At 53.6% G+C, this 57,671-nt stretch carries 50 protein-coding genes and 1 pseudogene (1 of these 51 running past the window's edge); 45 read left to right on the forward strand and 6 right to left on the reverse strand.

Going from position 1 to position 57,671, the window contains the following annotated elements:
- Positions 1 to 32: 32 nt before the first annotated feature.
- From BLR64_RS19095 to BLR64_RS19125, 7 genes and pseudogenes are all read left to right on the forward strand, one after another.
- The gene (locus tag BLR64_RS19095; protein ID WP_090716670.1) at positions 33 to 266 is read left to right on the forward strand and encodes a group II intron maturase-specific domain-containing protein; all 234 of its coding nucleotides are present in this window, start codon (positions 33 to 35) and stop codon (positions 264 to 266) included.
- 234 nt (positions 267 to 500) lie between these two features.
- Entirely contained in the window at positions 501 to 1,409 is a 909-nt protein-coding gene (locus BLR64_RS19100) for an EAL domain-containing protein (protein ID WP_090716554.1), read from the forward strand.
- Positions 1,390 to 2,358: a GGDEF domain-containing protein gene (locus BLR64_RS19105; protein ID WP_090716555.1), complete on the forward strand. Its 969-nt coding sequence runs from the start codon at positions 1,390 to 1,392 to the stop codon at positions 2,356 to 2,358. The genes BLR64_RS19100 and BLR64_RS19105 overlap by 20 nt, the downstream gene beginning before the upstream one ends.
- A 115-nt stretch (positions 2,359 to 2,473) precedes the next feature.
- A complete protein-coding gene (locus BLR64_RS19110) occupies positions 2,474 to 2,911 on the forward strand; it encodes a hypothetical protein (RefSeq protein WP_090716672.1) in 438 nt (145 codons plus the stop codon).
- A gap of 93 nt (positions 2,912 to 3,004) precedes the next feature.
- A complete protein-coding gene (locus BLR64_RS19115; RefSeq protein ID WP_090716557.1) occupies positions 3,005 to 3,904 on the forward strand; it encodes a selenium metabolism-associated LysR family transcriptional regulator in 900 nt (299 codons plus the stop codon).
- A 53-nt stretch (positions 3,905 to 3,957) separates the two neighbouring features.
- Positions 3,958 to 4,407: pseudogene (locus BLR64_RS19120) on the forward strand (GNAT family N-acetyltransferase); the annotation flags it as partial.
- A gap of 144 nt (positions 4,408 to 4,551) precedes the next feature.
- Complete coding sequence (locus tag BLR64_RS19125; RefSeq protein WP_090716674.1) at positions 4,552 to 5,457, forward strand: PHP domain-containing protein; 906 nt, start codon at positions 4,552 to 4,554, stop codon at positions 5,455 to 5,457.
- 143 nt (positions 5,458 to 5,600) lie between these two features.
- On the opposite strand, the gene BLR64_RS19130 is transcribed toward BLR64_RS19125, so the two are convergent.
- Positions 5,601 to 7,472, reverse strand: coding sequence for an Rqc2 family fibronectin-binding protein (locus tag BLR64_RS19130; protein WP_090716559.1), 1,872 nt, complete (start codon positions 7,470 to 7,472; stop codon positions 5,601 to 5,603).
- A gap of 193 nt (positions 7,473 to 7,665) precedes the next feature.
- On the opposite strand from BLR64_RS19130, the gene BLR64_RS19135 reads away from it, so the two are divergent.
- The 5 genes from BLR64_RS19135 (at position 7,666) to BLR64_RS19155 (ending at position 15,541) form a co-directional block, all read left to right on the forward strand.
- Positions 7,666 to 10,485: a calcium-translocating P-type ATPase, SERCA-type gene (locus BLR64_RS19135; protein ID WP_090716560.1), complete on the forward strand. Its 2,820-nt coding sequence runs from the start codon at positions 7,666 to 7,668 to the stop codon at positions 10,483 to 10,485.
- An 83-nt stretch (positions 10,486 to 10,568) separates the two neighbouring features.
- Entirely contained in the window at positions 10,569 to 11,405 is an 837-nt protein-coding gene (dapF, locus tag BLR64_RS19140) for a diaminopimelate epimerase (RefSeq protein ID WP_090716562.1), read from the forward strand.
- 167 nt (positions 11,406 to 11,572) lie between these two features.
- On the forward strand, positions 11,573 to 13,225 hold the full coding sequence (locus BLR64_RS19145; protein ID WP_090716564.1) for a spore germination protein: 1,653 nt from the start codon (positions 11,573 to 11,575) through the stop codon (positions 13,223 to 13,225).
- Positions 13,212 to 14,423, forward strand: a complete 1,212-nt coding sequence (locus tag BLR64_RS19150) for a Ger(x)C family spore germination protein (RefSeq protein ID WP_167360731.1) — start codon at positions 13,212 to 13,214, stop codon at positions 14,421 to 14,423. The genes BLR64_RS19145 and BLR64_RS19150 overlap by 14 nt, the downstream gene beginning before the upstream one ends.
- A 17-nt stretch (positions 14,424 to 14,440) precedes the next feature.
- Complete coding sequence (locus BLR64_RS19155; protein ID WP_090716567.1) at positions 14,441 to 15,541, forward strand: GerAB/ArcD/ProY family transporter; 1,101 nt, start codon at positions 14,441 to 14,443, stop codon at positions 15,539 to 15,541.
- Here the strand turns inward: BLR64_RS19155 and BLR64_RS19160 are convergent.
- Positions 15,514 to 15,771 carry a hypothetical protein gene (locus BLR64_RS19160; RefSeq protein WP_139172026.1) on the reverse strand — a complete coding sequence of 86 codons (258 nt, stop codon included), beginning with the start codon at positions 15,769 to 15,771 and terminating at the stop codon, positions 15,514 to 15,516. The two genes, BLR64_RS19155 and BLR64_RS19160, sit on opposite strands and share 28 nt — an antisense overlap.
- A gap of 170 nt (positions 15,772 to 15,941) precedes the next feature.
- Between BLR64_RS19160 and BLR64_RS19165 the strand changes: the two genes are divergently transcribed.
- From BLR64_RS19165 to spoVM, 16 genes are all read left to right on the forward strand, one after another.
- Positions 15,942 to 17,816: a bifunctional homocysteine S-methyltransferase/methylenetetrahydrofolate reductase gene (locus BLR64_RS19165; RefSeq protein ID WP_090716570.1), complete on the forward strand. Its 1,875-nt coding sequence runs from the start codon at positions 15,942 to 15,944 to the stop codon at positions 17,814 to 17,816.
- Between the two features lie 38 nt (positions 17,817 to 17,854).
- On the forward strand, positions 17,855 to 18,751 hold the full coding sequence (locus BLR64_RS19170; protein WP_090716572.1) for a YicC/YloC family endoribonuclease: 897 nt from the start codon (positions 17,855 to 17,857) through the stop codon (positions 18,749 to 18,751).
- 50 nt (positions 18,752 to 18,801) lie between these two features.
- Complete coding sequence (gene remA, locus BLR64_RS19175) at positions 18,802 to 19,062, forward strand: extracellular matrix/biofilm regulator RemA (RefSeq protein WP_006209218.1); 261 nt, start codon at positions 18,802 to 18,804, stop codon at positions 19,060 to 19,062.
- Between the two features lie 18 nt (positions 19,063 to 19,080).
- Positions 19,081 to 19,650 carry a guanylate kinase gene (gene gmk, locus BLR64_RS19180; protein ID WP_090716573.1) on the forward strand — a complete coding sequence of 190 codons (570 nt, stop codon included), beginning with the start codon at positions 19,081 to 19,083 and terminating at the stop codon, positions 19,648 to 19,650.
- A gap of 55 nt (positions 19,651 to 19,705) precedes the next feature.
- Entirely contained in the window at positions 19,706 to 19,906 is a 201-nt protein-coding gene (gene rpoZ / locus BLR64_RS19185; RefSeq protein WP_068727534.1) for a DNA-directed RNA polymerase subunit omega, read from the forward strand.
- 284 nt (positions 19,907 to 20,190) lie between these two features.
- Entirely contained in the window at positions 20,191 to 21,426 is a 1,236-nt protein-coding gene (coaBC, locus tag BLR64_RS19190; protein WP_090716575.1) for a bifunctional phosphopantothenoylcysteine decarboxylase/phosphopantothenate--cysteine ligase CoaBC, read from the forward strand.
- Positions 21,426 to 23,957, forward strand: a complete 2,532-nt coding sequence (gene priA / locus BLR64_RS19195) for a primosomal protein N' (RefSeq protein ID WP_090716577.1) — start codon at positions 21,426 to 21,428, stop codon at positions 23,955 to 23,957. Before coaBC ends, priA begins: the two co-directional genes overlap by 1 nt.
- A 62-nt stretch (positions 23,958 to 24,019) precedes the next feature.
- A complete protein-coding gene (gene def, locus BLR64_RS19200) occupies positions 24,020 to 24,505 on the forward strand; it encodes a peptide deformylase (protein WP_090716579.1) in 486 nt (161 codons plus the stop codon).
- A gap of 5 nt (positions 24,506 to 24,510) precedes the next feature.
- Positions 24,511 to 25,449, forward strand: a complete 939-nt coding sequence (gene fmt / locus BLR64_RS19205; RefSeq protein WP_090716581.1) for a methionyl-tRNA formyltransferase — start codon at positions 24,511 to 24,513, stop codon at positions 25,447 to 25,449.
- Positions 25,450 to 25,457: 8 nt separating this feature from the next.
- The gene (gene rsmB / locus BLR64_RS19210; RefSeq protein ID WP_090716676.1) at positions 25,458 to 26,939 is read left to right on the forward strand and encodes a 16S rRNA (cytosine(967)-C(5))-methyltransferase RsmB; all 1,482 of its coding nucleotides are present in this window, start codon (positions 25,458 to 25,460) and stop codon (positions 26,937 to 26,939) included.
- 169 nt (positions 26,940 to 27,108) lie between these two features.
- Positions 27,109 to 28,149, forward strand: coding sequence for a dual-specificity RNA methyltransferase RlmN (rlmN, locus tag BLR64_RS19215; protein ID WP_090716583.1), 1,041 nt, complete (start codon positions 27,109 to 27,111; stop codon positions 28,147 to 28,149).
- 6 nt (positions 28,150 to 28,155) lie between these two features.
- Entirely contained in the window at positions 28,156 to 28,932 is a 777-nt protein-coding gene (locus tag BLR64_RS19220; protein ID WP_090716584.1) for a Stp1/IreP family PP2C-type Ser/Thr phosphatase, read from the forward strand.
- Complete coding sequence (gene pknB / locus BLR64_RS19225) at positions 28,929 to 31,169, forward strand: Stk1 family PASTA domain-containing Ser/Thr kinase (RefSeq protein ID WP_090716586.1); 2,241 nt, start codon at positions 28,929 to 28,931, stop codon at positions 31,167 to 31,169. The genes BLR64_RS19220 and pknB overlap by 4 nt, the downstream gene beginning before the upstream one ends.
- Positions 31,170 to 31,286: 117 nt before the next feature.
- Positions 31,287 to 32,192: a ribosome small subunit-dependent GTPase A gene (gene rsgA, locus BLR64_RS19230; RefSeq protein WP_090716587.1), complete on the forward strand. Its 906-nt coding sequence runs from the start codon at positions 31,287 to 31,289 to the stop codon at positions 32,190 to 32,192.
- Between the two features lie 3 nt (positions 32,193 to 32,195).
- Complete coding sequence (gene rpe / locus BLR64_RS19235; protein WP_090716589.1) at positions 32,196 to 32,864, forward strand: ribulose-phosphate 3-epimerase; 669 nt, start codon at positions 32,196 to 32,198, stop codon at positions 32,862 to 32,864.
- A gap of 205 nt (positions 32,865 to 33,069) precedes the next feature.
- Positions 33,070 to 33,150, forward strand: coding sequence for a stage V sporulation protein SpoVM (gene spoVM, locus BLR64_RS19240; protein ID WP_020431362.1), 81 nt, complete (start codon positions 33,070 to 33,072; stop codon positions 33,148 to 33,150).
- 106 nt (positions 33,151 to 33,256) lie between these two features.
- On the opposite strand, the gene rpmB is transcribed toward spoVM, so the two are convergent.
- On the reverse strand, positions 33,257 to 33,445 hold the full coding sequence (gene rpmB, locus BLR64_RS19245; protein ID WP_036686205.1) for a 50S ribosomal protein L28: 189 nt from the start codon (positions 33,443 to 33,445) through the stop codon (positions 33,257 to 33,259).
- A gap of 191 nt (positions 33,446 to 33,636) precedes the next feature.
- Here rpmB and BLR64_RS19250 point away from each other — a divergent pair, with 191 nt between their 5' ends.
- From BLR64_RS19250 to BLR64_RS19265, 4 genes are all read left to right on the forward strand, one after another.
- Complete coding sequence (locus BLR64_RS19250; RefSeq protein WP_090716590.1) at positions 33,637 to 35,409, forward strand: DAK2 domain-containing protein; 1,773 nt, start codon at positions 33,637 to 33,639, stop codon at positions 35,407 to 35,409.
- A gap of 29 nt (positions 35,410 to 35,438) precedes the next feature.
- Positions 35,439 to 36,299 carry a DegV family protein gene (locus BLR64_RS19255; RefSeq protein WP_090716592.1) on the forward strand — a complete coding sequence of 287 codons (861 nt, stop codon included), beginning with the start codon at positions 35,439 to 35,441 and terminating at the stop codon, positions 36,297 to 36,299.
- Positions 36,300 to 36,306: 7 nt separating this feature from the next.
- On the forward strand, positions 36,307 to 38,364 hold the full coding sequence (gene recG / locus BLR64_RS19260; protein WP_090716593.1) for an ATP-dependent DNA helicase RecG: 2,058 nt from the start codon (positions 36,307 to 36,309) through the stop codon (positions 38,362 to 38,364).
- 66 nt (positions 38,365 to 38,430) lie between these two features.
- A complete protein-coding gene (locus tag BLR64_RS19265) occupies positions 38,431 to 38,718 on the forward strand; it encodes a stage VI sporulation protein F (RefSeq protein WP_090716595.1) in 288 nt (95 codons plus the stop codon).
- Positions 38,719 to 38,818: 100 nt separating this feature from the next.
- On the opposite strand, the gene BLR64_RS19270 is transcribed toward BLR64_RS19265, so the two are convergent.
- From BLR64_RS19270 to BLR64_RS19280, 3 genes are all read right to left on the reverse strand, one after another.
- The gene (locus BLR64_RS19270; protein WP_090716596.1) at positions 38,819 to 39,691 is read right to left on the reverse strand and encodes a YitT family protein; all 873 of its coding nucleotides are present in this window, start codon (positions 39,689 to 39,691) and stop codon (positions 38,819 to 38,821) included.
- A gap of 81 nt (positions 39,692 to 39,772) precedes the next feature.
- Positions 39,773 to 40,144: a hypothetical protein gene (locus tag BLR64_RS19275; protein WP_090716598.1), complete on the reverse strand. Its 372-nt coding sequence runs from the start codon at positions 40,142 to 40,144 to the stop codon at positions 39,773 to 39,775.
- Between the two features lie 302 nt (positions 40,145 to 40,446).
- A complete protein-coding gene (locus tag BLR64_RS19280; RefSeq protein WP_090716599.1) occupies positions 40,447 to 41,382 on the reverse strand; it encodes a C40 family peptidase in 936 nt (311 codons plus the stop codon).
- Between the two features lie 332 nt (positions 41,383 to 41,714).
- Here BLR64_RS19280 and BLR64_RS19285 point away from each other — a divergent pair, with 332 nt between their 5' ends.
- From BLR64_RS19285 to mmsB, 13 genes are all read left to right on the forward strand, one after another.
- On the forward strand, positions 41,715 to 42,785 hold the full coding sequence (locus tag BLR64_RS19285; protein ID WP_090716601.1) for an ABC transporter substrate-binding protein: 1,071 nt from the start codon (positions 41,715 to 41,717) through the stop codon (positions 42,783 to 42,785).
- A gap of 68 nt (positions 42,786 to 42,853) precedes the next feature.
- The gene (locus BLR64_RS19290) at positions 42,854 to 43,780 is read left to right on the forward strand and encodes an ABC transporter permease (RefSeq protein ID WP_068727508.1); all 927 of its coding nucleotides are present in this window, start codon (positions 42,854 to 42,856) and stop codon (positions 43,778 to 43,780) included.
- A complete protein-coding gene (locus BLR64_RS19295) occupies positions 43,767 to 44,561 on the forward strand; it encodes an ABC transporter ATP-binding protein (RefSeq protein ID WP_090716603.1) in 795 nt (264 codons plus the stop codon). Before BLR64_RS19290 ends, BLR64_RS19295 begins: the two co-directional genes overlap by 14 nt.
- A 311-nt stretch (positions 44,562 to 44,872) precedes the next feature.
- On the forward strand, positions 44,873 to 45,664 hold the full coding sequence (locus tag BLR64_RS19300) for an SDR family oxidoreductase (protein ID WP_090716604.1): 792 nt from the start codon (positions 44,873 to 44,875) through the stop codon (positions 45,662 to 45,664).
- A 217-nt stretch (positions 45,665 to 45,881) separates the two neighbouring features.
- Entirely contained in the window at positions 45,882 to 46,604 is a 723-nt protein-coding gene (locus BLR64_RS19305; RefSeq protein ID WP_090716608.1) for an MgtC/SapB family protein, read from the forward strand.
- 84 nt (positions 46,605 to 46,688) lie between these two features.
- Positions 46,689 to 47,678, forward strand: coding sequence for an aldose 1-epimerase (locus BLR64_RS19310; RefSeq protein WP_090716610.1), 990 nt, complete (start codon positions 46,689 to 46,691; stop codon positions 47,676 to 47,678).
- A gap of 219 nt (positions 47,679 to 47,897) precedes the next feature.
- Positions 47,898 to 49,703: an LTA synthase family protein gene (locus tag BLR64_RS19315; protein ID WP_090716613.1), complete on the forward strand. Its 1,806-nt coding sequence runs from the start codon at positions 47,898 to 47,900 to the stop codon at positions 49,701 to 49,703.
- 174 nt (positions 49,704 to 49,877) lie between these two features.
- A complete protein-coding gene (locus tag BLR64_RS19320) occupies positions 49,878 to 50,891 on the forward strand; it encodes a substrate-binding domain-containing protein (RefSeq protein ID WP_090716678.1) in 1,014 nt (337 codons plus the stop codon).
- A 24-nt stretch (positions 50,892 to 50,915) separates the two neighbouring features.
- Positions 50,916 to 52,784 (forward strand): cache domain-containing sensor histidine kinase, encoded by a 1,869-nt coding sequence (locus BLR64_RS19325; protein ID WP_090716615.1) that lies wholly within the window; start codon positions 50,916 to 50,918, stop codon positions 52,782 to 52,784.
- An 18-nt stretch (positions 52,785 to 52,802) separates the two neighbouring features.
- Positions 52,803 to 54,047, forward strand: a complete 1,245-nt coding sequence (locus BLR64_RS19330) for a response regulator transcription factor (RefSeq protein WP_090716617.1) — start codon at positions 52,803 to 52,805, stop codon at positions 54,045 to 54,047.
- Positions 54,048 to 54,301: 254 nt separating this feature from the next.
- Complete coding sequence (gene chvE / locus BLR64_RS19335) at positions 54,302 to 55,405, forward strand: multiple monosaccharide ABC transporter substrate-binding protein (protein ID WP_090716619.1); 1,104 nt, start codon at positions 54,302 to 54,304, stop codon at positions 55,403 to 55,405.
- Between the two features lie 96 nt (positions 55,406 to 55,501).
- Positions 55,502 to 57,031, forward strand: a complete 1,530-nt coding sequence (gene mmsA / locus BLR64_RS19340) for a multiple monosaccharide ABC transporter ATP-binding protein (RefSeq protein ID WP_090716620.1) — start codon at positions 55,502 to 55,504, stop codon at positions 57,029 to 57,031.
- 5 nt (positions 57,032 to 57,036) lie between these two features.
- On the forward strand, positions 57,037 to 57,671 hold the 5' portion of the coding sequence (mmsB, locus tag BLR64_RS19345) for a multiple monosaccharide ABC transporter permease (RefSeq protein ID WP_090716622.1). It continues 529 nt past the right edge of the window; the window shows 635 of its 1,164 coding nt (coding positions 1–635); its start codon is at positions 57,037 to 57,039; the stop codon falls past the right edge of the window.

Genomic DNA, 57,671 nt, shown 5'->3' on the forward strand with positions numbered 1-57,671 from the left:
GCGTAGTCAAAGAAAGATTAGCACCGCCGAGTATGCGCTCTAAATCGTTCGCGGAACAAGTGGAATGGCTCAATCCAAAGATTCAGGGATGGAGAAATTATTACTACACGAACTACAGCCAAAAGAGATTAGCCAAGCTGGATTGGTATATTCTGCAGAGATTAACCCGGTGGTACGCGAAGAAGAGACAACGCAGAAGATGGATGAGTTCATTACCTGAAGTAAAGTATATTGCCAAGATGTATGGACTAAGAACGCTATTGTGATCTGCATGCCCATGAATGACAAACATCGGAAAGCCGTATGAGGGAAAACCTCACGTACGGTTTGATGAGGAGGGGCTGGTTTAACCCCAGCCCTTCACTCTAGTGATACAGGCCCGAAATAAAGCGGGTGATTGTCGATATTTGGCAGGATATTTAATCACCGCTTAATACTTTGCGTATATGCTTGTGCTAAGAGTGATAAAATTCACGAAGACAGGCATACAGGTGATCAAAATGAGCAAAGAACGGGCGCTGTCCCACAAGATAAAATCCATTCCCAGGTATCTTCAGCATTTGAATGTCAGGCTTAAGGAAGAGCTGCAGGAGCTCGGCCAGCTATCCGCCCTGCTGGATATCATGAACAATGAACGTCTGGATACGTATTTTCAGCCGATTCTGCAGCTGCGTACCGGTCATACAGTCGGGCATGAGGTGCTAAACCGTCCTCCGTCCTCCACCTATTTTCCGACCACAGAGCACTTCTATGAATTTGCCGGGAGGACGGACCAGATGTTCCGCTTTGAGCAGAACTGCCGGAGGATGTCACTGCTGAGGTACATGGAACGGCTGCCTCTGGAGGACCGTGCGAGAGGCACGTTAGTCTTCATCAATGTCCATCCGGGGGTGCTGAATGATACCCGTCATAAGAGCGGAGAGACGCTGGCCCTATTGCAGTCGCTTGGGCTGTCCCCGGAGCGTGTCGTGTTTGAACTGACTGAACGGCAGGCTGTGCAGGATTATATCGGCTTTGAAAAGGTGCTGTCCCATTACCGTGAGCAGGGCTTCCGCATAGCAGTTGATGATGCAGGCTCAGGCTACAACAGCCTGAAAACGCTGGTATACCTCAAGCCGGAATTCATCAAGCTGGACAAGTCGCTGATCCGGGGCATCCACGGCTGCCGCGAACAGCAGGAGCTGCTGGAGCTGATCCGGGAGTATGCGGCCCGTTCGGCCACCAAAGTCATTGCGGAAGGCATCGAAACTGCGGAGGAGCTGGTATATCTGCAGAGAGCGGGCATTGAGTTCGGACAAGGTTATGCGCTGGGCAGGCCGGGGCAGCTTCCGGTGCAGGGCAGCTGTCCTGTAGAGCCTATCAAAGCTGCTGGAAGGGGAGTCTATGGCTATGTTTCTTCAAATCGGTGAAATTGCGGAGCAAATCCCGGAGATTTCCCCGCAGCATAAATGTGAATATGTGGATCAGATTTTCAAAAGCAATCCCCGGCTGCAAGGTGTTTCCGTTACCGAAAACGGGAAAGCCGTAGCTCTGATTATGCGTATCCGCTTTTATCAGCAAATCGGAACCTTGTATGGCTATACGCTATACATGGGGAGGGCAGTGGAGCTGGTTATGGACCGCAATCCGCTTGTGGTGGACTACAAGACGCGGATTACGGAGGTCAGCCGGCTGGCGATGGACAGAAGCGAGGAGAATCTCTACGACTATGTGCTCGTTACGCATGAAGGGCGTTTGTTCGGTGCGGTGAGCGTGCGCGACCTGCTGCTGAACTTCGCCGAGATTCAGGCGGTGGCAGCCAGCTTTCTTAATCCGCTAACCGGCTTGCCGGGCAATTTGAGTATCAATGAATGGATGGTAAAAGCGCTGCTGCAGGATCAGTTCAGTGTATTATACATAGATCTTGATCATTTCAAGGCTTATAACGATACGTACGGATTCAAAGAGGGGGACCGGCTGATCCAGGCGGCTGCGGAGATTTTGAAGCATTGCGCCCTGCAGCTGGAAGGGTTCCTGGGGCATATCGGCGGGGACGACTTTATTATTTTTATCAACGACTACCAGTTTGAGGACTGCTGCCGGGCCATTATCAGGGAATTTGAGCAGGTTATAAAAGAGTTCTATCATCCGGGTCATCTGGCACAGCAGTATGTTCTGACCGAAGGCCGTTCAGGCGGCATGGAAAAAATTCCGCTGGTCTCGATCTCCGTTGCGGTTGTGACCAACCGTTTTCGCCAGTTTGCTTCAATTGAGGCGTTGTCCGAGGAGGCGGCACGGCTCAAAAAAAGATGCAAGAAGATCAAGGGCAGCAGCTATGTGGATGATTCTGACCTTGCCATGAGCAAAGTGAGCCGCTGACTGTAAGCCTGATACCGGCTGTACCGGAGCGGCATGCTTGAACAAGCTGCGTCAATGCGGTAAGATTGACAACAATAAGAGCATGCCTAGACCCTTCCGGTGGAGAGTGATGATGATGCATGGCAAAGGGTTAGACTGGTGGGGGGCGTATGAGCCTTTTCACATCATGCTGAATGACTACAGGGTCGCTGATATTGTGATAACAAGCCACGCTCAGAGCCGTTATGCGGACCGGGTCAGCCGGGAAGGAGATGCCGGTGTGGAGCCCGCTGCTTTTTTGTGGCAATGCCTGAAGCAGAATCGGATCAAGCCGTATCTGCAGAGCAAATACAACGCCTATCTGATCGATGAGGATACCGTTGTGATTGCAGAGTTCAAGGAGCTGGAGGGTGTCACCAGCCTGTCCGGCCGGCCGCTGCACGTGATGGTGATTGTCTCCTTTCTGGGGCGGATCTCGGCGACTCCACAGCTGCGTGATCTGCAGGGCTACTTCTCCCGTCTGCGGAATTCCCGCCGGATGAAGCTGATGAAGAAGCGCCGCAAACGCAGATAGCGCGGAGCAGTACGCAAAAAGGCATGCGGCCGAGGACCGCATGCCTTTTTATTAAAAAGATCGATCTATACAGCACTGAAGGAGTCTGAATACATGAATTTTCATCAGCTTCATATTTTTTATACGGTATCCGAGCAGGGGAGCTTCTCGGCAGCCGCCCAGCGGCTGCATATGACACAGCCTGCGGTTACGATGCAGGTGCAGGCGCTGGAGGATTATTTCGGGATCAAGCTGTTTGACCGCTCCAGCAAGAAGATCGTGCTCTCGGAAGCGGGACAGGTGCTCCTGCCGTATGCACGGCGGAGCATCCAGCTGATCCGCGAAGCGGATCAGGCCATGTCGGCGTTCACGCATATGCTGGAGGGGCGGCTGCAGCTCGGGGCGAGCCTGACTATCGGCGAATATGTGCTGCCGCGCCTGCTTGGGCCTTTCGGCAAAGACTATCCGAATATCTCTATTAACATGAAGGTTATGAATACTTCACAGATTATCGAGGAGATTCATAAGCATCAGCTGGACTTCGGGCTGGTTGAAGCGCCGGTAGCCCATCCGGCCATGATGCTGGAGCCGGTGATGGGGGATGAGCTGAAGCTGATCGTACCGTGGGGGCATCCGCTGGCCGATCAGGAGGAGGTTACCCTGGCAGATGCGCTTCAATACCCGTTTGTCCTGCGGGAACAGGGTTCGGGTACCCGTATTGTGATGGAGGAGCAGCTGCTCGACAAAGGTCTTGATCCGGGAGCCATGAGAATCGTCATGGAGCTGGGCAGTACCGGTGCGGTAAAATCGGCGGTAGAAGCCGGTCTGGGCATCACGATTATCTCTACGTCCTCGGTCAAGCATGAAGTGGCGCTGGGGCTGCTCAAGGTTGTCGATATTACGGATGCCTCCTTCAAGCGGCAGTTCTATGCCATTCATCTGAAGTCAACGCTGCTGCCGATCCCGGCAGTCACCTTCCTGACTTATCTGCGTGAGCATAAGGACGACCGGTAATACAGCAGGGTCCGGCTTGTGGAACAAGACAGGGTAAAGCGGGGGTATAAGATATGGGGGTACGGCTGCAGGGAAACAGGGTGATTTTGCGTGATCTGGTTGAAGAGGATCTTCGGACCATTTACTATCACTACTATGAGGCTGAGGATCAGGAATTTCAGAAGTGGGATGGTCCGTATTACAAGCTGGAAGAAGAGAGCTTTGAGAAATTTGAAGAGAGCTACCTTGGAGTGCTGGCGGTGACTTGGACCGACAAGCCGCGGTCAAGGCTGGTAATTGAAATCGACGGAAAGCTCAAAGGCACAGTCAACTGGTACTGGGTATCGGAGGAAACGGACTGGCTTGAGATAGGTATCACTATTTTTGATTCCCGTTATTGGTCAGGCGGCTACGGAACCGAGGCTTTCAAAATGTGGATGGCTTATCTGTTTGCTTCAATTGATACAGTCCGCCTAGGCATTGCCACCTGGTCGGGTAACGTCAGGATGATGGGGCTGGCCGCCAAATGCGGGATGGCGCTGGAGGGGCAGATCCGGAAAGCGCGGATAGTCCGCGGCGAATATTACGATGCAATCAAGATGGGCATTCTGCGTGAGGAATGGGAGCGCATGAATCCGTCAATACACATGAAACGCGGGGTGGCAGAAATGAACAGTCAGCAGGATGATTTCACGGTAAAAGAAACCGGCCGGACCGGTCTGCAGGGATATGCCGACCTGCATAGCCATACGCAGGCTTCGGACGGCATGCAGCCGTCTGCGGAGAATGTTCGGATCGCCTTTGATAAAGGGCTGTCGGCAGTAGCCATAACGGATCATGATACCGTCAGCGGCGTTGCGGAAGCGCTGGAGGCAGGACGCAAATACGGTATTACTGTCGTACCGGGAGTAGAGATCAGCACCCGTGCTGAAGGCAAGGAGATACATGTTCTGGGCTATTATATAGACACTGAGCAGGAGCTGTTTCTCTCCAGGCTGGCAGCCCAGCGGGATACCCGGGCTGCCCGGAACGAAGCGATCCTGGCCAGGCTGCGTGAACTTGGTATTGAGATTACACTGGAGCAGGTGCTTGCCAATCTCGGCCGTGCATTAAAGCCCGACGAGAGCATCGGGCGGCCGCATATTGCCGATGAACTGGTGCGGCTCGGGGCTGCTGCCGATATGCGTGATGCCTTTGACAAATATCTTGCAGAGGGCGCCGCAGCCTATGTATCACCACCGCGCATTACACCGGAGGAGGCCTGTAAGTGGATCATTGAAGCAGGCGGGGCGCCGGTGCTCGCCCATCCCGGCATTTACGGCGATGATGAGCTGGTACGGGGCATTATTGCCCGCAGCGGGCTGCGCGGCATCGAAGCGCATCACTCGGACCACAGCCCACAAGATGCTGCACGTTATATAGTGATGGCAGAGCAATACGGGCTGCTGGTTACCGGCGGCTCGGACTTTCACGGTGCGCGCCAGGGCGTCATATTCCATGGCGATCTGGGCAGCGTAAGCGTGCCGGCGGATGTGCTGAAGCAGCTCCGCGATGCTGCAGATAATCGCAGATAACCTTGATGGCTGCACCCTTATGATGTGCCGCTGGCTCTATGAAACTGTCAGCTGCTCTATTAACCGGAGCAGCGTCCAAAAGAAAAGCCGGACCGCAGGAAGTTATACTTCCCGCGGTCCGGCTTATTGTGCTTTATGAGGGTTCAGCTTCTCAGCGTATTCGGCAGGCTTTTAATCCGCTCCTCATCCGGTGTGACAAACAGCGTCTTCTGATGGTCATAAATGACGAAGCCGGGCTTCGCACCGCTTGGCTTGCGGACATGGCGGATCAGGGTGCAGTCAACCGGAACGCTGCTCGACTGCTTGGCCTGGCTGTAATAAGCAGCCAGCTGTGCCGCTTCCTCCAGGGTGGCATCTCCGAACGCCTCACTGCGGATCACGACATGCGAGCCGGGAATGTCCTTGGTATGCAGCCAGGTGTCATTAGGCGAGGCCAGGCGGTTCGTGACGTATTCGTTCTGCAGGTTGTTCTTGCCGACATAAATATCCACACCCTCGGATGAGGTATACACCTGGACGGTCGGCCGGGTAGCCTTCTTTTTCTTTTTACCCTTTTTGCTGCGGTCGCGCAGGTAGCCCTGGCTGACCAGCTCATCGCGGATCTCCTCGATATCGTTAAGCGAGGCATGGGCAAGCTGCTGCAGCAGCGTCTCCATGTAGGTGATCTCTTCATGTGTCTTGGCCTGCTGCTCTTCAATCACAAGCAGGCTGTTCTTGTACTTGTTGTACTTCTTGAAATAACGCTGCGCATTGTCAGACGGAGTGAGCAACGGATCAAGCGGAATCGTGAGTTCTGCCTGATTTTCATCGTAATAGTTCACCAGCCGGGCTTCCTTGTCTCCTTTGGACACAGCGTGCAGGGAGGCAAAAAGCAGCTCTCCCCAGATCCGGTACTGGTCCGCATCATCCGCTTCCTCCAGATCCTTTTGCAGCTTGGCCAGCTTCTTTACATTCTTGCTCCGCTCGTTGGTTAGAAAACGTATAAGGTCAGCGACCCGCTGCTTGACTGTATCACGTTCTGCCTTATCCCCGTAATATTCCTCCAGGCAGCTGCTGATCGTGCCGTAATGCCGTACTTCTTCGCCCAGTAAAGTCAGAGGAATGGCGGAAAAGACCGGCTTGCCCTTGGCATTATTGCCGGAAACAGGTTCGAACCGGGACTCTCTTACAGGCGTCATTACGGAATCAAAGGCTGCCCACAGCTTTCCAGGTGCCTCCGGATGCTGCGATACAACCTCCTTGCCTGCCCTGTACAGAATTTCTCCGGCAATCAGGGGGCTTATCCCGCTGAAAGCATGTACGATCCAGCCTGCAGGGTCAGCTGAAGGAGCAGGTCCCCCGCTTCCGTCCTGCACCGGTCCTTCCAGCGACCGCAGGAGCTCGGCAATATCTCCTTCGATCATGTCCTCAGGCTCAGCCTTTTCTTCGCTTTCACCCAGCAGTGCGGCTTCCTCAGCGTCTGCCATCAGCTTGATGAATGCCTCTTTGCCTACCTCCAGCGGATTCAGCTTATGCTGCTGCGGCGGCTCGGTGTAAGCGGCCCCTGGCATGACAACCCGGTAGCTGCTGATTGACGGGGTCACATGATGGATGCCGTCAATGATCGTACCGCTGGCAAGATCGGTAAGAATGATGTTGCTGTGTCGGCCCATCAGCTCGATGATCAGCTGTTTGGCCGAGACATCCCCAAGCTCATCACGGGTCCGGATATTGATATGGATGATCCGCTCCATGCCGACCTGGGCAATGCTCTCAATGGTTCCGCCTTCACAATGCTTGCGCAACAGCATGCAGAACATCGGCGCCTCCGCCGGATTGACGCTGCTGCGTTCGCTCAGGTGCAGGCGGGGATAGGTCGGGTTCGCAGACAGCAGCAGCTTGCCTCCGCCTCCTGCGCCGCGCAGGATGAAAATAAGATCGTGTGTGCTGGGCTGATATATTTTGCCGACGCGCGCACCGATAAAGGCCTGAAGCTCGTGCACGATCGCTCTGGTAACAATACCGTCTAATGCCATGTTAAAAGCTCTCCTGTCGCAAAAAGATTAAGTGCTACTCCCTATGATGCCATACATTAACACATTCGCGCAAAAGGGAAAGCAGACGGGCAGTGATATTTTGGGACGACCATGAATACACTTGGTCATGAACAGGTGGAAAAGCTGTGCGCCGCCGGAAGTCAAGAAACGACCGGGAGGGGAAAGAAACGATATGGAACAAAAAAGCTGGCACCGGCTCGGTGCAGAGGAGCTGCAGAAGCTGTTCGGCGTTCAGCCGGGATCGGGCCTGAGCGCAGAGGCAGCTGAGGAAAGACGCAAGGAGAGCGGGTTCAACGAACTGTCGGAGGGAAAAAAAATCTCGCCGCTGACCCTGCTGCTTAACCAGTTCAAGGATTTTATGGTGCTGGTGCTGATGGGGGCAACGCTGGTATCCGGCCTGCTGGGCGAGTACCTCGATGCCATTACGATTGTCGCCATTATCCTGCTTAACGGGGTGCTTGGCTTTGTGCAGGAATTCAGGGCCGAGCGCTCGCTGCGGGCGCTGAAGCAGCTGTCGGCTCCTAATGCCAAAGTGCTGCGCGGTGGCAGGCAGGAGCTTATCCCGGCCAGATTGCTGGTTCCCGGTGACATCGTGCTGCTGGAGAGCGGCGACCGTGTTCCGGCCGATGTCCGCTGGCTGGAATGCAGTGCGCTGTATGCCGAAGAATCGGCGCTGACCGGCGAATCGCTGCCTGTATCGAAGCATGCCGATGCCATTCCTGCTGCCGAGCTGCCGCTTGGCGACCAGAAAAATATCGGATTTATGGGCACAATGATTACCCGCGGCACAGGCAAAGCGGTTGTTGTCCGCACCGGTATGGATACGGAGATGGGGAAAATTGCCGATCTGATCCAGAACACCGAATCGCAGGAAACTCCGCTGCAGCACCGTCTGGAGCAGCTGGGAAAAATTCTGATTTATGTTTCGCTGGGTCTTACCATAGTGGTTGTGCTTGCCGGTATCCTGCACGGGCAGCCAGCAGCAGCGATGTTTCTTGCCGGCGTGAGCCTTGCCGTAGCCGCTATTCCCGAAGGGCTGCCGGCGATCGTGACGATTGCGCTCGCGCTTGGCGTGCAGCGGATGATTAAACGCAAGGCCATCGTACGCAAGCTTCCCTCTGTGGAGACACTTGGCTGTGCTTCGGTGATCTGCTCTGACAAGACAGGCACGCTGACCCAGAACAAAATGACGGTGACGCGTGTCTGGAACGCCGGACGGATTCTGGAGGTGACCGGCGAGGGCTATGCCCCTTCCGGGCAGATTCTGCAGAAGGGCAGACCGGTTGATCTGAAAAATGATCAGAATCTGCGGCGAATGCTGCAGATCGGAGCACTCTGCAGCAATGCCGAGATTGTTGAAACCTTCCCGGCAGAGCTGCGCGGCAAACGCAAGGGGAAGGAAAAGGCGGAGTCCGCGGATAATCCGCTCAGCAGCCAGCCGGTGTGGGAACTGAAAGGTGATCCGACGGAGGGCGCACTGGTAGCTTTATCCGCCAAAATGGGTCTGACTGCACAGTCGCTCGCAGTTACCTATACAAGGGATCAGGAATTCCCGTTTGATTCGGAACGCAAGCTGATGTCCGTCGTCGTCAGCCATCCGGGCGGGCGGATGATTTGCACCAAGGGTGCACCGGACGTTCTGCTGAACAGCTGCACTTATATGCTGTGGGAAGGTGCGGTTGTGCCGTGCACCCCGACGCTGCGGCAGAAGGTGCTTGAAGCGAACGAGGAGATGGCCTCCGGCGCACTCCGGGTGCTGGGCATGGCATACCGCGATCTGCGCTCCGGTGAGGCAGCCGGCAGTGAGAAGGAAGCGGAGAGCCAGCTCGTCTTTGCCGGGCTGGCCGGCATGATCGACCCTCCGCGGCGTGAAGTGCGAGATGCGATCAGTGTTACCCGCCGGGCGGGGATCAAGACGGTAATGATTACCGGCGATCACGGCACGACGGCTGAAGCGATTGCCCACCAGCTCGGCATCCTGCAGCGCGGCGGAACCGTGCTGACCGGTACGCAGCTTAGCCGGATGGATGACGACGAGCTGGATAAGGTGTCCGATAATGTGCATGTTTACGCGCGTGTATCTCCTGAGCACAAGCTGCGGATCGTCAAATCGCTGCAGCGGCGCGGCCATGTGGTTGCCATGACCGGCGACGGCGTCAATGACGCTCCCGCGATCAAAGCGGCGGACATCGGCATCTCCATGGGCATTACCGGCACTGATGTTACGAAGGAAGCTTCAGCGCTGGTGCTCGGCGATGATAATTTCTCAACGATTGTTGCTGCAATTGAGGAAGGGCGGAATATTTACGAGAATATCCGCAAATTCATCCGTTATCTGCTGGCCTCCAATGTCGGCGAGATTCTCACCATGTTCTTCGCCATGATGCTCGGCCTGCCGCTGCCGCTGGTGCCGATCCAGATTCTCTGGGTTAACCTCGTAACAGACGGCCTGCCGGCGATGGCTCTTGGGGTAGATCAGCCGGAGAAGGATCTGATGGAGCACAAGCCGCGCGGGGCCAAGGAGAATATTTTTGCCCGCCGTCTCGGCTGGAAGATTATCAGCCGCGGCCTGCTGATCGGGCTCTGCACACTTGGCGCCTTCTGGCTGACGCTGCGCACCGCTCCGGGCAGTGCGGAGCAGCTGATCCGCGCACAGTCTGTAGCCTTCGCTACCCTGGTTATGGCCCAGCTGATCCATGTGTTTGACTGCCGCAGCTCGCGCTCTGTATTCCACCGCAACCCGCTGCAGAATAAAGCGCTGGTGCTGGCTGTCCTGTCATCCGTGGTGCTGATGCTGCTCGTCATGTACCTGCCGGTGCTGCAGCCGGTCTTCAAGACGGTGCCGCTGAACTTCCGGGAATGGTGCCTGGTATTCGTAAGTGCAGGCATCCCGACATTCCTGATGGGAGCAGGCAGCGTATGGGGCGGCAAAAAGAACCGCAGCAAGAGCGGCGGCCGTCCGGTGATGAAAAGTACAAAAATTTCAGCATAAAATCAATAGCATTGTCCCCGCTCCTTGAGGTATGCTTGGTTCACATGTGAATGCTAACAAACCTTTTAGGAGTGGACCTTTCAATGGAATTTACAAAAATGCACGGTCTTGGAAATGACTTTATTATCGTATTCGGCGAGCAGGAGCTGCCGGCTAATGCTGCAGAGCTGGCAGTGAAGCTGTGCAACCGGTTCTTTGGAATCGGTGCCGACGGGCTTGTATACATTCTGCCATCCGAACGCGGCGACTATATGATGCGCATTATGAACTCTGACGGCTCGGAAGCTGAACAATGCGGCAACGCCATCCGCTGTGTTTCCAAGTACGTCTATGAGCACGGGCTGGTGGAGTCGGAGGAAATTGTGATCGAAACGATCGGCGCAGGCGAGCAGAAGGTATCGCTGAAGGTGAAGGACGGTGTGGTTGAAACCGTAACGGTGGATATGGGGGAGCCGGTATTGTCCGGCACACAGATTCCCGTTGCTATCGATGCCGAGCCCGTACTTGATCAGCCGATTGAAACGGATGGGGCTGAATTCAAGTTTACAGCCGTTTCGATGGGCAATCCTCACTGTGTGATCTATGTGGATGATGCTGTGAGCTTTGATCTGGCAACCTGGGGACCCAAGCTGGAGGTTCATCCCTTGTTCCCCAGAAAGGTCAATGTAGAGTTTGCAACCGTCCGTGACCGCGGACATGTGGATATGCGGGTCTGGGAACGCGGTGCAGGTCCTACCCTGGCCTGCGGTACTGGGGCCTGTGCAACGCTGGTATCGTCTGTGCTGAACAATCTGACAGACCGCTCGGCGGTAATCAGCCTTAAAGGCGGAGATCTGTTCATCGAATGGAATGAACAGGATAATCATGTGTATATGACCGGTCCGGCTCAGGTGGTCTATACAGGTTCTGTGGAAGTGTAATCAGGCAGGCTCTGTACTCACATTATACTGCAGCAGCTAATAAAAGGATGTCCGGTAAGCCACGCGGCTTGCGGACATCCTTTTTGTGCTGCATCTGGTGTGATCATCCGAATAATGGCAGAAGGAACCGCGAATAATAGGAACCATTATCAGAAGGGGGGAGTCCGATGAGCAGCGGGCGGCGGAACATGGACAGCCAGGCGGAGGCAGCCGGTCTGACGGGCAGAGGCGGCAGAACATCCGGATTAACAGAAGATCTGGACGAGACGATCCTCAATATCCGGACCGAGCTTGGAGAGAGCCCGGACCTTAAAGTGCGCAGACTTCAGATCGGCGGAGAGCGCAGTGTCCAGGCGGCGGCAATCCATATCAGCGGGCTGGCGGATCCGGCTGCCGTCAATGAATTTGTAATCGGCTCACTCCTGGCGGAGCCGCAGAAGCTCCCGGAAAGTGCAGCAAATCCTGCCCGGATTCAGGCGGTGCTGCTGGACGGCATTCTTGAGCTGGGGGATGCAGAGGTCACGGACGGCTGGAATGATCTGCTGCTGGCCGTGCTGTCTGGAGATACGGCTGTACTTATCGAGGGCTGCATGAGTGCGGTTCTCTGTGATACCAAAGGCGGGGAGTCACGCTCTGTAGAGGAGTCATCTTCCCAGATGGTCGTACGCGGGCCAAAGGACGGGTTCGTGGAATCTGTAGCCACCAACATATCCCTGATCCGCCGGCGGATCAAATCACCGAAGCTGCGGCTGGAATATACGAGAGTCGGCACAGAAACACAGACCCATGTAGCTATGCTTTATATGAAGGAACTGGCAGGCAAGGATCTGGTGGAGGAAGTCAGGAGCCGGCTGAACAAAATAGCGATAGACGAAGTGCTGGAATCGGGCTTCATCGAAGAGCTGATCCAGGACAAGACGTTCACTCCTTTCCCGACCATTTTTAATTCAGAACGCCCCGACGTAGCAGCAGGAAATCTGCTCGAAGGCAGGGTGGTCATCATTATTGACGGAACCCCGTTTGTGCTGATTCTGCCTGCAGTGTTCACCCAGTTTTTCCAGTCCGCGGAAGACTATTCGCAGCGCTTTGACATTGCGATCCTTATGCGGCTTGTCCGGTATGTCAGTTTTATAGTACTACTGCTAGGCCCTTCAGTGTATATTGCCTTAACAACCTATCATTATGAAATGATTCCGACTACCCTGCTTATTAATCTGCTCTCACAGCGGGAAACCGTGCCGTTCCCGGCCTTTGTTGAAGCGCTGTTAATGGAGGGGGCTTTTGAAATCCTTCGTGAAGCCGGTGTGCGGATGCCGCGTGTCATCGGACAGACCGTTTCGGTTGTCGGGGCGCTGATTCTCGGTTCAGCGGTTGTTGAGGCCGGCATTATTACTCCCATTATGGTTATCGTTATTGCCCTGACAGGTATTGCGAGCTTTGCCATCCCGTCATATAACATGGCGATTGCCGGTCGGATCATCCGTTTCGGATTTCTGCTGCTGGGCGGGATGTTCGGCTTCTACGGCATTACGCTCGGCCTGATCGTGCTGGTAGCGCATATGAACAGCCTGCGTTCATTCGGTATTCCTTATTTATCGCCGTTCGTGCCGTTGTCAGTAAAAGGGCAGAAGGACACCCTGCTCCGGCTGCCGCTCTGGCTCATGAAATCCGGCAAAACACCGGCACAGCTCAGGAAGGAAATGCCGGATTACAAACGGGTGACAACCGGCCATGAAGCTGCGCTGGCGCCGCTTATACGCAATAACGATGCTGCCGGCAGGAAGCAGGACAGGGAGGATGGGCGAGATGAAGAAAAGTAGTTTTTCTTTGGTTTTGCTTATTGCGATCCAACTGGTCATTCCGCTTGTGCTGGCCGGATGCTGGGACAGCGTCGAGCTTAACCGCCGGGCAATCGTGTCCGGTGTCGCCATAGACCGCGGAGAGGGGGAGGCCGAAAAATATGTCCTCTCCTTCCAGGTCATTGTCGCCGACGAAATTTCCGGAGAAAATACACGCGGCATTTCACCCGTCGCTCTGTATACAGGCAAGGGGCACACGATGTTTGAGGCGCTGGCTAATGCTTCCCGCCAGACTGCCCGTTTTTTGTCCCTCGGCCATATACGTGTACTGGTTATTTCCGAAAAGGTGGCGCAGGAGGGCATCAAGGATATGATGGATGTGCTTGAGCGGGAAAGCGATACCCGGTTAACCAGCCTCATGTTTATTTCCAAAGGACAGCAGGCCCGCGAGATCATGTCAACCATGACCGTATTCAGCAAAATTCCCGCTAATGATCTTGTGGAGAAGCTCGATACGACCTCCAAGCAGTTTGGTTACAACTACCGGATGGAAGTTGACGATGTAATCAGGGGAATTCAGCTCAGGGGCGGGGGGCCGGTCATTAACGGTGTCATTATTGACGGCAGCCGTGAAGGTGCGGATACGAATGACAACATGAAAACCATTGCCCCGCATGCAGTCATCAAGGTAACGGAGCTCGCTGCTTTTAAGGATGACAGGCTGAAGGGCTGGCTGAAGGGGAATACTGCGCTGGGGACAGCACTTTTGCACAATAAAATCAAAGGGTATCCGGCAGTCATCCGGTATCCGGGTTCAGGCTTTATAGCCTTTAATGTATACCAGTCCCAGCTTGAAGTAAGGGTCAAGGCAGCTGATCCGGAGCATCCTGTTTTTATTGTGAAAATAAGCCAGCAGGTTTCAATCAAGGAAAGTCCAAACAGCCTGGATCTGACTTCCCCTGAGACCCTTCAGAATCTGTCGCCCCTGCTGATAGAGGATACCGCTACAAAAATCAGGGCAGCCATTGAAACGGCCAAGAAATATAAGAGTGACTATATCGGGTTCGGACAGGTAATGGAGCGCAAAAATCCGCAAGGCTGGAAAAAGGTAAGGGATCACTGGGAGGATGTCTTTGCAGCCTGTGAATTCCGGATAGAGGCCGATGCGGTCATCAGGCATACCGATATTCGCAGCAACTCATTTCAGATTAATCCGTAGAGTGGTGGAGGAATAGTATGGGAAAAGTAAAAATAGGATTGCTCCAGTTTTTCAGCATTACAATTCTGTTTGAACTGGGGACTTCCCTGGTGGTCAATCTGGGCATGGCGGCCGGCAGGGATGCCTGGCTTTCAATTCTGATCGGCTCACTGGCCGGCCTGCTGATGTTTTCGGGGTATGCCTATCTGTACAGAAAACATCCGGATCTAACATTTATAGGCTACACCCGGAAGCTTCTGGGCAAAACCGCAGGGACACCAGTTGCGCTGCTATACATTATCTTGTATATGAATCTTTCCGGCAGGGGGCTCCGTGACGGCAGCACGATGCTGGCGATGGCCTCGATGCACAACACACCCCTGTTCATTCTGAGCATGCTGATGATTTTGTCGAGCTCCTATGTGCTGCATAAAGGCACGGAGGTCCTGACGAGGACTTCGCTGGTATTTACTACAATTGTATTAATGATCGGTTTGTTCAGTATGATTCTGCTCATCCTTTCCGGTTCAATTAATCTGCAGCATCTGATGCCGGTGCTGGAGAATGGCTTGTGGCCGGTAATGGATTCCGTGGTGCATCAAAATTATATGTTTCCATTCGGGGAAATGATCGTCTTTACCATGCTCATGCCCTACCTCTCCGATGTCCGCAAAGGGCCGTGGGTCATTGCTGCAGCCATGCTCGTTTCCGCGCTGCTGCTCAGCGCCACGATCGCCCTTAATATCTCGGTGCTGGGGGCGGATATCGCAAAGCGTTCCCAGCTGCCGCTGATGCCGACAATCAGCAAGATTTCTATATCGGATTTTATCCAGCGGGTGGATATCTTTGTGGTGATGGTGCTGATCATCGGGGTCTTTTTCAAAATGTCGGTCTTTTTCAGCGCCGCCCTGATCGGAATCTCGGAGTTGTTCAATCTCCCGTACCGGCGGATGCTTTATCCCTGTACACTGATCATCCTGTTTACTTCAATGCTGGATGCCCGCAGCTTCACTGAGCATCTGGATGAAGGCGGCAGGCTGCTGTACACGGTCTACCCGGTGTTCATGATTGTTATCCCTGTTATTCTGATCATTATTACGGCTGTCCGCAGCTACTTTTCGGCACCCCGTCCCGGCTGAGTGCCGCGGACCCAATAGATAATATCGGGCACTATCAGTGCGAGCAGCATGACGGCGGCTGCCAGCTTTTCCGAAGCGGAATACAGCAGGTAATCGAGGATGTAAGCAATATTCCCCCTCCCGTAGCCGAACAGCCAGTCCAGCAGATACAGATACAGAAGGGATAGTGCTGATAAAATAAGGATCACTGCATACTTGCGAAGCAGCAATCTGCGCGTTTTTCTTTTCAACCCGGAACAGTCCTTTGCTGGTTAATAAAAGTAGTATGGGCATTTTCTGTAATGCCATGCAGGTCCTCTGCCTGGCCGGTTCATATTTGGGGCTCCTGAATGCTTATCATCCATCCCGATTTATGTTACATTAGTATGAAACTAATGACAGTATAGGGGAGGTTCTTGCGGTGAAGCCGGATTTGCGCTCTGCATGGAAGAATAACGTGTTGGTCGGAGACGGGGCGATGGGAACCTTTTTATATCAGAAGGGCTTCCCTGTCGGCATCTCCTATGAAGAATTGAATCTGAACTCTCCTGAGGTCATTGAAGATGTGCACCGCAGCTATATTGAAGCCGGAGCCGTGCTCCTGGAGAGCAACACGTACTCCGCCAATTATGACAAGCTGGCCAAATTCGGCCTCGAGGGCAGAGTGGAGGATATTAACCGCGCCGGTGTGCGGATTGCGCGGAAGGCGGCGGGGGAAGCCGGTTATGTGGTCGGCGCCGTAGGCTCCATCCGTGCCGGCAAACGGGCAAATCTGTCCGCTTCCGAGCTGAAACGTTTCTACACCCAGCAATTTGCTGCGCTGCTTGAAGAGCAGCCTGACGGGATCATGCTGGAGACCTTCTATGACGTAGAAGAGCTTCACCTGGCGCTGAAGGCGGTCCGCAAGCTAAGCAGCCTTCCGGTCATCTGCCAGCTCGCGGTGGATGAGACGGCGCGTACGCTTGACGGGTTAACGCTGCCGGAGGCTTTTCATATTCTGGAGCAGGACGGGGCAGACATTATCGGCTTCAACTGCCGGACCGGGCCTAACGGCATCAAGCGCGCCCTTAGAACACTGCAGGGAAGCCTGGCGCTGCCGGTGTCGGTCTATCCTAATGCAGGGATCGCCGATTATGTGGACGGACAGTACCGCTATGGTGCCACGCCGGATTATTTCGGGCAGATGGCCCCTGTCTTTGCGGATATGGGCAGCCGGATTATCGGCGGTTGCTGCGGTACAACACCGCAGCATATCGCTGAAATCTCGGCTGCGCTGCGCGGGTATGTCCCGCAGCCTCTGCCGGAGCCGGCCGTGAAGCAGAGTGCGGGGAGCATTATCGTGCATGAGCATCTGGAGGAAGACGGTGGCCGGAGCGGGCGCGAGCCGAATCTGGTGGATCTGGTGAAGGAGCGCCATACGGTGATTGTGGAGCTCGACCCGCCGCGCGATCTTGATATCACGAAGTTCATGAAAGGCGCGGAGGCGCTGCGCAGAGCTGGAGCAGATGCCCTGACACTGGCTGACAACTCCCTTGCCGTAACACGGATGAGCAATATGGCGCTCGGCTCCCTGGTACAGGCCCGGACCGGGCTCCGGCCGCTGGTGCACGTTGCCTGCCGGGACCGGAATCTGATCGGGACCCAGTCCCATCTGATGGGCTTTGATGCGCTGGGCATTGACCATGTGCTGGCAGTGACAGGAGATCCGGCGCGGTTCGGCGATCTGCCGGGCTCAAGCTCCATTTACGATTTGACCTCATTCGAAATTATCCGGATGATTAAGCAGCTTAATGACGGGATCGCCTTCTCGGGCAAGCCGCTCAAACAGAAGGCCAGGTTTGTGATCGGGGCTGCGTTTAACCCGAACGTGAAGCATCTGGACAAGGCAGTGCAGCGGCTGGAGAAAAAGATCGCCTCCGGCGCCGATTATATCATGACACAGCCAGTCTATGATCCGGAGCTGATTGCGAATATTGCGGCAGCGACCAGGCATCTCGACATTCCGATCTTCCTCGGAATCATGCCGCTGGCAAGCGGCCGCAATGCCGAATACCTGCATAACGAGGTACCGGGTATCCAGCTGTCGGATGAGGTGCGCAGGCGGATGCAGGGGCTCGAAGGCGAAGCCGGCAGGGCAGAGGGTGTCGCCATCGCCAAGGAGCTGCTGGATGCGGCCACAGCACACTTTAACGGGATATACCTGATGACCCCGTTTATGTTCTACGACATGAGCGTACAACTGCTGGAGTATATTTGGGCCAAGCAGGGGCGCAAATTGTCCCCCTTGTTTCGCTAGTAAGAATCAATTACAATAGTGTAATGGATGTGATTCCGTTGTCATTTAGCATGACCGGATACGGTCAATCATCCCTGCAATTCGGCGGTTACAAGATTACGTTCGAAGTCAAATCGGTGAATAACCGTTACTGCGAAGTTGTGCTGCGGATGCCCCGGGATTGGACGGTTTATGAGGATATGCTGCGCAAGACAGTGCAGAACCATATCAGACGGGGACGGGTAGATGTTATCATTAACAGGGAGACCGCGGATGAGGCGGTTGCCCTGCAGGAGCTGAACCGTCATGCGGTCAAATCCTATCTGGAATCGGCAGAAGCGCTGAAGAAGGAGTTCGGGCTTGCAGGAGAGTTGACTTTGCGTGATATACTCTCTATGCCCGGTGTTATGGAACTGAAGGAGGGGCCGGCGGCTCTATCAGCCGGTACACCTGAAGAATATGCCGGGATGCTTGAGCGGGGATTAACGGAGAGCCTGGAGTCGCTGCTTCAGATGCGTGCCCGGGAAGGAAGCTATCTTGCTGCCGACCTGTCGCGCAGGCTCGTCCATCTTGAAGAGCTGCATGCGGCGATGGCAGCCCTTGCCCCGGCGGTTGTAAGTGAATACCGCGATAAGCTGCGGCAGCGGCTGAGCGAATTGAATGACGGAACGTTCCCATTTGAAGAGCATAAATTCGGAATGGAAATTGCTATTTTTGCCGACCGCTGTAACATTGATGAGGAGCTTACCCGGCTGTACAGTCATTTTGAACAATGCAGGGCCCTGCTTGATGGAAGTGAGCCGGCAGGACGCAAGCTGGACTTCCTTATCCAGGAGATGAACAGGGAGACGAATACAATCGGGTCGAAATGCAATCATCTGAATCTGGTGAATCTCACGCTTGAGATGAAGGCGGAGCTGGAGAAGATTCGTGAGCAGGCGGCGAATATGGAGTAACAGGAATTTCGGCAAGCAATGATGTAACTTATGGGGGGAACAACCGGAACATGGCAATCAAATTAATTAACATCGGCTTTGGGAATATCGTGTCGGCCAACCGTATTATTTCCATTGTCAGCCCGGAATCTGCACCGATCAAGCGTATCATCCAGGAAGCCAGAGACCGGCATATGCTGATCGATGCAACCTATGGCCGCCGGACGCGGGCCGTCATCATCACGGACAGCGACCATGTCATCCTCTCGGCCGTTCAGCCGGAGACAGTGGCACACCGTCTGTCCAGTAAAGATGACGATAACGACGAATAACAACAATTGGAGTGTACTATGTCAAAAGGATTGCTGATTATTTTATCCGGACCATCCGGCGTTGGCAAAGGCACAGTGTGTACAGCACTAAGACCCAAGATGCCTGAGCTTGTCTATTCCGTATCTGCCACCACCCGCAGTCCGCGGGAAGGCGAAGAGAACGGAGTCAATTATTTTTTCAAGAGCAGAGATGAGTTTGCGGCAATGATTGAAGCAGACCAGCTGCTGGAATATGCAGAATATGTAGGGAATTATTACGGGACTCCGCGTGATTTTGTGGAACGGACGCTGGAGAGCGGCAAAGATATCATTCTGGAGATCGAGGTTCAGGGTGCGCTGAAGGTCAAGGAGAAGTTTCCTGAGGGAATCTTTGTCTTCCTGCTGCCTCCTTCGATGGATGAGCTCAAGGACCGCATCCGCGGACGCGGTACGGAGCATCCTGATGTAATCAGCCACCGCATGTCTGTTGCCGAGGATGAGATTGGCCTGATCCGGCACTATGACTACGCCGTAGTGAATGATGAGATCGACCTCGCCTGCAAACGTATTGAGAGCATTATTATCGCCGAGCACTGCAAAGTAAGATAATAAGCGCTGCCAGGATTGAACCATATTTACAGTAAATGATGAAGAGGTGTCTTACGTGCTATATCCGTCTATTGATGAAATGATGAACAAGGTTGACAGCAAGTATTCGCTGGTTGTCGCTGCAGCCCGCCGGGCAAGACTGCTCCGTGAAGGCGGCAAGACTGATGTCAAAGCGCCTAAATCCCACAAGTTCGTCGGCGTTGCGCTGGAAGAAATCTATGAAGACCGCATCCTTGTAACCCGCGGCGAAGAATAGCTTCCGCTTCTTGCTGCACCTGCAGCAGAAACAGCTCTCGTTTTAACAGCTGTTTCTGCTCCGGTCAGCCGGAATTATGTAGTATAATGTCATATGTAGCCCGTACCCGGGCTGTTCCTGACAACCGGAAGGTTGTTATTTTTTTAGAAACGGGTGCCAACCTTGACTAAAGGCGGCGCAGCCGTTTCTTCTTGCCGGTATTGGCCAATTCGGGCTATCATCCGGCTATTGATTGTCAGATCAGGTTCAATTGAGCCTGATACAGGCTTGAAACAGGGGGGATTATGATGAACAGCTTAACAGGCAAAACCATTATCCTTGGCGTTACCGGGGGCATCGCTGCCTATAAGGCGGCAGCCTTGACCAGCAAGCTGACCCAGAAGGGGGCCGAGGTTCATGTGATTATGACAGCTTCGGCCAAGCAGTTTATTACCGAGCTGACTTTTCAGTCGCTGTCCAAACAGCGGGTATACAGTGACACCTTCCAGGAGCGTGACCCCGCTTCCATCTCTCATATTGATCTGGCCGGTTCCGCCGACCTGGTGCTGATTGCACCGGCAACCGCCAATATAATTGCCAAGATGGCACACGGCCTGGCTGATGATATGCTGTCCACCACGCTGCTTGCCACTACAGCACCTGTTATGGTGGCGCCGGCGATGAATGTGCATATGTACCAGCATCCGGCTGTAGTCAGCAATATGAATACACTTGCCTCGCGCGGCGTGCAGTTTATTGAACCCGGCGAGGGGCTGCTGGCCTGCGGCTATGTAGGCAAAGGCAGACTGGAGGAGCCGGAGTCGATTGTCCGTGTGGTCGAGCAGTATTTCAACATTCAGGCTGATAGAGCTAAAGGTCCTTTAAGCGGCAAGAAAGTGATGGTTACCGCAGGCGGAACTGTTGAGCGCATTGATCCGGTCCGCTATATTTCCAATGATTCTTCCGGCAAAATGGGCTTTGCAATCGCCCGTGCTGCGCGGGCCATGGGCGCAGAGGTAACTTTGATCGCGGCACGGACAGATGAAGCACCGCCGCAGGATCCTGAAATTACCCTGGTCCGGGTGGAATCGGCACAGTCCATGCTGGATGAGGTTGTCAGCCGCTGGAACAGCTGCGATATTCTCATTAAGGCTGCTGCTGTAGCCGACTACCGTCCGAAGCATAGTGCGGATGCCAAAATTAAAAAGAGCGGGGATACCATGACGCTTGAGCTGGTTAAAACAACCGACATCCTGGAGAGCCTGGGCAAGGTGAAGGATAACCAGTTTCTGATCGGCTTTGCGGCCGAAACAGGCAATGCCGAATATTATGCGAAGGATAAGCTGGTCCGCAAAAATCTGGATCTGATCGTTGCCAATGATGTGTCCAGGGAAGGCGCCGGATTCGGCACGGATACCAATATTGTGTCCATCTACGATGCAGACGGACTGGTGCTGGATCTTCCGATCAGCTCGAAGGACGAGGTAGCACGCCGTCTGCTGACGCTTGCAGCCGAACGGATATCCGGAGTAACACGATAATGGAGATAGCGAAGGTCATTGTCGATGTTCCTGTGCGCAGCACCGACCGGCCGTTCGATTACTCTATTCCTGATGCTCTGCGGCTGTGGATCGAAGTCGGCAGCCGTGTAGCGGTTCCCTTCGGACACCGCACGGTACAGGGATTCGTCGTTTCACTGGAGTCCGGGGAGACCGAAACGGCTTCCGGACTTAAGCCGATTCAGGAGGTTCTTGACCTGCTCCCGCCGCTGTCTCCGGAGCTGGTTGAATTAGGGGACTGGATGAGCCAGCGCTATGCCTGCAGGCGGATCTCAGCCTTGCAGGCTATGCTGCCTACCGCGCTCAAAGGTAAGGCAGAACGCCTAATCTCTCTGGGTGAAGAGGCTGAAGCTGCAGATAAGCCGGCGGATGAACTGTTTCCGCTGTTCCTGGAGGAGGATCTGGAGGAGCGGACGATTATTGATTTTGTCAGAAAAGCCGGAGAAGTGACCATGAAGCAGCTGACCCGCAGCTTTCCCGGAGCTGCAGAGACGGTCAAGTTTATGCTGCGCCGGGGCATGCTTACCGAGAGCCAGTCCATCAAGGATAAAATGGGCAAGAAGAAGCTGAAGGCTGTTGACCTGGCGATCGGGCTGGCGGCAGCCCGCGAATCACTCAGCACCTTCCCTGCCCGTTCAGCCCGGCAGAAAGACGTCCTGTCCTTTCTGATTGAAATGGAGCAGATGCTGCCTATGCCGATGAAGGATCTGCTGGCCATTCTGCAGGTTACAGCGGGTACGGTTAAGGCGCTGGAAGAAAAGGGCTACATTGAAATCAGTGAAATTGAAGTTTACCGCGATCCTTACCGGGGCCGCGACTTTAAGCCAAGCTCACCTTTGCCGCTTACACCAGAACAGCAGAAGGTGTTTACACGGATAGCCCGGACGGTTGACGAGCAGCAGCATGAGGTTTTTTTGCTGCACGGAGTAACCGGCAGTGGGAAAACAGAAATTTATCTGCAGTGTATTCAGCGTGCTGTGGATCAGGGCCGGCAGGCTGTGGTGCTCGTCCCGGAAATTGCGTTGACCCCGCAGATGGTGGAACGGTTCAAGGGACGGTTCGGCAGCGGCGTAGCGGTTATGCACAGCCGTCTGTCCGTCGGTGAACGCTATGACGAATGGCGCAAGATCAGGGAAGGCAAAGCAATGGTAGCCGTCGGAGCCCGTTCGGCGGTATTCGCCCCTTTTGCCAACCTGGGGCTGATTATTATGGATGAAGAGCATGAATCCTCCTATAAGCAGGAGGAGAATCCGAAATACCATGCCCGCGATGTGGCTGTCCGCAGGGCAGAACAGGGCGGGGCAGCGGTTATTCTTGGCTCTGCGACACCTTCACTGGAGAGCTACCATGCAGCAAGATCCCGGAGTGACATTCACTTCTCGCCGGTACTTCTGGAAATGCCTACCCGTGCTCTTGGCAATGCATTGCCTAAGGTGCACGTGGTGGATATGCGGGACGAGCTGAAGGAAGGGAACCGTTCGATGTTCAGCCGCAGACTTCACGCTGCACTGGAGCGCAGGCTGGAGAAAGGGGAGCAGACCGTACTGCTCCTGAACCGCAGAGGCTTCTCCACCTTTGTCATGTGCCGCAGCTGCGGATATGTAGCCACCTGCCCTGACTGTGATATCTCGTTGACTTACCACAGCCGCAGCGACAATCTGCGCTGTCATTACTGCGGGCACGCAGAGTCCTCGCCAAAGCTCTGCCCGGAATGCGGCAGCGAGCATATCCGCTTCTTTGGGACAGGAACCCAGCGTGTGGAGGAGGAGCTGGGCAAGCTCTTTCCCGGAATCCGGGTCATCCGGATGGATGTGGATACGACAACAGAGAAGGGCTCGCATGAGAAGCTGCTGAACCAGTTCCGCGACAAAAAGGCCGACGTTCTGCTTGGCACGCAGATGGTAGCCAAGGGGCTGGATTTCCCGGATGTTACCCTTGTCGGAGTCATAACCGCAGATTCTGCATTGAATCTGCCGGACTTCCGGGCTGGTGAAAAGACCTTCCAGCTGCTTACCCAGGTAGCTGGAAGGGCCGGCAGACATCAGCTTCCAGGGGAAGTAGTCGTCCAGTCCTACACGCCCGAGCATTACTCGATCGTGCATGCCAGCGGACATGATTATTACTCCTTCGTCCGCGAAGAGCTGAAGCACCGCAGAGCCCTGCATTACCCGCCGTACTGCAGGCTGATCCTCGTCACCCTTTCGCACGAGCAGCTTCCGCTCCTTCTAAAGATGGCCGAGAATTATGCACTGAATCTGCAGGGACGGGCAAGGCAGCTCCGCTGGTTCGCCAGCCTGGACAAGCTGTCCGCGGATGCGCTTGACCTGCTGGGACCTGTCGCTTCACCGCTGCCCAAGCTGAAAGGAAGATACCGGTTCCAGTGTATTATCAAATGGCGTGGGGCAATCGATGCCATAGGGCTGGCCCGCCAGATAGCCGAGGAGCTGGAAGATTCGGTCCGCGACAACAATCTGCAGATCAGCATCGACGTAGATCCGCAGATGTTGATGTAGCTTTATGGCGTGATACAATATAGAGAATATAGAACGTTCAGAACAAGGATGGTGTACGTGTAATGGCAATCAGATTAATTGTAAAAGAACCGGATGAGGTATTGCACAAAACAGCGAAAGCTGTAACCAAAGTAACCCCGAATGTCCAGAAGCTTCTTGATGATATGGCGGATACGATGTACGATGCGGAAGGGGTTGGCCTCGCTGCGCCGCAGGTAGGAATTCTGAAGCGTCTGATCGTTGTAGATGCCGATGAGGAGCACGGACTGATCAAGCTGATCAATCCGGAAATCATAAGTACAGAAGGCGAACAGTTCGGACCGGAAGGCTGCCTGAGCATTCCGGGATTAAACGGCGATGTCCGCCGGGCAGAAACAGTAACCGTACGTGGTCTTGACCGTGAAGGGAATGAGGTTACCATTACGGGCAGCGGTCTTCTGGCCCGCGCCTTCCAGCATGAAATTGACCATCTCAACGGAGTGCTGTTTACCGATATTGCCGAGAAGGTATATGAGTACACTGCTGAGCACAGTGAGTCCGGGGAGTGAACGGAATGAAGATTGTATTCATGGGCACACCGGCTTTTGCCGTGCCTTCCCTGAAAATGCTTGTGGAGGAAGGCTATGATGTGGTGGCTGTAATCACACAGCCCGACCGGCCGCAGGGCCGCAAGAAGACGTTAATGCCTACTCCGGTCAAGGAGGCTGCCCTATCGCTCGGGCTTCCGGTGCTGCAGCCGGAGCGCCTGCGCCGGCCGGAAGCGGTGGCTGAGCTTGCTGCCTATGCTCCTGACCTGATTGTTACAGCCGCTTACGGCCAGATTCTGCCTAAAAGTGTGCTTGATCTGCCGCGCAACGGCTGCGTTAATGTCCATGGATCGTTGCTGCCGAAATACCGCGGGGGAGCGCCGATCCAGCGCTGTATTATCAACGGGGAGACGGTAACCGGTGTAACTTTGATGTATATGGCTGAAGGGCTGGATACCGGTGATATGATCTCCCGTGTCGAAGTACCGATTGGAGATGAGGACACCGCAGGTGATCTGTTTGAAAAGCTGAGCCTGGCCGGACGCGATCTGCTGAAGACGGAGATGCCGAAGCTGGCAGCGGGCCGAGTTGAAGCAGTGCAGCAGGATGACAATGAAGCTACTTATGCGCCAAACCTGAGCCGCGATGACGAGCGGATCGATTGGAATGCCGGCTCACGTGAAATCTACAACCGGATCCGGGGACTTGTCCCGTTCTCCGGGGCGTTCACCCTCTGGAACGGTGAAACCTTCAAGGTATGGTCGGCTGCTAAGCCTGCTGACCAGCAGACTGCAGCTTCCAAAGTGCCGGGCACTGTACTTGCAGTCAATGAGCGCGGTGTAGAGGTGAGCACCGGTGACGGGTCACTGCTGCTGACCTCTGTGCAGCCGGCAGGCAAAAAAGCAATGAGCGCCGGTGACTTCAGCCGCGGCGCGGCTATGAGTCCCGGGACGGTGCTGGGTTGAGCGCGGGCATGAATGGAGGCGGGCCGGGACGCAGCGGACAGCGGCCCGGACGCTATGGCGATGCCGGCAGGCAGCAGGGTAGCCGTGTGCAAGGCGGGAGCGGAGCAGCCGGGAAGAGCACGGACAGGGGAACCCGTCCGGCAGCTTCATCCCGCGCTGTGGCGCTTGATGTACTGGTCCGGGTAGAGCAAGAGGGTGCCTACAGCAACCTTTTGCTGAACAGCAGCCTGCAGAAATCCGGACTCAGCCGTGAGGATTCCGGGCTGGCTACAGAGCTGGTATATGGTACTTTGTCCCGGTTGATTACACTGGATTACGTGCTTGAGGATTTTGTAAGCAAGGGCATTGCCAAGCTGACGCCCTGGGTGCGCAATCTGCTGCGGCTGAGCCTGTATCAGATCATGTATCTGGACCGTATTCCGCCGCATGCTGCCGTCAATGAGGCGGTTAATATAGCCAAAAAACGCGGCCATCAGGGCATCTCCGGGATGGTTAACGGAGTATTGCGCAGCGTGCTGCGCGCCGGTGAGCTGCCGGTTCTGAAAAAGGGCCTAAGCGAAACTGAGCGGATCTCTATCCTCCACTCCCATCCTTTATGGATGGTAGAGCGCTGGGCTGCCGAGTACGGCACCCAAACAGCAGAAGCGATGTGCGCCGCCAATAATGAACCGCCGGCTGTCAGCGTCCGGGTGAATACAACAATGATTAGCCGGCACAAGCTGCTTGAAGAGATGCAGGCGGCAGGACTGAATGCGGCTGCTTCAAGGTTAAGCCCATACGGTATCGTCGTTAAGGGAGCCGGCAATCTGGCATTAACCTCCTGGTATTCTGACGGGTATTTATCTGTCCAGGATGAAAGCTCCATGCTGGTTGCGGAAGCTGTCGCTCCGGAGCCTGGCATGAGAGTCCTCGACTGCTGCGCTGCCCCTGGCGGCAAAAGCGCCCATATGGGCGAACTGATGAAGGACGACGGCTATATCTATGCCAACGATCTTCATGCCCACAAGGCCAAGCTGATCTCTGATCAGGCAGCGCGCCTTGGGCTGGACTGCATCACGACAGGCAGCGCAGATGCGCTTGAGCTTGCCGGTAAGCTGCCGGCGGAGTCGTTTGACCGGATTCTGCTGGATGCCCCGTGCTCCGGGCTCGGGGTAATCCGGCGCAAGCCGGATCTCAAATGGCGTAAGCAGCCGGAGGATGTGGACAGCATTGCCGGTCTACAGGCAGAGCTGCTGCAGTCCGTCTCCAGGCTGTTGAAGCCCGGAGGAGTGCTGGTCTACAGCACCTGCACAACGGAGCAGGCGGAGAACAGGGCAATTGTGTCCGCATTTCTGAAGCGGAATCCGGACTTCGTTCCGGTAAGCTTCAGTTCCCCGGTGTGGGAGCGGACCAAGGATACGGCGCTTGCTGCCGGCGACGGCATTCAGCTGCTGCCGCAGCATTTCGGAAGCGACGGATTTTATATCGCCCGTCTGCAGCGACTCTTGTAAGTTAGCAGAACGGCTGAATGAATTTTAACAGAGGTCCCGCCCGCAGATTCTGGTGCGCGGCGGGCTTCTCTTTTACCGTCTCTGAATTTTGTGTTAAAATAGGAAGAATGAGAAATAATACGCATATCCTTGAGAATATAATTTGATGAAAGAACAGGTGCTAATAATAATGAAACCTTTAATATATGATTTTACTTTGGAAGAATTGCAGCAGTGGGCAAAGGACAACGGAGAACCGGCTTTCCGCGGGGGACAGATCTTTGACTGGCTCTACGTCAAGCGGGTTAATGATTTTGAGTCGATGAGCAATCTGTCCAAGGCGCTGCGTGCAAAGCTGGATGAACAGTTCAGAATCAACGCCCTGACTGAAATTACAAAGCTGGAGTCCAAGGACGGAACAGTGAAGTTCCTGTTTGGCCTGCATGATGATCATGCAATCGAAACAGTTATTATGAAACACAATTACGGTAACAGCGTATGTGTGACGACTCAGGTAGGCTGCCGGATCGGCTGTACGTTCTGCGCCTCCACGCTGGGCGGGCTCAAGCGCGACCTGACTGCCGGTGAAATTGTTGCCCAGGTGGTCCGCTCCCAGCAAATTCTGGATGCCCGAGGCGAGCGTGTCAGCAGTATCGTAATCATGGGTACAGGCGAGCCGTTCGAGAATTACGATGCTACCATGAGATTCCTGCGGCTGATGATCCATGAAAAAGGGCTGAATATTGGACAACGGCACATCACCGTCTCTACAAGCGGTATCGTACCAAACATCTACAAATTCGCCGATGAAGACACCCAGATCAATCTCGCGATTTCGATCCATGCGCCTAATGATGCGCTGCGCTCCAAGCTGATGCCGGTTAACCGGCGTTACCCGTTTGACGATGTAATTGAATCACTGCGCTACTATCAGGCTAAGACAGGCCGCCGCATCAGCTTCGAATATGCTCTGATCGGCGGGGTCAATGACCAGCCTGAGCATGCCAGGGAGCTGGCCGGTGTTCTCAAGACGATGCTGTGCCACGTCAACCTGATTCCGGTTAACCATGTGCCGGAGCGCAAGTACGTGCGGACTTCCCGCAATGATATTTTTGAATTTCAGCGTATTCTGGCCGACCATGGCGTGAACGTGACAATCCGCCGTGAGCAGGGCCATGATATTGCGGCCGCATGCGGACAGCTGCGCGCCAAACATATGGAGTTGGGGTGAGGATATTTGATCAGAACAGTTCATGCCAGCGATGTCGGACGGGTACGTACCGTCAATGAGGATTCGGTCTGGATAGGCGCCACGCGCCACGGTTATACCCTTGGTATTATCGCCGATGGGATGGGGGGGCATCTGGCCGGAGATACGGCCAGCCGGCTTGCTCTGGAGACCATGCGGAACACGCTGGACGATTTGCCGCCTGAAAAGGCGGGCGCAGAGCTCGGTGAAGCACTGTCTTCCGCAATCATTGCAGCCAACCGTACGGTCTTTATTGAGTCATCCCGTGATGAGAAGTACCATAACATGGGGACTACTGTCGTTGCGGCTTTGCTTAACGGGGCTGAAGGTTATATCGGCCATATCGGGGACAGCAGAGCTTATCTAATCAAAGACAGTGCCGCAATTCAGTTAACCGAGGATCATACACTGGTCAATGAGCTGTTCAAGAACGGCCAGATCAGCCTGGAGGAGCTCGGCAGCCATCCGCGCCGCAATGTGCTGCTCAGGGCATTGGGAACGGATGCCGAGGTAGAGGCGGATTTGGCTCCTGTAAGCCTTGCTCCAGGTGAGCTGCTGCTGCTGTGCAGTGACGGTTTGAGCAATTTTGTCAGCCAGGAGCATCTGGGCAAGGTCGCGGGCATCCATGAGATTCCTTTAGAGGAAAGAGCGGACCGCTTACTTCAACTGGCATTGCTTGCCGGTGGCGGCGATAATATCAGCGTCGCTATGTTAGAACATCAAGGAGAGGCCGCTGTGCCCGAGACAAAGGAGTGGAACAGATGATCGGTCACGAATTGGGCGGCCGTTACCAAGTCATCGAGCGGATCGGGGGAGGGGGCATGGCGCTTGTCTACAGAGCCCATGACATCCTGCTTAACCGGAACGTCGCCATAAAAGTACTGAGAAACCAGTTTGTGCATGATGAGGAGTTCATCCGCCGCTTCCGGCGGGAGGCGCAGTCTGCCGCCTCCTTGTCGCATCCCAACGTGGTCAGCATCTACGATGTAGGCCAGGAAGAGGATGTGCATTATATTGTTATGGAATATGTGGAAGGCAAGAACCTGAACGAGATCATCAAAGAACGGGCACCGCTTCAGGTAGATGAAGCCATAAGGATCGCATCCCAGATTTGCGATGCGCTGGATCATGCCCATCAGAACCAGATCATCCACCGGGATATCAAGCCTCATAACATTCTGATCGGCCGTAACGGGAGGGTCAAAGTAACAGATTTCGGAATTGCCCGTGCGGTTACTTCGACCACCATAACGCAGACAGGCTCGGTAGTAGGCTCAGTGCACTATTTTTCACCGGAGCATGCCAAGGGGGTAACGACTGGAGAGAAGTCCGATCTGTATTCACTCGGCATTGTACTCTATCAGATGTTAACCGGTGTGCTGCCTTTCTTGGGCGAAAGCCCGATCAGCGTAGCGCTCAAGCATCTGCAGGAGGAATTTGAGGAGCCGCGTGTGCTGAATCCGCTGATCCCGCAGAGCGTTGAGAATGTAATCCTGCGTTCCATGCGCAAAAATCCGGACGAGCGCTATCAGTCGGCTAAGCAGATGCTCCATGATCTGGAGACCTGCCTGCTGCCGGAACGGCGCAGTGAGGCCAAGGCATCCTTTCATGATGACGATGATGAAGAACGGACCCGGATTATTCCGGCAATCAAGCCTATCCAGCATACATTGGGCAGCCGCAGCGGAGGCGGAGACGAACGGATGCGCCGGATTGAGGATGATGAGGAGGTTCCGGTCCAGCCGAAAGGGAAGCGGAAGTGGGGCATGCCGGCATTATGGGTCGGCTTAACGCTGCTCCTGCTGATTGCAATGGGCAGTGTGGCCTGGTATGTCAGGTCACAGCTGGTTGTTGCAGAAGTAACCGTACCTAACGTAACTAACCATTCGCTTGAAGAGGCGACTGCGATGCTTGACGAAATCGGGCTTATAGTGGAAGACCCGGTTGTGCAGCAGTACAATCCTAACTATGGAGAGAATGTCGTCTGGGAGCAGAATAAGAAGGAAGGCACTGTGGTCAAGGAAGGCACTCACATTATTCTTACGGTTAGTACGGCCAAGCCAACTTCGAATGTGCCGAAGCTTACCGGCGGAACTTATGAGGATGCTGTAAAAGCGCTGGTTGCGGATGGTGTTGACCAAAGCCGGATCAGCCAGGACCCTCGGTTCAGCGAAGACTTTCCTGAAGGCCAGGTTATCGGCTCAGAGCCGGCTGAAGGCAGCGAATATGATCCGGATACAGCCTCGTTTGTTATATTTGTCAGCAAAGGCCAGGAGAGCAAGCCGATGCCTGACCTGACGAACAAGACACAGAAGGAAGCCAAGGCCATCCTGGAAGAGATGGGGCTGGTTCTGGATGAAGTCAGCGAGGATACCAGCTATTCTGTCGAAAAAGGAAAAATAACCAAGCAGTGGCCTTATGAGCAGGGGGATCTGGTATCCCCGGGCGATAAGATCTCTGTATCTGTAAGTACCGGATACCCGCCGGAAGCGCTGAATTATACGTTCAACGTGCCGGTGGCGCCATCCAGTGAAGGCAAAAAGACCAAAATCCGGATTGTCTTTTCCGATGCCCGCAATGATGGCGAGCCTCAGGAATGGGGGACACGGACAATTGCCAAGAGTCAGGTGCTGTCCGTGAATCTGGTCCTGGCACCGAATAAGGACGGTGCGGTTTCCATTTATCAGGACGGTGAATACATCGAAGCCTTTGAAGTCCGCTATTCCGATGCGAAGAATGGTACGGTACAACAGCCTGAGCCGCCTGCAACCCAGACACCTGAGCCGACCGTTGCGCCAACCCAGGCACCGCCTGAGCCGACAATCGAGCCGGAGATTCTTCCGCCGGATTCCGGAGAAGGAGAGAATACGGGTGACGCAGACCAGACCGGATTTCTGACAGAGGATGCGGTCCAGGCCAAGCAGGCTGGGAATGGTAAAGGCAATGGCAAAGGCAATGGAAATGGAAATGGTAATAATAAAGACAAGAGCAAAGACCATTAACAGAGATAAGCTGCAGTCATACCTGTACAACAGGGCCGGCTGCAGCAGCAGGGTGACCCGGGTTGAATCTAAGCTTGGGTCATTTGTGCAAAATCAGGAGAGGAAGGCTCATTATGTATGCCTGAAGGTATAATCATTAAAGCGCTGAGCGGCTATTATTATGTGAAGCCGCTGCATGACGGAATCATTGCGACAGAAGAAGAGGCAGTTCAGTGCAGGGGCCGGGGAATCCTGAAGAAAAAAGGGACTTCACCGCTGGTAGGCGACCGTATTATTTATATTCTGACCGAGAACGGCGAGGGTATGGTTGACGAAATACTGCCCCGGGAATCCGAGCTGATCCGGCCGCCGGTGGCCAATGTTAAGCTGGCGGTACTGCTGTTCTCTGTTCGTGAGCCGGATATGAACCTGAATTTGCTGGATAAATTTCTGGTGCATATCGAGCACTCCGGCCTTGAGCCGCTGATTGTGCTGACCAAACAGGATCTGGCAGAGGATGACGGTCAGGCAACGGCCCAGGTGAAGGAATTGTATGAAAAAATCGGCTACGAGGTATTGGTAACCAGCTCCCTTAACGGCTCAGGCAGTGAGGAGCTGCGAGCGAGACTGGCCGGGGTAATCAGTGTGTTCTCCGGACAGTCGGGTGTCGGCAAATCAACACTGCTGAACCGGCTTGTGCCCAGCCTTGAGCTGGAGACAGGTGAAATTAGCCTGCGTCTGGGCCGGGGGCGCCATACGACCCGTCATGTCGAGCTGATTGATATCGGCGGCGGAGGATTCGTGGCAGATACTCCCGGCTTTAGCCAGCTGGATTTCCTGGAGCTGGGAGTGGAGGAGCTGTCCGTCTGCTTCCGGGAATTCGCCTCCTATGCGGAGAGCTGCAAGTTTCGCGGCTGCAGCCATCTGCATGAGCCGGGCTGCAAGGTCATTGAGGCCTGGCAGGCCGGAGAAATTGCGGACAGCCGCTACGAGCATTACAAGCTGTTCTATAATGAGATGAAGGACAAGAAACGGAGGTACTAACTTATGATCTTACTCGCCCCATCCATTTTATCCGCTGATTTTGCAGCTCTCGGTGCCGAGGTTGCTGTTGCTGAAGCCAGCGGCGGAGACTGGATACATGTTGATGTAATGGACGGCCACTTTGTGCCCAATATTACACTCGGCCCTCCGATTGTCAAAGCAGTAAAGGCGCATACGTCTTTGCCGCTCGATGTTCATTTAATGATTGAACACCCCGAACGTTATATCGCGGACTTTGCCGCTGCCGGTGCATCCGTAATTACTGTACATGCAGAGGCCTGTGTGCATCTTCACCGGGTGATCCATCAGATTAAGGAGCTGGGCCTGATGGCTGGTGTAGCCATTAATCCGGCAACGCCGGCATCGGCTGTGCGTGAAGTGCTAGAGGATGTGGATATGGTGCTGGTGATGACAGTAAATCCTGGTTTTGGAGGACAAGCATTTATTCCGAATACCCTGCGCAAAATCCGGCAGATCCGTGAATGGGCTGCTGAAATCAACCACCATAACCTGCGGATCGAGGTGGACGGCGGTATAGCAGAGGATACAGCAGGACTGGTGGCTGAGGCCGGCGCAGATGTGCTGGTTGCCGGCAATGCCGTCTTTGGACGTCCTGATCGTGCAGCCGCGATACAGGCCATCCGTGAGGCTGCAGAGGGTGCAGTCCGCTAGTCCAACTGAAGCAAGCCTTAAGGGGATTAACCGATAAAGGTTATAGGCCAAGTTATGGCCGCATAAATATGGTTACATGAGCAGAAATCTCATGTAGCCTTTTTTTGTACTTCAAGGGAGGTCTGCACCTTGTCAGGGTTATGTGAGTAATATGAAATCCGGGTAGTCTCCTACCGTACGGCAACAATTGATGGGAGGGTTAATAATGAAATTTTACACGTTTAAGCTGCCAAGATTTTTGGGAGGTTTTGTTAAAGCGATCTTGAACACGTTTCAGAAGAGCTGAGTTTATAACCAAACAGAAAACATGAAAAAAAGCACCTTACAAATGTAAAGGGTGCTTTTTGCTTCATTCATATGAAATCTCGCTTGATCCTGGAATGATTCCAAGACTAAACGCGTTCAACTTTACCGGCTTTCAAAGCACGGGTGCTGACATACACGCGTTTCGGTTTGCCGTTCACAAGAATGCGGACCTTCTGAACGTTAACTCCCCAAGAACGACGGTTGCGGTTGTTAGCGTGAGACACGTGGTTACCGCTGCTCGGCTTCTTGCCAGTTACTGCACATTTGCGGGACATAGATTACACCTCCTTGTTACTTACACCTGCATAAAACAATACTTAAATATAATATCACAGCAAAATTTACTACGTCAACCGATTCAAAAACATTTATTTCTTTTAGCTCTTATAGTACAATATAAATTAGTGCATTATGTCCAGTTGATCATGGAATTGATTAGGCATGAAGTTAGGAAGGGGAATTCTCATTGAGTAAGCGTTCTATAAACGGAGCAGATTTTACCGCAATGGTACTTGCCGGCGCGGAGAAGCTGCAGCAGCATGCAGAGCACGTCAATTCCTTGAATGTATTTCCGGTACCGGATGGAGATACAGGAACAAATATGAATCTGACGATGACCGCAGGTGCGAACGAATTGAAAAAGAATAATACCGCCTCGGTCGGTCAATGTGCAGGAGTACTCTCCAAAGGCCTGTTGATGGGCGCACGGGGGAACTCCGGCGTTATTTTGTCACAGCTGTTCAGAGGTCTTGGACGCTACGCCGCCCAATATGATGAGCTGAACACGCAGCAGTTCGCAGCAGCGCTGCAGACCGGTGTGGATACAGCCTACAAAGCAGTGGTCAAGCCTGTAGAAGGCACCATTCTTACCGTTGCCAAAGAAGCAGCCAGACATGCCGTCTATTTTGCGCGCCGTACTACCGATATTACGGAGCTGATGACGGAGGTGCTGGCCAAAGCCAAAGAAGCGCTGGCGAATACCCCGGAGCTTCTGCCTGTTCTGAAGCAGGTCGGCGTAGTGGATTCCGGCGGACAGGGTCTGGTCTACATTTATGAAGGATTCCATCAGTATCTGACCAGCGGAAGCACGGCTGTGCAGCATTCTGTACAAGGACAAGCTCCCGCACCTGCCGCAGCGGCACCTGTGCTGACTAAGCCGGTAAATGTACCTTCATCTGTGCAGTCCTCTGCCCAATCCCAGCTTCATACGGAAGATATTGAGTTCTTATATGATATGGAGTTTTTCATTAACCGCCAGCTTGGCGGTACCGGAGCAAATTTCGATGAAGAAAAATTCCGGAAAGCGTTATCAGTTAACGGTGACTCGATTATCGTCATTTCCGATGACGAAACCATTAAGGTTCATGTGCATTCAAAGACTCCGGGTGATGTGCTTAACCTCGCGCTTCTGTACGGGGAAATCACCCAGATTCATATCCTGAACATGCGTGAGCAGCATCGTGATCTGCTGACTGCCGGAATGGATATTGCGCCAATGCCTGAGCTGTTCGCCGAGATTCCGAAGGAGCACAGCACGGTGCAGGCGCCTGCGGTTCCTCCGGCAGATGATCTCGCCCCTTACGGCTTCATTGCTGTATCATCCGGAGACGGCATTTCCGAGATTTTCAAAAGTCTTGGCGTCGATGTCGTGCTGGCTGGCGGGCAGACGATGAATCCGAGCACCGAGGACTTTGTAAATGCGATTTCCTCCATCTCTGCCAAGCATGTATATCTGTTGCCGAATAACTCTAATATCGTCCTTGCAGCACAGCAGGCCAAAGATCTGCTTGAAGGCGAACGTGAGGTCACTGTTATTCCAAGCAAGAGCATTCCGCAAGGGATTGCAGCAGCGTTTGCCTTCCAGGAAGACGACGCCGTTGAGACCAACACGGAAAGCATGCTGGAGGCCATCTCCCAGGTTAAATCAGGGCAGGTAACCAATGCGGTCCGGGATACGGTTATTGAAGAGCTTGAGATCAAATCCGGGCAATTCATCGGGATTTCCAATTCGAAGATTGTAGCGGCATCCGACGAGTTGCCTGCGGCAAGCCAGGCGTTGCTTACTACAATGCTTGTTAATGGCGATGAAATTGTCACTGTGTTAACCGGCGCTGAAGCTGATGCAGAGGTTACAGAATCGCTCATCAGCTGGCTGGAGGAAACTTATCCGCAGGTCGAAGTGGAAGTACATGAAGGCGGACAGCCGCTGTACTACTATCTTTTCTCTGTAGAGCCATAGGTTGATATTATAGTTTGGGGAGGAAATCCATGAATCGTACGGTTATTGTCACAGACAGCACATCAGATATCCCGCCGTCACTGGCGGAGGCATACGGCATTGAGGTCGTGCCGCTAACGCTAATGTTCGGCGAACAGGCTTTCCGGGATAATCTGGATATGACACCGGAGCAATTCTATGAGCGTCTTCCCCGCTCACAGCAGCTGCCGACAACCTCGCAGCCGTCACCGGTCGAGTACATGAATGTGTACCGAAGCATTATGGAGCGCTATCCCGACAGTCCGGTTCTGTCCTTTCATATTTCATCCGGACTAAGCGGAACCTATCAGTCCGCAGTGCTTGCCAAGTCGATGCTTGAGGAGGAAGGGGACCATATCACCGTTGTGGATTCGCTGTCCGCTTCCTATGGCTTCGGGTTCATGGTAGTGGCTGCAGGCCGGATGGCTGCGGAAGGTAAAGGGCCGGCTGAAATACTGGAGGCCGTAGAGAAGCTGCGGCAGTCCCGCAAGCTGTACTTTCTGGTCGATACGCTCGAATATTTGCAAAAGGGCGGCAGAATCGGCAAAGCGTCCGCTTTTCTGGGCACCCTGCTGAATATCAAGCCGATTCTTTCGATTGATGACGAAGGGATTATCTATGCGGTGGAGAAGGTCAGGGGCCGCAAAAAGGCGGTTGCCCGGATGATCGAGCTGTTCAAGAACGATCTGCCGGGTATACACAAAATCAACGTGGCCGTGGGTCATACGGCGGAACCGGCTTACGGCGAAGAATTTCTGAATGAATTGGCAGGGCATTTCACTTTGGAAGAGAAGGTGCTGACCAACATTGGTCCGGTCGTAGGCAGCCATGTCGGCAACGGAACGCTAGCCGTGTTCATTTGGCCCGCGTAAATAGGGGATGAATAAGCTGCTATCACTTGATCAAATTGAAGTCAAACAAATAAATGGCGTGAGCGCTCAAAAGCAAAGCGAGCTTCACGCCTTTGGCGTCTTTACAGTTAAGGATCTGTTGGAATATTATCCGTTCCGCTACGAGGATTACCGGCCGAAGTCGCTGAGTGAGGTCAAGCATGGCGATAAAGCAACCCTGATTGCCAAAGTGATCGGCATTCCGGTACTGCAGCGGTACGGGGGGAAATCGCGGATCAGCTGTAAAATGGTGGCTGAGCCCTGGATGTTCACGGCAACCTGGTTCAATCAGCCTTATGTCCGCGAACAGCTGACTGCAGGCCGTGAGATTGTCATCTCCGGCAAATGGGATCAGAAGCGCAGCCAGATCACGGTATCGAATTATGAATTCCCGGACCGCGGTGAGGGCAAGACCGGGACACTGCAGCCGGTTTATTCGGTAGGGGGCAAGATTACCCAGACCTGGCTGCGCAAGGTGATCAGTCAGGGAATGCAGCAGTACGGCGAACTGATACCCGAGATTCTGCCTCAGGTCATCATGCGTAAATATGATTTTATGCCGCGAAAAAAGGCTATCGCCACGATTCACCAGCCCGAGGATACCCGTGAAGGCCAGCAGGGACGGCGCCGTATGGTCTATGAGGAGCTGTTCCTGTTCCAGCTTAAGGTCCAGGCGTTCCGGGTGCTGAATCAGGGCAGGATGGATGGTGTACGCCATACGGTTGACAATGCGACCGTGCGCCAGTTCGTGCGGAGCCTGCCGTTTGAGCTGACAGATGCCCAGAAGCATGTAGAACTGGAGATCCTGCAGGATATGCGCTCCGCTTCCTGTATGAACCGGCTGCTGCAGGGAGATGTGGGCTCCGGTAAAACGGTACTCGCTGCCATTGCACTGTACGCTTCCGTTAAATCGGGATTTCAAGGGGCGCTGATGGTGCCGACCGAGATTCTCGCTGAGCAGCATATGCGTTCCCTGACAAGGATGTTTGAGCCCTTCGGCATTACGGTCGGACTGCTGACGGGCAGCGTCAGCGGCCGCAAGCGCAAGGATCTGCTGGCTTCCTTGCAAATGGGAATGCTTGATATTGTTGTGGGCACCCATGCATTGATCCAGGAGGATGTGTTTTTCCGTGAGCTGGGCCTGGTGGTGACGGACGAGCAGCACCGCTTTGGCGTTAACCAGCGAAGCATCTTGCGGCGTAAGGGGTATAATCCGGATGTGCTTACAATGACGGCAACACCCATACCGCGTACGCTGGCCATAACCGTGTTCGGCGATATGGATGTGTCCACATTGTCAGAGCGCCCCAAAGGGCGTGTGCCGATTACGACTTACTGGGTCAAGCATGATCTGATGGAGCGTGTGCTGAAGCTGGTGAACCGCGAGGTGGATCAGGGCAGACAGGCGTACCTGATCTGTCCGCTGATCGAGGAGTCGGAGAAGCTGGATGTGCAAAATGCAATTGATCTTCATGTCCAGATGTCACAGGCCTTTCCGGATTACAGGGTTGGCCTGCTGCACGGCCGGATGACTCCGGCGGAGAAGGACGAAGTGATGCGGGCTTTTTACAGCAATGAAATCCAGCTTCTCGTCTCCACTACAGTAGTTGAGGTTGGCGTTGATGTTCCCAATGCGACGCTTATGATTATTATGGATGCTGACCGGTTTGGATTGTCGCAGCTTCATCAGCTGCGCGGGCGGGTCGGACGCGGCCAGCATGCTTCGTATTGCGTGCTGGTGGCAGATCCGAAATCCGAAATCGGCCGGGAACGGATGACGGCCATGACAGATACCGATGACGGGTTCGAGGTCTCGCGCCGTGACCTGGAGCTGCGCGGGCCGGGTGATTTCTTCGGAACGAAGCAAAGCGGATTGCCAGAATTCCGGCTGGCGGATATGACCGCCGATTTCGAAGTGCTGGAGCAGGCGCGTGATGATGCGGCTATGCTGCTGAAAGACACCACCTTCTGGACCTCGGCTGATTATGCGCCTCTGCGCAGCTATTTGCAGGCCGAGCAGATATTCCAGGGGGAAATCATTGATTAATTAGGCACATGCGGCGGCCTGCCCTCATATACTGTGAATGATTGGATATGACGGGAGGTGCTGCATTTGGGTTATCAGCAATATGGAATCAGTCCCCAGCTGGTGGAGCGCATCAAGCTGAAGATGAAGAATCCGGCAGTGAAAGAACGGATCAAGAACATGGTTAACGGCGTTTCCAAACAGGAGCTGCAGGATACTGCGGTAGTCCGCAGGCTTGTGCGGAATGCTGCAGCAGTACTTAACGAGAAGCTGACCGGCGCGCAGGAGGAGCAGATTGTAAAGTTCGTCATCGCCCAGAAAATTGATCCGAATAACACCTTTCACCTTATCCGCCTCTGGGGAATGTTCCGCTAAGCCGGGAGGATGCCGGAGTATCAAGGACAACAAAAAGACGTTTCCGCAAAGAGCTGCGGGAACGTCTTTTTGTCAATGATACCCGGACGTTGCTTGGTGTTTAGCTGATTTTGCGTCGCACCCAATCAGTAATGCTGTCCGGCTGGCTGCTAGTCACAGTGATCTTGCTGTTCTGGTCAAAGGAACGGACGATCGATGTAAGTGCATCTTCCTCAAGCTTGCTCGCCAGACAGAACAGTACCCCGGGCTGGCCATCCTTATTGCCGGGCCGGATCAGCTTGGCATCCCTCTTGAGCGAGTGCTGGAGTGCCTTGCGAATCTCCTCACAGCGGCTACTGGTGATCCAGACCGCCCTGGAGCGGGAAAGGCCGCGCAGGGAGAAGCGTACACCCTCAAAGGCGAGCAGATAGGCGATAATACTGTACATTGCCTGATCCCAGCCAAACAGCAAGCCTCCGGCAAGCAGGATGCAGCAGTTAAACAGCATGATGACCACTTCGGCTGACTTGGCGGGGCCACCGTCAGTTAACAGAAAACCCTGCTCTCTTGCATTTACTGAAAGTCCGCCTGAACGGATCATTATGCCGATTCCGAGACCAAGGCAGAGTCCTCCGGCAACAGCAGCAATCAACGGATCAGCGGATACCGCGGGAAAATGGTGCAGCGCCAATGAGCCGATCGTGAGGCAGAACAGGCCTAACAAGGTATAGAGTGCAAAGCGCAGGTTAATCTGCCGGCGCGACAACAGAATAAAGGGCAGATTGAACAGAAACAGAAACAGGCCAAGCCGCATTTCAGTAAGATGGGCCAGCAGGGCTGACAAGCCGGCGATACCGCCAAGTACTAGCTTGTGCGGCATAAGGAACAGCTCAAGTCCGACTGCAGCCAGCAGGCCTCCGCAAATCACACAGAGGATACGGATCAGCTTAGTCCGGCTCCGGGCCGGAAGTCCATGACCTAAAGGTTGATTCATCCAGGGTTCCTCCTTCGGCAGGGAAACTGTAATGTATGCCGCCGAAGCGGCAGAGCAGTAAGGTTAGTGTTAAGAGGCAGACTAAAAGTTGGATGAACGGAGTTCTTTAACATAATTGGACGTATATTTAAGCGGCTTGAGCAACAGCCGTTTCAAACGGTAGTAGAACAGCGGATAGAGCAGGACGAAGCAGACAGGCAGCCCTGTGTCCCGAGGGACAGGCAAAGGGTTTCCGTGATGGGCACTGCGCAGAATCGGCACTGATTTCGGCAAAGGCCCATGCAATCGGGCTGGCTGTGTCATCTTGTGCTCATAACGCTCAATGTGCGGATATTGTTCAGGCCCGGCATTGCTGACGGCTCCGGCTGAGGCTGTGAGCGTCATGAGAAGCAGAAGCGGTACCAGCGCTGCGCGTAGCCATAATGTAAGCGATTTACCTGCTAAATGTGCCAACTTGGAAACACCTCCTTGCTGTATCTTGTAGTTTAAGCATACCATATGTTTAGTGACAGAACCAATTGAGTACCGTGCTTTCAAGGTCTAAAAGTGCCGGATAAACGATGTAACACCAGCAATTAAGTGATTGTGAGAGTAAAAAGGGAATTCAAATATATTTTTTGCCGAAGATGCGCTTAATTAACCCTGGATGGTTTATGTACAGGCTTGCCTTTTACCGGAACTGCCAAAAACCAGCAGTGGCTCCGATTCAACGGTCCATCTGCTGGTTATCATTAGCAATGCCTATAAAGTGCTGTTTACAGCACACGCTGCATGTGAAGAATAACGTTATGCCAGTAGCCGGAATCAAGCTCGCTGATCTGCACACCGGGTTCGCCCCAGGTATGAATGAATTTTCCGTCACCGATATAAATGCCGACATGGCCGGGAACAGCGTCGCTCTCAAAGCGTCCGGGAACAGTGAAGAAAATCAGGTCTCCCACTTTAAGTTCATCACGGCTAACCCGCCGGCCCCTATTATCCTGATCCCGCGCCAGACGAGGCAGCTCTACACCGAACTTCCTGAATACGTGGCGGGTAAAAGAGGAGCAGTCAAATTTCTTGGTCTCCTCGTAGGAGCCGGCTCCGAAATCATAAGGAACGCCGAGAAATTTTTTGGCATAGGCTACAAGCTCACCGGTATCGACATCTGAAGCACTTTGAATCCGGAGTGTATTGGCCGTGCCCTGACCGGATGCATTGCCATTTGTAATGCCGTCATCTTTGTCGGTCGGAGTGGCAATGTTGATCTCGCCTGTAGTCGGATTCCAGCCTACTTCGGTCTGCAGCAGCTTGGATAAAGAAGTCGGCGTAATATAGATCTGGCCGTCCCGGCGGATTGGGGCGTCGGGCAAGGTTACTTTGTCGCCAAGCGAGAATACCTGGGCTGAATTTGGCTTCAGCATATACATTACATCGGTGTAGCCGATTTTGGCGAAGCCCCCGCTTGAGGTGTCATCCTTCATCCGGTATCCCAGGGCGGCGGCAGCAGGCTTCAGCGGAATCCAGAATTTCCCTTGATCGTCCTTAACATAAGCTTTTTCGTAATAGCTGCCGGCAAAAGAGCCGGAAGGTGTGATGGAGTTAGCCTTGGGCTTCTGATCGTTTTGATAATACCCGCATGCACTGCCTGTGAGGGATAGCGCAATTAAAAGTGCGGCTGCTGCTGATTTTTTGTATACGGTCCTTTTCATATGTCACGCTCCATCTTCAAACTGTAGCTTCAGTTTGTGCAAAGCAGCGGTTTTTATAAGAGTGAACTTACTGGATTTGCTTCCTGTTCCTGCATGGCGCGCAGATTTGGCCGGAAACTGCCGACATTGTGCGCATTTTGTAATATCTGGATTGCTGATTAACGATTGACGGATAAACAACCTACATATAATATTAGTTTAATAGATTTGCTGTATTTTATGTGAGATTCGTGTAAGCTTTTGCTTTAATGCTTTTAAAGATGAAAGCGATAATGCTGAGTCGCTCACTTTGATACACGCGCTGATACCGTAAACAGAAAAGGGGATATCTGATGAAAAAATCGAAACTTTGGGCCGGTCTGGGCCTGTGCCTGATGCTGGTTGCAGCGGGCTGCGGAAACAACAATGCGGTTAACACAGGATCAACGAATAGCGGCAATGCAACGGCTGCAACGGAAGCGCCAGCCAATGCGGGTACTGATGCTGCCAAATCTTACAAAATTGCGATCTCGCAGTATGTAGAGCATCCCTCACTGGATGCAACGCGGGAAGGCTTCCTGGCGGCACTGAAGGACGCTGGAATTGTAGAAGGTGAGAACTTGACAGTAGACCTGCAGAACGCCCAGGCGGACCAGGCGAATAACCTGTCAGTTGCCCAGAAGATTGCCGGAGACAAAAATGATCTGGTCCTGGGGATTGCAACGCCATCCGCCCAGGCGCTTGTACAGAACGTGAAGGATACACCAATTCTGTTCGCAGCTGTAACCGATCCGCTGGATGCCAAGATTGTAAGCGACCTTGAACATCCCGGCGGCAACGTCTCCGGTGCGTCAGATACTAATCCTGAGTCTATTACACGGCTGATGAATTTTATCGCTACCCAGTTCCCCGATGTCAAGAAGCTCGGGCTGATCATCAATGAAGGCGAACCGAACGCTGTAGTTATGGCTGATATTGCCAAGGAAGAGCTGGACAAGCACGGCATCGAGCTGGTGAAGGCTGCAATTACAAATACCTCCGAAGTGAAGCAGGCCGCAGAATCCCTGGTTGGCCGTGTTGATGCATTCTACATCACTTTGGATAACTCGGTCGTAAGCGGGGTGGATGCCATTATCCAGACGGCAAACGACAACAAGCTGCCGTTCTTCTCTGCTGACCGCGACACCGTTGAGAAGGGCGCTTTTGCCACAGTTGGCTTCAAGTATTATGACCATGGCTACCAGGTTGGTGAAATGGCTGCAGACGTACTGAAGAACGGCACAAGCCCTGGTGATATGAAGGTGTCCATGCAGGAGAAGCTGGACCTGATTCTTAACCTCAAGGCGGCAGCAGCCCAAGGAATTGAAGTAACAGATGCCATGAAGGCTGAAGTGGCCGATCAGGCGAATAACATCATTCAATAAGAGCCAGACATTATTATGGGGCGATCCCGGACGGGACGCCCCTTGCCGCTTGAAGGAGGAAGTCACCTATGTATAATTCAATGCTCGGAGCCCTGGAAATGGGCCTCTTGTACGCGTTTATGGCTCTAGGGGTATATATTACGTTCCGGATTCTTGATTTCCCGGATTTGACTGTAGATGGAAGCTTTACAACCGGCGGGGCCATTGCGGCTGTCATGATTACGAATGGTTCTGCACCTTGGCTCGCTACCCTGTGTGCGCTTGGCGGCGGTATGGTTGCCGGGATGTGTACGGGATTGCTGCACACCAAGGGCAAGATCAACGGTCTGCTGTCGGGGATTCTCATGATGATTGCGCTTTATTCAATCAACCTGCGGATTCTTGGCAAGCCTAACGTCTCGCTGATGGGTGAAGACACCTTATTCAGCTCAATTAATCCGCTGCTCGTTATGCCGTTTGTTGTTATCCTGGTCAAGATTCTGATGGACCTGTTCCTGCGGACGGATCTTGGACTTGCCCTGCGGGCAACCGGTGACAATGCGCGGATGATCCGCAGCTTCGGTGTTAACACAGATACTACGACTATTCTCGGCATCAGTCTGTCGAACGGCATGGTTGCACTCTCCGGTGCACTGATTGCCCAGTATTCTACTTTTGCCGATTCTTCTATGGGTATTGGTATGATTGTTATCGGTCTTGCGTCGGTTATTATCGGGGAAGCTATCTTTGGGGCGGGCAGCGTCTTCCGGGCTACGCTGGCTGCTGTTCTCGGCTCGATTGTATACCGTATCGTTGTGGCGCTTGCGCTCCGGGTACCATGGCTGGAAGCCTCGGATCTGAAGCTGATTACCGCCATTATCGTTATTATTGCCTTGCTGTTCCCTTCAATCCAGCGTTATCTGAAGACAAAGAGCACCGCACGCAAACGTACGGCAGAGCTTGCAGAGCAGGCTCTGCGCAGCAAGAAAGGGGGGGCAGCCAATGCTAAAGCTTGATAATGTCTCCAAGCTGTTCAATCCCGGCACCCCGGATGAGAAGATTGCCCTGCTCGGAATAGACCTGGAGCTGCAGGCCGGTGATTTTGTAACCATCATCGGCAGTAACGGCGCAGGTAAATCAACCTTGATGAATATCATTTCCGGTGTGATGAAGCCCGATCTCGGCGAAGCGCGGATCGAGGGTAACTCCATCAGCCATCTTCCGGAGTTCCAGCGGGCCCGCTGGATCGGCCGGGTCTTCCAGGACCCGATGGCCGGTACAGCCCCGCATATGACGATTGAAGAGAATCTGGCGATGGCTTATAAGCGCGGACAGAGCCGCGGCCTGGCCTTCGGAGTGAATGCGGCCAGACGAACTGTGTTCCGTGAACAATTGAGCCGTCTGGGCATCGGTCTTGAGAACCGCCTGCGGGCCAAGGTAGGGCTGCTGTCCGGCGGTGAGCGGCAGGCGCTCAGCCTGCTGATGGCGACCTTTACACAGCCGCAGATCCTGCTGCTGGATGAGCATACGGCAGCGCTTGACCCTGCCCGTGCTGATCTGATTACGAAGCTCACAGAAACCATTGTACGGGAAATGAACCTGACGACACTGATGGTTACCCATAATATGGAGCAGGCCATCCGTCTTGGTAACCGGCTGATCATGATGGACAAAGGCTCAATCATTCTGGATATCGACGAATCACGCAAGAAGGATTTGACCGTCGAGCGCCTGCTGGGTGAATTCGAAGCCATCAGCGGGCACAAGCTGGCAGATGACCGCATGATGCTGGGATAAAGATTACAGATTGATTATCCTCGGAATTTTGAAGTTTTCTGCTGAATACGAGAACACCAGCGGACCGCTGCAGGTTGTAACCTGAGCGGTCCATTTCTTTGACGCTTCACCCAGACCACTGCCAGAGCCTCTTGAGTCATATTCATTATAGTCTTCTCTTGAGTAAATAATTGATTGCGCTTTCAGCCTGTGGCTGATCTTTCTAATGGTATCCAGTTCATCGTATAAATCAAAATACGGAGAACCCGGTTCATTTCCGTGAATGCGAGGTAAAGGTTAGGGAAAGAACAACAACAGGAGGGAACATAACAATGGCAGAGCTTAGATTAGCAGGCAAAGTAGCAGTTGTCACCGGCGGAGGTTCAGGTATCGGTAAAGCTTCTGTTATGGAATTTGCCAGAAACGGCGCCAAGGTCATTTTACTGGACCGCACACCTGAAAATGCAGAGAAAGTAAAACGGCAAGTAGAAGAAGCGGGCGGAGAGGCCCTTGTAATTGAATGTGATATTGAGCAGCCGCAGCAGGTAAAAGAAGCAATCGATCAGGCAGCAGCCACATGGGGCCGGCTGGATATTGTGTTCGCAAATGCCGGAATCAACGGGGCAATGGCACCGATTGAAACCATGGAGATGGAGGACTGGGATCAGACCATTCATATCAATTTGCGGGGGACTTTTGCAACCGTCAAATATGCGATACCGCATCTGAAGGAGAATGGCGGCAGTATTCTGATCAACAGTTCGATTAACGGGAACCGTATCTTCTCCAATATCGGGTTCTCGGCTTACAGCACCACGAAGGCGGGCCAGGTTGCTTTTATGAAAATGGCAGCGCTAGAGCTGGCCCAGTACAAGATCAGAGTTAACGCGATTTGTCCAGGTGCCATCTCGACTAATATCGATGATAACACCTATCCTTCCGAGGATCTGGAGGAAGTGAAGATTCCAGTAGATTTCCCGGAGGGCGATCAGCCGCTGGAGAAGGGGCCGGGACGTCCGGACCAGGTGGCCAAGCTTGCACTGTTCCTTGCATCGAACGATTCCGATCATATTACAGGCACAGAGATTTATTGTGACGGTGCCGAATCGCTGTTGCATGGCTAGACCATTCTATACAGACATTGACCGGCATACCTTGTAAAGAATAGTTCCTCCTTTCAAAAGAAACGGATTCCATCACCGGCAATGCTGCAGCTGCCTCTAACGGGTTAATGCGGTATGCGGCAGAGCGGCATGCGTTTCTTCTTTTTTTACATTTTGTTATAAGCCTGGCGGCTATTTTAAGGTATACTGATTCTATCTGTTTTTTTGAGGAGGAGCCATGAGTATTGATCTTCACACAGAATCCATTGTAAAACTGCTGGTGGCCATGCTGTTCGGGCTGTTCATCGGCATCGACCGGCAATTAAAGCAGAAACCGCTGGGAATCCGGACCAGCATGGTCATCAGCATCGCAAGCTGTCTTGTGACGCTTGTCTCCATTCATGCGTACGACAAATTTGGCGGGGCAGAACATCCTACGATGGACCCAATGCGGCTGGCTGCACAGATTGTAAGCGGGATCGGTTTCCTGGGGGCCGGTGTAATTTTGCGCAGGGGCGGAGATGCCATTTCGGGCCTGACCTCAGCGGCGCTTATCTGGACTGCCTCGGGGATCGGAATTGCGGTAGGCGCAGGCTTTTATCTGGAGGCAGGGTATGCGGTAGTACTGCTTATGTTCGCTGTGAATGCAGTTCCACTGCTGATCAAGGCAATCGGCCCGGAGGTGCTTAACAAGCATGAAATCTCTGTCAGAATCATTATGGAGCCCAACTACGTGCTGACTGAGGTCATACAGAAGATCGAGGGACGTCCTATGACTGATCAGCGTAAAACGCGTAAACCGGGCCGGGCCATCCGCCGGATGAAAATCAAGGATCTGGATGACGGCAGACAGCTGATTGATATGGTCTTGTCTGCGCCTGATCATGATTATGCAACGGAAATCTATTACGATGTGAAAAAAATTGAACATGTCATGAGCGTCGAAGTTGAACAATTGTAAAAATGCCATGTTACCGCTTCCGCAGATGTGTTAATCTATCTAAGAGAGTCATTTTGAGATTATGGAAGGGAGAAAGAATGTACAATGTCGATTACTGCTTATGAAGGACTTTTTGAAGGGGAAGCTGCGGTCTGGCTGAAGGCCGGGCGCTACGAGGCAGCAATCCTGCCGCACATCGGGGGAAATCTGATCTGCTTCCGCGATACCGAGAATGGTTACCGTTTCCTGCATGAGCCGGGTGCGGAGGAGATGGAAGCATTCAAAGCAAGCCCGGGGATTCATGGGATTCCGGTGCTGTTTCCTCCAAACCGTTATGAGGACGGGGAATTCCCATTTAACGGCAAGACTTATCATCTTCCCGTAAATGAAACGGCAACCGGCAATCATCTGCATGGGTTTTTACATACGGCTGCCTGGGAAGTTGAAGAATTTGGCGTAGGCAAAAGCGAGAGCTTCGTTACAGTAGCCATCAAGGTGGATGAGAACCATCCTTCTTATCAATATCTGCCCTTCAAATATACTGTTAAGCTGCGCTATACGCTTGGCGAAGGCGGTTTGTCCCAGCACCTGCAGGTACACAATGACGGGGAGGAGCTAATGCCTTGTCTGCTTGCTTTCCATACCGCCATTAATGCGCCGTTTGCACCTGGAAGTACACCTCAGGATTACAAGGTGAAGCTGACGATAGGCGAACGCTGGGAGCTTAACGAGCGTATGCTGCCTACAGGGGCTTTCCAGGAGCTGACTGCGGATGAAATTGCCCTGCGTGATGAAGGCCTTTATCCGTTCTATGCGCCAATGGACAATCATTATACTGCAGTGGCCCAAAATGGCCGCAACCGCATGGAGCTCACGGACAGCAAGTCTGGTGTTACGCTGGTTTATGATGTAGGAACATCGTACAAACAGTGGATGATCTGGAATAACGGGGCAACCGAAGGCTTTTTCTGCCCTGAACCGCAGATTAACCTCGTGAATGCGCCGAAGGTTGATCTTCGGGCCGAAGAAATCGGGCTGTTCAGTCTGGCGCCAGGAGAATACTGGGAAGAGACCGGCCGTCTTTATGTAAAATAGTATGGTTCAGCGGGCTAATGCCACGTGTATTGAAAGGTTAAAATAGGGCGGGAAGCAGCTGCGTGCTGCTCCCGCTTTTTTGCTTGTCCCCAAAAGTATACCTCCAGCCGGCGGAGGTTAAGAATAGAAGCATCGGTACAAGGCGGATATCCTGGATTTAATCCAGTTTTAAGGTAAGTGGCGTATACTACACGTTTAGTATAGATAGGAGTGATTGTTTTGCGCCACACAATGTTACCCAAGCGGACATGGCTGCTGGCAGCCGGACTGCTGCTTGACGGATTCCTGCTGAATTTCTTCCTGCAGGCAGCCTCATTCAGTCTGGAGCTTCAACGTATATTCGGCTGGATCCTTGAGTATCCGCTGTTATATATATCCGGCAGCCTGTTTTTCTTTTTCCTTCTGCTGGCAGCTTCAGTCCTTCTGCCCAATATGTATATCGGGCCGGGAATAATCCTGCTGGCCGGTGCCGCGGCCGGTACTGCAAATTATAAAAAGCTGTCAACAACCGGGGAGCCGCTGTTTCCCTGGGATCTGCTGCTGCTCAAAAATGCCGCAGATATGCGCACCATTACGAAGGGCATGATCTCGCCGCTGCTGCTGGCCACAGGAGTGCTGTTCGTTGCCGTGCTTTTCTTCCTGCTGCGCAGGCTGCCGGAGATGAAGCTGCGTCTGCCGTTCAGATTATCTCTGGGCGCTGTATCTGTTATTATACTGGCCGGATTTATCGCTATGGTGAACGGACAGAGTACGCTTGCATCCTCTCTGAAGTACCAGAATATCTTCTGGAACCAGAAGGTGAACTATGCACAGAACGGCTTTCTCTACGCTTTTACAGGCAATATGCGGCAAAATCTGATGGAGCAGCCGGAAGGGTACAGCCGGCAGGCAATCGAAGAAATTGCTGCCAGGTACAGTGAGCTGCCGGATTCCGGGAGTGTATCTGCTGCAGGAGAGCAGCCCAACATTCTGTTCATGATGGATGAAGCTTTTTTTGACCCGACCCGGCTGGACGGGCTGGCATTCAGTGAAGACCCGCTTAGCTTTATCCATACGGCGGAGGCCACAACCCCATCCGGCTATCTGCTCTCCCCTGAATTTGGCGGAAATACGGCCAATGTGGAATTTGAAGCGCTGACCGGCCTGTCCATGTATTTCCTGAACGACGGCTCCATCCCATACCAGCAGCGGCTGGTCAAAATGTCCTCACTGCCGTCCATCGTCAGCATCCTGAAGGAGCGCGGCTACAGGGCGGAGGCGCTGCATCCCTTCGATGAAACCTTCTATAACCGCAACCGGGTATATCCGGTCCTTGGCTTCGATTCGTTCACCGGTGAAAAGGATCTGGGTGACAGCGGCCGTATTACACCTGACGGTTATATCTCCGACAAGTTTGCTGTGCAGGAGGCGGTCCGGCGGTTTAAATCGGCGGCAGACCCGGTGTTTATCCATCTGGTGACGATGCAGAATCATTTTCCGTTCACCAAGGGGCTGAACGGGCCGAATACCATTAGCGTCAGCGGGGTGGAGGCTGAATATAAAGATGAAATCGAAACCTATGTGCACAATACCAGCCTTACTGACCAAGCGCTGGCTTATCTGCAGCAGGAGCTGCTGACAATAGAGCGTCCGACCATTGCCGCATTCTGGGGCGACCATCTGCCGGCGCTGTCCTCTGGTATTTATACGGCAGCAGGCTGGGATAGTGAGCCCCGGCTGAAGCATGAGACCAAGCTGATGATCCTGGCCAACTTTGACATCGGAGCGGGTCCGCTTGGAACGCTTAGTCCGGCTTATCTGGGCCCGCAGGTCTTCCGGTTGTCGGGAATGTCACTGCCCCCGTATTATAAGCTGCTTGAACAGGTTCAAGCAGAGATTCCCGTACTTAGCAAAGCCGTCCTGCTCGGTAATTCCGGTCCGCTGAGCGGCTTGACTCCGAAACAGCAGGAGCTGCTTGACGATTACCGCCTGGTGGAATATGACCTGCTGGAGGGTGAGGGCTACTCGGCAGGCCTGCTGTTCTGATCCGCAGCGGCAACAGGTTTGTATACAGGCCCCCATTGCGGGGCCTGTTTGCCTATGTATAGCGTGTGCTGCCAATTGCGCAGCCGGCAATCATTTGTTATTTTCAACTTCCGGCAAACAAGGTATCATGGCCTTAGCAACTGATTATCATTCACTTATGAAAGGGGTTACATGGTGAAGAAGCTGTGGCTGGTCTATGTGCTTCTGATCGGAATTTTCCTGGTGTATGTACTGAACTACAAGCTGCAGGCAAGCAGCACGGACCCTTGGGAAACGGCGGGACTGCGCGGCAATATCGAAGATAAGTATGTAATGGTCACCTTTCAGCTCGGTATCGATTACTGGAAAAGTGTACTGAAGGGCTTTGAGGATGCTGCGGAGGAACTCAATGTTTCCGTAGAATATCATGGCTCGACACAGCATGACGCGAATGAACAAATGACGGTACTGGAACAGATTATTGCCAGAAAGCCGGCAGGCATTGCCATCTCTGCGGTCAACTCCGAATTGCTGACAGCCACGATCAACAAAGCGGTGGATAGCGGAATCCCGGTTGTTCTGTTTGATTCGGGTGCTCCTGCAAGTAAAGCTTACTCGTTCCTGGGAACGAATAATTACACTGCCGGCGTTGAGGCAGCGCGCAAGATGGCAGAGCTTACGGGCGGACAAGGAGAAGTAGCCATCATCACAACACCTGAGCAGCATAATCATCAGGAGCGTACAGACGGATTCAGTATGACTATCCGCAGCGAGTTTCCGGAGATGAGAGTAGTAGCCGTCAAAGACGGCCATGGCGATCAGGTCGCTTCAAGGGAGGCTGCAGGGCAGCTGCTGGCTGCTTATCCGCAGCTTAAAGGGATCTTTGCTACGGAATCCAACGGCGGAATCGGAGTGGCTGAGGCAGTGAGGAAAATACAGGGTACGGACTCCCGGATGCAGATTATCAGCTTTGATACCGATAAAGGCACGCTGGATCTGGTGAAGGAAGGACGGATCGCTGCAACAATGGCCCAAGGCACCTGGAATATGGGTTTTTGGTCGCTGACCGAGCTGTTTCACCTGCACCGCGGCCTGATGGAGGACTCTTCAGCCTATCTCAATAATAAGCCGCTGCCGGTGCCGGATACAGTAGATACGGGCATAGATGTGGTGACCCGGGCGAATGTGGAGAATTATTATGCCAAGTAGCTCCGGCCGGGGGAGGGACATCTTATGAACAGGCGCGGGCTGACGATTGATAAGCTTAAGCTGAATAATATGCCGATCCGCTATAAGCTGATCATTCATTTTCTGCTAATCAGCATTCTGCCCTCCATCGGGCTCGGGCTGCTGATCGGCTGGACTGTAGACCGCAGAGTTGAGCAGCAGAGCAATGAGAATACGATGCAGCTGATTGGCAAGGTCAATGCCGCACTGGAGAATGATGTGGAGAATCTGCAGAAAATATCGTATCTCATCTCATTCGACCCCGGAGTCGAGGCTTTTCTGAGCGGTCAGCTTCCGGGCAGCGCAGGCTCCGGCGTGACCGGAGTTAACGGTGAGCCGGTGGAATATAACATCCGCAAGTTCCTGCAGGGCTTCACTACGCTCAGCTCTGAAATCGCCGGAATATTGCTGGTAAACCGGAACGGGGATTACATCAGTAACGAGATGTACACCCGTCCGGATACCGAACTGACCGAGGAGGCATGGTACAAGGCGGCAGAGGCCAACAAAGGGATCTTCAAAATAATCGGGCATCCTTACGGCCGTGCCGTCAAGTCCCATGCTGACTATAAAGAAAGTGAGGTCGTATCTGCCGTCAGGGCGATTGTAGATCCTGATACGCAGATCGTTCAGGGAGTGGTGCTGGTGGATATGAAGCTGCGGGCAATTGCCGAAACTGCACGGGATGTCACACTTGGCAAAACAGGCTATCTGACTGTGGTCGACAGCAGCGGGGAGATTGTGTATACGCCGCAGCACCCGTTCATGCAATCAATTCAGGCAGACCTGTTTACTGACAGCTCCGGTATTACCTCGGTAGAAGCGGATAAGCGCGAGATTCAGCTGATTTACCGGACCTCGTCATTTACCGGCTGGACCACGGTAGGTGTCTTTCCGATGGATGAATCGGCCTATGGTGTACGGGAAATCACCTTTAATGTAGTCACCTTTGTATTCGTAGTCTGCATGCTCGGGATGACGGCTTCTTTCTACCTGGCCTATTCCATCTCCCGGCCGATCGGCCAGCTGGCTTCCTTCATGAGCAAGGCGCAGTCCGGTGATCTGACGATCCGCTACTGGGGGAACCGTTCGGATGAGATCGGAATGCTTGGGCGCAGCTTCAATACGATGCTTGTCCAGATCAGCAGGCTGCTCTCGCTGACGGAGCTGCAGGCACGGCAGAAGCGGGAGGCGGAGCTGCGCAGCCTGCAGGCGCATATCAAGCCGCATTTTCTCTACAATACGCTTGATACGATCCATTGGATGGCCCGCAGCAAAGGTGCGGAGGATATTGCCGGCGTGGTGCAGTCTCTCTCCAAGCTGTTCCGGCTGGGGCTTAGCAAGGGCAGTGACATTATCCCGCTGTCAGATGAGCTGGAGCATATCGTCAGTTATTTGCAGATTCAGCATACCCGGTACAGCAGTAAGCTCTCTTACTCCATTTCAGCCGATCCCCGGCTCGGTGAGCTGTATGTGCTGAAGCTGCTGCTGCAGCCAATTGTGGAAAATGCCATATATCACGGGATCAAGGAACGGCGCGGACCCGGCCGGATCACTATTGCAGTAGAAGAACGGGAAGGTGACCTGTATCTGACAGTAACGGATGACGGCGCCGGAATGGCCGCAGAGCGGCTTGCGCTGCTTAACAAACGTCTGGATTCGGCTGGTGCGAATGGTGAAGCTGCAGAGGCTGACCAAGGGGCAATTGACAGCAGCGGCAGCGGCTACGGCATTCTGAATGTGCAGGCCAGGATCAGGCTTACCTACGGGGAGCCTTATGGTCTGCATATTGAAAGTGCAGCAGGGAGTGGCACCGTAGTAACTGTCCGGCATCCGGTTGTACGGAGCAGCAGTCCGGCGGATTATGCTGACTAAGAGAGGAGATTGAGAGCTATGGAGCATTGGAAGGTGATGATTGCCGACGATGAAGAGATTATCCGTGAAGGCATCCGGCAATGTGTAGACTGGAAGGGTCTAGGCCTGGAGGTAGCAGCAGAGGCGGAAGACGGGGAAGAGGCGCTTGAACTAGCAATGCACCATGGGATCCACATTGCTCTCGTGGATCTGAACATGCCGATTATGCATGGCATTGAGCTGATGAAGCAGCTGAAGGAGCGTCTGCCGGGCTGCCGGATTATTGTCATTACCGGGCACGATGAATTCTCCTATGCCCAGGAGTCCATCCGGCTGCAGGTTAATGATTACATACTAAAGCCTGCAGATCCGCAGCAGCTGGTACAGGTACTGCGGGGGGTACGGGATGAACTGGAGACTGAGCGCCGGCAAAGCGAGCACTTCCAGCAAGCCTCGAGACAGATTCTCAGGAACTTTCCGCTGCTGCGTGCACGCTTCTGCCAGGAATGGCTGGAGGGGAATCTCCGCCGCGAGGAGATCGGTGAGCAGCTGCAGTTTCTGAAGCTGCCCCCGGCCTGCCCGCAGCTGCTTGCCGTGATCCGCTGGCGCGGCGAAGTACGCCAGCCGGCGATGAAGGACAGCGAGCGTCAGCTGTTTATGTATGCCATTGAGAATATCAGTGCTGAGCTGCTGGAGGCTTATCCCAAGGTCATTTTCCGTGATAGCGCCGGGCTGATAGTCATCCTTCTATGGGAAGGCAGCGGAGAAGCGGCACTGGCCGGCATTGAGGCGGCAGTACGCAGCCATCTCAAGATTGCTGTGGAGCTTGGAGTCCAGCAGGTCTCCGGCGATCTGACCGGTCTGCCCGCTGCTTACCGCAAATGCAGGGTATCCCTGTCCAGCGAGCAGCCGCTGTCGCCGCTGATCCGCCGGGCCAGACAACATATGCTGGAGCATTACACCGAATGTGATCTGAGTCTGGAGTCGATGGCCGGGAAGCTCCAGGCCTCCCCGGTTTATCTCAGCCGTCTGTTCAAGCAGGAGCTGGGTGAATCGTTCGGCGCCTATCTGACTCAGATCCGGATCCGCAAAGCCGCCCAGCTGCTGAATTCCACCGAATGGAGTATCCATGAAATTGCCGAACGCTCAGGTTATGAGACGCAGCATTATTTCAGCACAGCTTTCAAAAAACAGACCGGCGTATCTCCGCTGCAGTTCCGTAAAGGTGTACTTCCCGGTGAGACAGAGGGCGGCGGAAAGACCGGGAATGGCGGGTACAGGTAAAGATATAAGTGAAGTCTGATCTAGTAACAAGGCACCGAATTTTACCGTGTAAACATTGCAGGACACATGCAGCTCTATGCTGAATGTGTTCTTTTTTTTTGCCCATGATTGTAAGCGCAAACACAAAGGTGGTTTTTTTATAAAAACAGTAGTTTCAGTGTAAATACGGCGAGGATACGCATTGCTATACTCAATTTGTGAAGCGGGAGGCACCCGCATCTCAGAAACAACAGACCTTTCAGGGGGAATGCAGAATGAAGAAAATTGGACTTATCCTGTTGACACTGGCACTGATGCTGATGACGGCCGCTTGCGGCAACGCGGACAATTCGGGCAGCTCAGGCAGCTCAGGCAGCTCAGAAGGAAAGAACGGCAAGGTAGGAATCGCGATGCCAACGAAATCTTCGGAACGCTGGGTGAATGACGGCAACAACATGGTGAAGGAGTTCGAAGCACTGGGGTACAGTACGGACCTGCAATATGCGGAGGATGTTGTTGAAAATCAGGTAGCGCAGATTGAGAATATGATCACCAAAGGGGTGAAGGCGCTTGTAATCGCTTCAATCGACGGTGAGGCCTTAACCGATGTGCTGCAGAAAGCGCATGACGCAGGTGTAAGCGTAATCGCCTATGACCGGCTGATCAAAAAGAGTGAATATGTAGACTATTATGCTACCTTTGACAATTTCAAGGTCGGTGTACTGCAGGGCTCCTATATTGAAGAGAAGCTGGGGCTGAAGGAAGGCAAGGGGCCTTTCAATATCGAGCTGTTCGGCGGTTCACCGGACGATAATAATGCGTACTTCTTTTTTGACGGGGCGATGTCCGTCCTGAAGCCTTATATCGACTCAGGCAAGCTGGTTGTACGCAGCAAACAGACTACGATGGAACAGGTGGCAACCTTGCGCTGGGATGGTGCCACTGCTCAGGCGCGGATGGATAATCTGCTGAGCGCCAATTATGCGGGTGACAATCTTGATGCTGTGCTTTCTCCTTATGACGGCATCAGCATCGGCATTCTCTCTTCCCTGAAGGGGGTAGGCTACGGCTCGGGAGACAAGAAACTGCCTGTTGTAACAGGTCAAGATGCTGAGCTGGCATCGGTGAAATCGATTCTGGCCGGAGAGCAGACCCAAACCGTGTTCAAGGATACCCGGGAGCTGGCCAAGAAGGCAGTACAAATGACGGAAAGTGTGTTGAAGGGTACGGAAGCGGAGGTCAATGATACGACCACGTATGACAACGGAGTCAAAGTTGTTCCTTCTTATCTGCTTGAACCTGTCTCTGTAGATGCAGGCAATGTGGATAAAGTGCTGGTAGAGGGCGGCTATTATACTAAAGAGCAGCTCGGCCAGTAACCAGCAGGCACAATAAAGGCGGTATGCGGCGGCTCTTTCCGAACAGCTGCCGGCATACCGCTTCACAGTAACAGGGAAAGCTGGGTGAGAGTTTAGATGAGTGAGTATATTTTGGAAATGAAGGGGATTACGAAGACCTTTCCGGGGGTCAAGGCGCTGGCGGATGTAAACCTGAAGGTAAAGGCGGGCGAGATCCATGCCCTCTGCGGGGAGAACGGGGCCGGAAAGTCGACCCTGATGAAGGTGCTTAGCGGCGTATATCCGCACGGCAGTTATGAAGGGGATATCCTGTTCGGCGGCGAGGTATGCCAGTTCAGGGATATCAAGGACAGCGAACGGCAGGGCATTGTCATTATCCATCAGGAGCTGGCGCTGATTCCGTATTTGTCGATTTCGGAAAATATCTTCCTTGGCAATGAGCAGGCAAAGCGCGGAGTAATCAACTGGAATGAAACGACGCTGAGAACCAGGGAGCTGCTCGCGACCGTCGGCCTCGGCGAATCTCCGCTGACCCGGGTATCGACAATCGGTGTCGGCAAGCAGCAGCTGGTGGAGATCGCCAAGGCGCTGTCCAAAGAAGTGAAGCTGCTCATTCTTGATGAGCCTACGGCGGCGCTGAATGAGGATGATAGCGAGAACCTGCTGACACTGATTCTGGAGCTGAAGAAGCGGGGAATCTCCTCAATCATCATTTCACACAAATTGAACGAAATCGAGAAGGTAGCGGATTCAGTAACGATATTGCGAGACGGCCGGACGATCAGAACGCTCGATATGAAGCAGGATGCGGTAACGGAGGATGTCATTATAAAAGGCATGGTCGGCCGCGATCTGACTAACCGCTATCCGGAGCGGACGCCGGAGCTCGGGGAGACCATTTTTGAAATCCGCGATTGGGAAGTTTATCACCCGACGCAAGCAGACCGCAAAATGCTGGACCGGATCAATATGCATATCCGCCGCGGTGAGGTAGTCGGCATTGCCGGGCTGATGGGGGCCGGCCGGACAGAGCTGGCGATGAGTGTATTCGGCAAATCGTACGGCAGACGGATCAGCGGAGAGCTGTTCATGCATGGCCGGGAGGTTCATTTCAATGATATCAGCCAGGCTATTGCGGGCGGACTTGCCTATGTAACGGAAGACCGCAAGCATTACGGCCTGATCCTGATTGATGATATCAAACGCAACATATCGCTCAGCAGCCTGAATAAGCTGTCCCGGCACGGTGTGATCGACGAGAATGAGGAAGTGCTGGTGGCAGAGGAATACCGCAGGAAGCTGAACATCAAGACACCAAGTATTCTGCAGAAAACGGTGAATCTAAGCGGCGGCAACCAGCAGAAGGTTGTGCTGAGCAAGTGGATCTATGCCCAGCCGGATGTGCTTATACTGGATGAGCCGACACGCGGAATTGACGTTGGCGCCAAATATGAAATTTACTCGATCATTAACAGCCTGGCTGCGGAGGGCCGGGGCGTGCTGGTCATCTCCTCCGAGCTGCCGGAAATTATCGGGATGTGCGACAGAATTTATACAATGTGCGAGGGACGGATCACAGGTGAGGTGCAGCGGCAGGACGCTACGCAGGAGCTGCTGATGAAATATATGACACGAAGCAGGGGGTAACACCAATGGGAGCAATCAGTGAACTTTTCAAAAAGAATATCCGCCAATACGGCATGATTATTGCCTTGATCTTTATTTCCGTCTTTTTTCAGATTCTGACCGACGGCATTCTGCTTAAGCCGTTGAATGTAACAAACCTTATTTTGCAGAACAGCTACATTCTGGTGCTTGCGATCGGCATGGTGCTGGTGATCATCACCGGCCATATCGACCTGTCAGTCGGTTCTGTCGCCGCATTTATCGGGGCGCTTTCGGCCATTATGATGGTTGAGCAGCAGATGAATCCCGTACTGGCCGTTGTACTTTCGCTGCTGATGGGTGCGCTTGTCGGCGCCTGGCAGGGCTTCTGGGTTGCCTATATCAAAATTCCGGCGTTTATCGTAACGCTGGCAGGCATGCTGCTGTTCCGCGGATTAACGATGATTGTGCTGAACGGGCAGTCGATTGCCCCGTTTCCCAAGACGTTCCAAAAAATCAGCTCCGGCTTCATCCCCGATTTCAGTGACGGAAGCACGCTGAATATAGTGACGCTGCTGGCAGGCATTATTCTGTCTGTCCTGGTAGTCCTTCAAGAGATCAGAATGCGAAGAACCTCGGTCAAATACGGATTTGAACAAACGCAGCTCTGGATTTCGATTGT

Origin of the sequence: Paenibacillus typhae (assembly GCF_900099765.1) — a bacterium.
Taxonomy (GTDB): Bacteria; Bacillota; Bacilli; order Paenibacillales; family Paenibacillaceae; genus Paenibacillus_AQ; species Paenibacillus_AQ typhae.

Excerpts from the sequence above, each read along its gene's own strand:
- BLR64_RS19155 (WP_090716567.1), top strand. The coding sequence starts at position 14,441 with ATGGGAAAAGTAAAAATAGGATTGCTCCAGTTTTTCAGCATTACAATT.
- rsgA (WP_090716587.1), top strand. The coding sequence starts at position 31,287 with ATGCCTGAAGGTATAATCATTAAAGCGCTGAGCGGCTATTATTATGTG.
- dapF (WP_090716562.1), top strand. The coding sequence starts at position 10,569 with ATGGAATTTACAAAAATGCACGGTCTTGGAAATGACTTTATTATCGTA.
- recG (WP_090716593.1), top strand. The coding sequence starts at position 36,307 with ATGAATAAGCTGCTATCACTTGATCAAATTGAAGTCAAACAAATAAAT.
- chvE (WP_090716619.1), top strand. The coding sequence starts at position 54,302 with ATGAAGAAAATTGGACTTATCCTGTTGACACTGGCACTGATGCTGATG.
- BLR64_RS19135 (WP_090716560.1), top strand. The coding sequence starts at position 7,666 with ATGGAACAAAAAAGCTGGCACCGGCTCGGTGCAGAGGAGCTGCAGAAG.
- BLR64_RS19305 (WP_090716608.1), top strand. The coding sequence starts at position 45,882 with ATGAGTATTGATCTTCACACAGAATCCATTGTAAAACTGCTGGTGGCC.
- BLR64_RS19130 (WP_090716559.1), bottom strand. The coding sequence starts at position 7,472 with ATGGCATTAGACGGTATTGTTACCAGAGCGATCGTGCACGAGCTTCAG.
- rpe (WP_090716589.1), top strand. The coding sequence starts at position 32,196 with ATGATCTTACTCGCCCCATCCATTTTATCCGCTGATTTTGCAGCTCTC.
- pknB (WP_090716586.1), top strand. The coding sequence starts at position 28,929 with ATGATCGGTCACGAATTGGGCGGCCGTTACCAAGTCATCGAGCGGATC.
- coaBC (WP_090716575.1), top strand. The coding sequence starts at position 20,191 with ATGATGAACAGCTTAACAGGCAAAACCATTATCCTTGGCGTTACCGGG.
- BLR64_RS19105 (WP_090716555.1), top strand. The coding sequence starts at position 1,390 with ATGTTTCTTCAAATCGGTGAAATTGCGGAGCAAATCCCGGAGATTTCC.
- BLR64_RS19330 (WP_090716617.1), top strand. The coding sequence starts at position 52,803 with ATGGAGCATTGGAAGGTGATGATTGCCGACGATGAAGAGATTATCCGT.
- BLR64_RS19100 (WP_090716554.1), top strand. The coding sequence starts at position 501 with ATGAGCAAAGAACGGGCGCTGTCCCACAAGATAAAATCCATTCCCAGG.
- priA (WP_090716577.1), top strand. The coding sequence starts at position 21,426 with ATGGAGATAGCGAAGGTCATTGTCGATGTTCCTGTGCGCAGCACCGAC.
- gmk (WP_090716573.1), top strand. The coding sequence starts at position 19,081 with ATGTCAAAAGGATTGCTGATTATTTTATCCGGACCATCCGGCGTTGGC.
- mmsA (WP_090716620.1), top strand. The coding sequence starts at position 55,502 with ATGAGTGAGTATATTTTGGAAATGAAGGGGATTACGAAGACCTTTCCG.
- BLR64_RS19270 (WP_090716596.1), bottom strand. The coding sequence starts at position 39,691 with ATGAATCAACCTTTAGGTCATGGACTTCCGGCCCGGAGCCGGACTAAG.
- BLR64_RS19325 (WP_090716615.1), top strand. The coding sequence starts at position 50,916 with ATGAACAGGCGCGGGCTGACGATTGATAAGCTTAAGCTGAATAATATG.
- BLR64_RS19115 (WP_090716557.1), top strand. The coding sequence starts at position 3,005 with ATGAATTTTCATCAGCTTCATATTTTTTATACGGTATCCGAGCAGGGG.
- BLR64_RS19300 (WP_090716604.1), top strand. The coding sequence starts at position 44,873 with ATGGCAGAGCTTAGATTAGCAGGCAAAGTAGCAGTTGTCACCGGCGGA.
- rlmN (WP_090716583.1), top strand. The coding sequence starts at position 27,109 with ATGAAACCTTTAATATATGATTTTACTTTGGAAGAATTGCAGCAGTGG.
- BLR64_RS19150 (WP_167360731.1), top strand. The coding sequence starts at position 13,212 with ATGAAGAAAAGTAGTTTTTCTTTGGTTTTGCTTATTGCGATCCAACTG.
- spoVM (WP_020431362.1), top strand. The coding sequence starts at position 33,070 with ATGAAATTTTACACGTTTAAGCTGCCAAGATTTTTGGGAGGTTTTGTT.
- BLR64_RS19285 (WP_090716601.1), top strand. The coding sequence starts at position 41,715 with ATGAAAAAATCGAAACTTTGGGCCGGTCTGGGCCTGTGCCTGATGCTG.
- BLR64_RS19110 (WP_090716672.1), top strand. The coding sequence starts at position 2,474 with ATGCATGGCAAAGGGTTAGACTGGTGGGGGGCGTATGAGCCTTTTCAC.
- BLR64_RS19295 (WP_090716603.1), top strand. The coding sequence starts at position 43,767 with ATGCTAAAGCTTGATAATGTCTCCAAGCTGTTCAATCCCGGCACCCCG.
- BLR64_RS19125 (WP_090716674.1), top strand. The coding sequence starts at position 4,552 with ATGAACAGTCAGCAGGATGATTTCACGGTAAAAGAAACCGGCCGGACC.
- BLR64_RS19145 (WP_090716564.1), top strand. The coding sequence starts at position 11,573 with ATGAGCAGCGGGCGGCGGAACATGGACAGCCAGGCGGAGGCAGCCGGT.
- fmt (WP_090716581.1), top strand. The coding sequence starts at position 24,511 with ATGAAGATTGTATTCATGGGCACACCGGCTTTTGCCGTGCCTTCCCTG.
- def (WP_090716579.1), top strand. The coding sequence starts at position 24,020 with ATGGCAATCAGATTAATTGTAAAAGAACCGGATGAGGTATTGCACAAA.
- BLR64_RS19310 (WP_090716610.1), top strand. The coding sequence starts at position 46,689 with ATGTCGATTACTGCTTATGAAGGACTTTTTGAAGGGGAAGCTGCGGTC.
- remA (WP_006209218.1), top strand. The coding sequence starts at position 18,802 with ATGGCAATCAAATTAATTAACATCGGCTTTGGGAATATCGTGTCGGCC.
- BLR64_RS19255 (WP_090716592.1), top strand. The coding sequence starts at position 35,439 with ATGAATCGTACGGTTATTGTCACAGACAGCACATCAGATATCCCGCCG.
- BLR64_RS19290 (WP_068727508.1), top strand. The coding sequence starts at position 42,854 with ATGTATAATTCAATGCTCGGAGCCCTGGAAATGGGCCTCTTGTACGCG.
- BLR64_RS19280 (WP_090716599.1), bottom strand. The coding sequence starts at position 41,382 with ATGAAAAGGACCGTATACAAAAAATCAGCAGCAGCCGCACTTTTAATT.
- rpmB (WP_036686205.1), bottom strand. The coding sequence starts at position 33,445 with ATGTCCCGCAAATGTGCAGTAACTGGCAAGAAGCCGAGCAGCGGTAAC.
- BLR64_RS19095 (WP_090716670.1), top strand. The coding sequence starts at position 33 with ATGCGCTCTAAATCGTTCGCGGAACAAGTGGAATGGCTCAATCCAAAG.
- rsmB (WP_090716676.1), top strand. The coding sequence starts at position 25,458 with ATGAATGGAGGCGGGCCGGGACGCAGCGGACAGCGGCCCGGACGCTAT.